The sequence below is a fragment of the Streptomyces asoensis genome, from assembly GCF_016860545.1.
Classification (GTDB): Bacteria; Actinomycetota; Actinomycetes; order Streptomycetales; family Streptomycetaceae; genus Streptomyces; species Streptomyces asoensis.
In genome coordinates, this window is the sequence record NZ_BNEB01000002.1 from 801805 (window position 1) to 857142 (window position 55338).

57 protein-coding genes and 2 pseudogenes (1 of these 59 only partly in view) are annotated in these 55338 nt (G+C 73.2%); 35 read left to right on the top strand and 24 right to left on the bottom strand.

Annotation, left to right across the window (positions count from 1 at the left end):
• Nucleotides 1-327, top strand: partial view of a class II glutamine amidotransferase gene (locus tag Saso_RS06710; RefSeq protein WP_189927360.1) — the 3' portion only. The gene continues 513 nt to the left of window position 1, outside the view; only the last 327 of its 840 coding nucleotides appear in the window; the start codon falls outside the window, past its left edge; its stop codon occupies nucleotides 325-327.
• Nucleotides 328-460: 133 nt separating this feature from the next.
• On the opposite strand, the gene Saso_RS06715 is transcribed toward Saso_RS06710, so the two are convergent.
• The gene (locus tag Saso_RS06715) at nucleotides 461-1264 is read right to left on the bottom strand and encodes an SDR family NAD(P)-dependent oxidoreductase (protein WP_189927361.1); all 804 of its coding nucleotides are present in this window, start codon (nucleotides 1262-1264) and stop codon (nucleotides 461-463) included.
• Nucleotides 1265-1384: 120 nt separating this feature from the next.
• Between Saso_RS06715 and Saso_RS06720 the strand changes: the two genes are divergently transcribed.
• Nucleotides 1385-2026: a PadR family transcriptional regulator gene (locus Saso_RS06720; protein WP_189927362.1), complete on the top strand. Its 642-nt coding sequence runs from the start codon at nucleotides 1385-1387 to the stop codon at nucleotides 2024-2026.
• A 111-nt stretch (nucleotides 2027-2137) separates the two neighbouring features.
• On the opposite strand, the gene Saso_RS06725 is transcribed toward Saso_RS06720, so the two are convergent.
• Nucleotides 2138-2566 (bottom strand): type II toxin-antitoxin system Rv0910 family toxin, encoded by a 429-nt coding sequence (locus Saso_RS06725; RefSeq protein WP_189927363.1) that lies wholly within the window; start codon nucleotides 2564-2566, stop codon nucleotides 2138-2140.
• A gap of 263 nt (nucleotides 2567-2829) precedes the next feature.
• Between Saso_RS06725 and Saso_RS06730 the strand changes: the two genes are divergently transcribed.
• Both Saso_RS06730 and Saso_RS06735 read left to right on the top strand, forming a co-directional pair.
• Nucleotides 2830-3393, top strand: coding sequence for a Clp protease N-terminal domain-containing protein (locus Saso_RS06730; RefSeq protein ID WP_189927364.1), 564 nt, complete (start codon nucleotides 2830-2832; stop codon nucleotides 3391-3393).
• Nucleotides 3394-3445: 52 nt separating this feature from the next.
• Entirely contained in the window at nucleotides 3446-4444 is a 999-nt protein-coding gene (locus tag Saso_RS06735; RefSeq protein WP_189927365.1) for an EamA family transporter, read from the top strand.
• A 66-nt stretch (nucleotides 4445-4510) separates the two neighbouring features.
• Here Saso_RS06735 and Saso_RS06740 read toward each other — a convergent pair whose 3' ends face one another.
• Together Saso_RS06740 and Saso_RS06745 are read right to left on the bottom strand one after the other, a co-directional pair.
• Nucleotides 4511-5182 (bottom strand): FMN-binding negative transcriptional regulator, encoded by a 672-nt coding sequence (locus tag Saso_RS06740; RefSeq protein WP_189927366.1) that lies wholly within the window; start codon nucleotides 5180-5182, stop codon nucleotides 4511-4513.
• Complete coding sequence (locus Saso_RS06745) at nucleotides 5182-5862, bottom strand: pyridoxamine 5'-phosphate oxidase family protein (protein WP_189927367.1); 681 nt, start codon at nucleotides 5860-5862, stop codon at nucleotides 5182-5184. The genes Saso_RS06740 and Saso_RS06745 overlap by 1 nt, the downstream gene beginning before the upstream one ends.
• Nucleotides 5863-5897: 35 nt before the next feature.
• Between Saso_RS06745 and Saso_RS06750 the strand changes: the two genes are divergently transcribed.
• On the top strand, nucleotides 5898-7229 hold the full coding sequence (locus tag Saso_RS06750) for an aminotransferase class I/II-fold pyridoxal phosphate-dependent enzyme (protein ID WP_189927368.1): 1332 nt from the start codon (nucleotides 5898-5900) through the stop codon (nucleotides 7227-7229).
• A gap of 593 nt (nucleotides 7230-7822) precedes the next feature.
• Here Saso_RS06750 and Saso_RS06755 read toward each other — a convergent pair.
• Nucleotides 7823-8764: a DMT family transporter gene (locus Saso_RS06755; RefSeq protein WP_189927369.1), complete on the bottom strand. Its 942-nt coding sequence runs from the start codon at nucleotides 8762-8764 to the stop codon at nucleotides 7823-7825.
• 74 nt (nucleotides 8765-8838) lie between these two features.
• On the opposite strand from Saso_RS06755, the gene Saso_RS06760 reads away from it, so the two are divergent.
• On the top strand, nucleotides 8839-9777 hold the full coding sequence (locus Saso_RS06760) for a LysR family transcriptional regulator (protein WP_189927370.1): 939 nt from the start codon (nucleotides 8839-8841) through the stop codon (nucleotides 9775-9777).
• 57 nt (nucleotides 9778-9834) lie between these two features.
• On the opposite strand, the gene Saso_RS06765 is transcribed toward Saso_RS06760, so the two are convergent.
• Nucleotides 9835-10302 carry a pyridoxamine 5'-phosphate oxidase family protein gene (locus tag Saso_RS06765; RefSeq protein ID WP_189927371.1) on the bottom strand — a complete coding sequence of 156 codons (468 nt, stop codon included), beginning with the start codon at nucleotides 10300-10302 and terminating at the stop codon, nucleotides 9835-9837.
• Nucleotides 10303-10434: 132 nt separating this feature from the next.
• On the opposite strand from Saso_RS06765, the gene Saso_RS06770 reads away from it, so the two are divergent.
• On the top strand, nucleotides 10435-11097 hold the full coding sequence (locus Saso_RS06770) for a cysteine hydrolase family protein (RefSeq protein WP_189927372.1): 663 nt from the start codon (nucleotides 10435-10437) through the stop codon (nucleotides 11095-11097).
• On the opposite strand, the gene Saso_RS06775 is transcribed toward Saso_RS06770, so the two are convergent.
• Nucleotides 11084-11578 carry a Rieske (2Fe-2S) protein gene (locus Saso_RS06775; RefSeq protein WP_189927373.1) on the bottom strand — a complete coding sequence of 165 codons (495 nt, stop codon included), beginning with the start codon at nucleotides 11576-11578 and terminating at the stop codon, nucleotides 11084-11086. The genes Saso_RS06770 and Saso_RS06775 overlap by 14 nt on opposite strands.
• A 192-nt stretch (nucleotides 11579-11770) precedes the next feature.
• On the opposite strand from Saso_RS06775, the gene Saso_RS06780 reads away from it, so the two are divergent.
• From Saso_RS06780 to Saso_RS06810, 7 genes are all read left to right on the top strand, one after another.
• Complete coding sequence (locus tag Saso_RS06780; RefSeq protein ID WP_189927374.1) at nucleotides 11771-12526, top strand: HipA family kinase; 756 nt, start codon at nucleotides 11771-11773, stop codon at nucleotides 12524-12526.
• Nucleotides 12523-12939: a DUF3037 domain-containing protein gene (locus Saso_RS06785; protein WP_189927375.1), complete on the top strand. Its 417-nt coding sequence runs from the start codon at nucleotides 12523-12525 to the stop codon at nucleotides 12937-12939. Before Saso_RS06780 ends, Saso_RS06785 begins: the two co-directional genes overlap by 4 nt.
• 134 nt (nucleotides 12940-13073) lie before the next feature.
• On the top strand, nucleotides 13074-13835 hold the full coding sequence (gene fabG, locus Saso_RS06790) for a 3-oxoacyl-ACP reductase FabG (protein ID WP_189927376.1): 762 nt from the start codon (nucleotides 13074-13076) through the stop codon (nucleotides 13833-13835).
• A 40-nt stretch (nucleotides 13836-13875) separates the two neighbouring features.
• Nucleotides 13876-14637, top strand: a complete 762-nt coding sequence (locus Saso_RS06795; RefSeq protein WP_189927377.1) for an SDR family oxidoreductase — start codon at nucleotides 13876-13878, stop codon at nucleotides 14635-14637.
• Between the two features lie 221 nt (nucleotides 14638-14858).
• Nucleotides 14859-16442, top strand: a complete 1584-nt coding sequence (locus tag Saso_RS06800) for an ABC transporter substrate-binding protein (protein ID WP_189927378.1) — start codon at nucleotides 14859-14861, stop codon at nucleotides 16440-16442.
• A 91-nt stretch (nucleotides 16443-16533) separates the two neighbouring features.
• Nucleotides 16534-17226, top strand: coding sequence for a uracil-DNA glycosylase (gene ung, locus Saso_RS06805; RefSeq protein WP_189927379.1), 693 nt, complete (start codon nucleotides 16534-16536; stop codon nucleotides 17224-17226).
• A gap of 121 nt (nucleotides 17227-17347) precedes the next feature.
• Complete coding sequence (locus tag Saso_RS06810) at nucleotides 17348-17866, top strand: hypothetical protein (RefSeq protein WP_189927380.1); 519 nt, start codon at nucleotides 17348-17350, stop codon at nucleotides 17864-17866.
• Between the two features lie 145 nt (nucleotides 17867-18011).
• Here Saso_RS06810 and Saso_RS06815 read toward each other — a convergent pair whose 3' ends face one another.
• Nucleotides 18012-18497 (bottom strand): hypothetical protein, encoded by a 486-nt coding sequence (locus Saso_RS06815; RefSeq protein ID WP_229901534.1) that lies wholly within the window; start codon nucleotides 18495-18497, stop codon nucleotides 18012-18014.
• Between the two features lie 288 nt (nucleotides 18498-18785).
• Here Saso_RS06815 and Saso_RS06820 point away from each other — a divergent pair, with 288 nt between their 5' ends.
• The gene (locus tag Saso_RS06820) at nucleotides 18786-19697 is read left to right on the top strand and encodes a Gfo/Idh/MocA family protein (RefSeq protein WP_189927381.1); all 912 of its coding nucleotides are present in this window, start codon (nucleotides 18786-18788) and stop codon (nucleotides 19695-19697) included.
• On the opposite strand, the gene lnt is transcribed toward Saso_RS06820, so the two are convergent.
• The gene (gene lnt, locus Saso_RS06825; RefSeq protein WP_189927382.1) at nucleotides 19615-21186 is read right to left on the bottom strand and encodes an apolipoprotein N-acyltransferase; all 1572 of its coding nucleotides are present in this window, start codon (nucleotides 21184-21186) and stop codon (nucleotides 19615-19617) included. The genes Saso_RS06820 and lnt overlap by 83 nt on opposite strands.
• 129 nt (nucleotides 21187-21315) lie before the next feature.
• Entirely contained in the window at nucleotides 21316-21783 is a 468-nt protein-coding gene (locus Saso_RS06830) for a nuclear transport factor 2 family protein (protein WP_189927383.1), read from the bottom strand.
• 133 nt (nucleotides 21784-21916) lie between these two features.
• On the opposite strand from Saso_RS06830, the gene Saso_RS06835 reads away from it, so the two are divergent.
• Both Saso_RS06835 and Saso_RS06840 read left to right on the top strand, forming a co-directional pair.
• Complete coding sequence (locus Saso_RS06835; RefSeq protein WP_189927384.1) at nucleotides 21917-22591, top strand: DUF4291 domain-containing protein; 675 nt, start codon at nucleotides 21917-21919, stop codon at nucleotides 22589-22591.
• 118 nt (nucleotides 22592-22709) lie between these two features.
• Nucleotides 22710-23450: a hypothetical protein gene (locus Saso_RS06840; RefSeq protein WP_189927385.1), complete on the top strand. Its 741-nt coding sequence runs from the start codon at nucleotides 22710-22712 to the stop codon at nucleotides 23448-23450.
• Between the two features lie 28 nt (nucleotides 23451-23478).
• Here the strand turns inward: Saso_RS06840 and Saso_RS06845 are convergent, their stop codons facing one another.
• Nucleotides 23479-23967 carry an NADPH-dependent F420 reductase gene (locus Saso_RS06845; protein WP_229901535.1) on the bottom strand — a complete coding sequence of 163 codons (489 nt, stop codon included), beginning with the start codon at nucleotides 23965-23967 and terminating at the stop codon, nucleotides 23479-23481.
• Between Saso_RS06845 and Saso_RS06850 the strand changes: the two genes are divergently transcribed.
• Complete coding sequence (locus tag Saso_RS06850) at nucleotides 23957-24409, top strand: winged helix-turn-helix transcriptional regulator (RefSeq protein WP_229901536.1); 453 nt, start codon at nucleotides 23957-23959, stop codon at nucleotides 24407-24409. The two genes, Saso_RS06845 and Saso_RS06850, sit on opposite strands and share 11 nt — an antisense overlap.
• Before the next feature lie 97 nt (nucleotides 24410-24506).
• Here the strand turns inward: Saso_RS06850 and Saso_RS06855 are convergent.
• The 5 genes and pseudogenes from Saso_RS06855 to Saso_RS06875 form a co-directional block, all read right to left on the bottom strand.
• A pseudogene (locus Saso_RS06855) lies at nucleotides 24507-26567 on the bottom strand (restriction endonuclease).
• 179 nt (nucleotides 26568-26746) lie between these two features.
• On the bottom strand, nucleotides 26747-27280 hold the full coding sequence (locus tag Saso_RS06860) for a GNAT family N-acetyltransferase (protein ID WP_189927388.1): 534 nt from the start codon (nucleotides 27278-27280) through the stop codon (nucleotides 26747-26749).
• Between the two features lie 196 nt (nucleotides 27281-27476).
• Nucleotides 27477-28451 (bottom strand): YhjD/YihY/BrkB family envelope integrity protein, encoded by a 975-nt coding sequence (locus Saso_RS06865; protein WP_229901537.1) that lies wholly within the window; start codon nucleotides 28449-28451, stop codon nucleotides 27477-27479.
• A gap of 122 nt (nucleotides 28452-28573) precedes the next feature.
• On the bottom strand, nucleotides 28574-28753 hold the full coding sequence (locus Saso_RS06870; protein WP_189927390.1) for a hypothetical protein: 180 nt from the start codon (nucleotides 28751-28753) through the stop codon (nucleotides 28574-28576).
• 159 nt (nucleotides 28754-28912) lie between these two features.
• On the bottom strand, nucleotides 28913-29788 hold the full coding sequence (locus Saso_RS06875; protein ID WP_189927391.1) for an undecaprenyl-diphosphate phosphatase: 876 nt from the start codon (nucleotides 29786-29788) through the stop codon (nucleotides 28913-28915).
• Nucleotides 29789-31395: 1607 nt separating this feature from the next.
• Here Saso_RS06875 and Saso_RS06880 point away from each other — a divergent pair.
• Genes Saso_RS06880 through Saso_RS06890 form a run of 3 tightly spaced genes read left to right on the top strand, consistent with a single transcriptional unit; the run spans nucleotide 31396 to nucleotide 34273 of the window.
• Nucleotides 31396-32637, top strand: coding sequence for a Gfo/Idh/MocA family protein (locus tag Saso_RS06880; RefSeq protein WP_229901538.1), 1242 nt, complete (start codon nucleotides 31396-31398; stop codon nucleotides 32635-32637).
• On the top strand, nucleotides 32634-33563 hold the full coding sequence (locus tag Saso_RS06885; RefSeq protein ID WP_189927392.1) for a DUF6807 domain-containing protein: 930 nt from the start codon (nucleotides 32634-32636) through the stop codon (nucleotides 33561-33563). The genes Saso_RS06880 and Saso_RS06885 overlap by 4 nt, the downstream gene beginning before the upstream one ends.
• Entirely contained in the window at nucleotides 33557-34273 is a 717-nt protein-coding gene (locus Saso_RS06890) for a cupin domain-containing protein (RefSeq protein ID WP_189927393.1), read from the top strand. The genes Saso_RS06885 and Saso_RS06890 overlap by 7 nt, the downstream gene beginning before the upstream one ends.
• Before the next feature lie 39 nt (nucleotides 34274-34312).
• Here the strand turns inward: Saso_RS06890 and Saso_RS06895 are convergent, their stop codons facing one another.
• Complete coding sequence (locus Saso_RS06895) at nucleotides 34313-34780, bottom strand: winged helix-turn-helix transcriptional regulator (RefSeq protein ID WP_189927394.1); 468 nt, start codon at nucleotides 34778-34780, stop codon at nucleotides 34313-34315.
• A gap of 135 nt (nucleotides 34781-34915) precedes the next feature.
• On the opposite strand from Saso_RS06895, the gene Saso_RS06900 reads away from it, so the two are divergent.
• Nucleotides 34916-36085, top strand: coding sequence for a thiolase family protein (locus Saso_RS06900; protein ID WP_189927395.1), 1170 nt, complete (start codon nucleotides 34916-34918; stop codon nucleotides 36083-36085).
• A 390-nt stretch (nucleotides 36086-36475) separates the two neighbouring features.
• Here Saso_RS06900 and Saso_RS06905 read toward each other — a convergent pair whose 3' ends face one another.
• Nucleotides 36476-37297 carry a TVP38/TMEM64 family protein gene (locus Saso_RS06905; RefSeq protein ID WP_189927396.1) on the bottom strand — a complete coding sequence of 274 codons (822 nt, stop codon included), beginning with the start codon at nucleotides 37295-37297 and terminating at the stop codon, nucleotides 36476-36478.
• A gap of 49 nt (nucleotides 37298-37346) precedes the next feature.
• Here Saso_RS06905 and Saso_RS06910 point away from each other — a divergent pair, with 49 nt between their 5' ends.
• The 6 genes from Saso_RS06910 to Saso_RS06935 all read left to right on the top strand — a co-directional run bounded on the left by Saso_RS06910 (nucleotide 37347) and on the right by Saso_RS06935 (nucleotide 42964).
• Nucleotides 37347-38105: a DNA alkylation repair protein gene (locus Saso_RS06910; protein WP_189927397.1), complete on the top strand. Its 759-nt coding sequence runs from the start codon at nucleotides 37347-37349 to the stop codon at nucleotides 38103-38105.
• Nucleotides 38106-38365: 260 nt separating this feature from the next.
• On the top strand, nucleotides 38366-39538 hold the full coding sequence (gene tuf, locus Saso_RS06915) for an elongation factor Tu (protein ID WP_189927398.1): 1173 nt from the start codon (nucleotides 38366-38368) through the stop codon (nucleotides 39536-39538).
• A 185-nt stretch (nucleotides 39539-39723) separates the two neighbouring features.
• The gene (locus tag Saso_RS06920; RefSeq protein WP_189927501.1) at nucleotides 39724-40515 is read left to right on the top strand and encodes a spermidine synthase; all 792 of its coding nucleotides are present in this window, start codon (nucleotides 39724-39726) and stop codon (nucleotides 40513-40515) included.
• A 139-nt stretch (nucleotides 40516-40654) separates the two neighbouring features.
• On the top strand, nucleotides 40655-40996 hold the full coding sequence (locus Saso_RS06925) for a PadR family transcriptional regulator (protein ID WP_189927399.1): 342 nt from the start codon (nucleotides 40655-40657) through the stop codon (nucleotides 40994-40996).
• On the top strand, nucleotides 40993-41949 hold the full coding sequence (locus Saso_RS06930; RefSeq protein ID WP_189927400.1) for a hypothetical protein: 957 nt from the start codon (nucleotides 40993-40995) through the stop codon (nucleotides 41947-41949). Before Saso_RS06925 ends, Saso_RS06930 begins: the two co-directional genes overlap by 4 nt.
• A gap of 94 nt (nucleotides 41950-42043) precedes the next feature.
• Nucleotides 42044-42964, top strand: coding sequence for a phosphatase PAP2 family protein (locus tag Saso_RS06935; protein WP_189927401.1), 921 nt, complete (start codon nucleotides 42044-42046; stop codon nucleotides 42962-42964).
• A gap of 146 nt (nucleotides 42965-43110) precedes the next feature.
• Here Saso_RS06935 and Saso_RS06940 read toward each other — a convergent pair whose 3' ends face one another.
• On the bottom strand, nucleotides 43111-44136 hold the full coding sequence (locus Saso_RS06940; RefSeq protein ID WP_189927402.1) for a hypothetical protein: 1026 nt from the start codon (nucleotides 44134-44136) through the stop codon (nucleotides 43111-43113).
• Nucleotides 44137-44348: 212 nt separating this feature from the next.
• On the opposite strand from Saso_RS06940, the gene Saso_RS06945 reads away from it, so the two are divergent.
• A complete protein-coding gene (locus Saso_RS06945; protein ID WP_189927502.1) occupies nucleotides 44349-44786 on the top strand; it encodes a DUF4442 domain-containing protein in 438 nt (145 codons plus the stop codon).
• Between the two features lie 299 nt (nucleotides 44787-45085).
• Here Saso_RS06945 and galU read toward each other — a convergent pair whose 3' ends face one another.
• On the bottom strand, nucleotides 45086-46027 hold the full coding sequence (galU, locus tag Saso_RS06950; protein ID WP_189927403.1) for a UTP--glucose-1-phosphate uridylyltransferase GalU: 942 nt from the start codon (nucleotides 46025-46027) through the stop codon (nucleotides 45086-45088).
• Nucleotides 46028-46433: 406 nt separating this feature from the next.
• Here galU and Saso_RS06955 point away from each other — a divergent pair, with 406 nt between their 5' ends.
• Together Saso_RS06955 and Saso_RS06960 are read left to right on the top strand one after the other, a co-directional pair.
• Entirely contained in the window at nucleotides 46434-48368 is a 1935-nt protein-coding gene (locus Saso_RS06955) for an RICIN domain-containing protein (protein WP_189927404.1), read from the top strand.
• A 220-nt stretch (nucleotides 48369-48588) separates the two neighbouring features.
• Nucleotides 48589-49239 (top strand): DedA family protein, encoded by a 651-nt coding sequence (locus Saso_RS06960; protein WP_189927405.1) that lies wholly within the window; start codon nucleotides 48589-48591, stop codon nucleotides 49237-49239.
• A gap of 391 nt (nucleotides 49240-49630) precedes the next feature.
• Here Saso_RS06960 and Saso_RS06965 read toward each other — a convergent pair whose 3' ends face one another.
• Entirely contained in the window at nucleotides 49631-50158 is a 528-nt protein-coding gene (locus tag Saso_RS06965) for a gamma carbonic anhydrase family protein (protein ID WP_189927406.1), read from the bottom strand.
• Between the two features lie 109 nt (nucleotides 50159-50267).
• Here Saso_RS06965 and Saso_RS06970 point away from each other — a divergent pair, with 109 nt between their 5' ends.
• On the top strand, nucleotides 50268-51026 hold the full coding sequence (locus tag Saso_RS06970) for an acyltransferase (RefSeq protein WP_189927407.1): 759 nt from the start codon (nucleotides 50268-50270) through the stop codon (nucleotides 51024-51026).
• A gap of 84 nt (nucleotides 51027-51110) precedes the next feature.
• Here the strand turns inward: Saso_RS06970 and Saso_RS06975 are convergent, their stop codons facing one another.
• Complete coding sequence (locus Saso_RS06975; RefSeq protein WP_189927408.1) at nucleotides 51111-51968, bottom strand: EamA family transporter; 858 nt, start codon at nucleotides 51966-51968, stop codon at nucleotides 51111-51113.
• Between the two features lie 185 nt (nucleotides 51969-52153).
• Between Saso_RS06975 and Saso_RS06980 the strand changes: the two genes are divergently transcribed.
• Both Saso_RS06980 and Saso_RS06985 read left to right on the top strand, forming a co-directional pair.
• Nucleotides 52154-52729 carry an XRE family transcriptional regulator gene (locus Saso_RS06980; protein ID WP_189927409.1) on the top strand — a complete coding sequence of 192 codons (576 nt, stop codon included), beginning with the start codon at nucleotides 52154-52156 and terminating at the stop codon, nucleotides 52727-52729.
• A gap of 51 nt (nucleotides 52730-52780) precedes the next feature.
• Nucleotides 52781-53335 (top strand): annotated as a pseudogene (locus Saso_RS06985) (YbaK/EbsC family protein); the annotation flags it as partial.
• 17 nt (nucleotides 53336-53352) lie between these two features.
• On the opposite strand, the gene Saso_RS06990 reads toward Saso_RS06985, so the two are convergent.
• Entirely contained in the window at nucleotides 53353-54465 is a 1113-nt protein-coding gene (locus tag Saso_RS06990; RefSeq protein WP_189927410.1) for a cation diffusion facilitator family transporter, read from the bottom strand.
• A 61-nt stretch (nucleotides 54466-54526) separates the two neighbouring features.
• On the opposite strand from Saso_RS06990, the gene Saso_RS06995 reads away from it, so the two are divergent.
• Nucleotides 54527-54886: an ArsR/SmtB family transcription factor gene (locus Saso_RS06995; protein ID WP_189927411.1), complete on the top strand. Its 360-nt coding sequence runs from the start codon at nucleotides 54527-54529 to the stop codon at nucleotides 54884-54886.
• A gap of 18 nt (nucleotides 54887-54904) precedes the next feature.
• Here Saso_RS06995 and Saso_RS07000 read toward each other — a convergent pair whose 3' ends face one another.
• Complete coding sequence (locus Saso_RS07000; RefSeq protein ID WP_189927412.1) at nucleotides 54905-55312, bottom strand: CoA-binding protein; 408 nt, start codon at nucleotides 55310-55312, stop codon at nucleotides 54905-54907.
• Nucleotides 55313-55338: the final 26 nt, after the last annotated feature.

Here is a 55338-nt window from a genome sequence, read left to right on the forward strand (position 1 = left end):
CTGGTCGAGCGGACCGGCCGCGCCCACGGAGTGGAGTTCCCGGTCCAGATGACGGTGGCCGTGACCGACGGAGCACGGCTGTGGGCCTTCCGCTACTCCAGTGAGGGAGCCTCACGCTCGCTGTTCTACAGCACCCGTGTGGACACCCTCCGGGCGCTCCACCCCGACATGGGGTTCCTGCGCGGGGTCTCCGACGAGACCCGGCTCATCGTCTCCGAGCCCCTGGGCGATCTGCCCGGCGCCTGGAACGAGGTCCCCGAGAGCACCTACGGCGTGGTCCAGCCGGACGGGGACGAGATGGTGCCCTTCGTTCCGCAGGCGGCCTAGCACCGGAGCCCCGGCGGGACGGTGCGGGCCGGACTCACCCGCTCGGGTGGGTCCGGCCCGCCGCCTGTGCGGTACGCGGCCCGGCCGCCGACTGTGCGGGAGCCGGCCCGGGCAGCACCCTGCCGGGCCCGGCTCAGTGGACGGAGAAGCCGCCGTCGACGAAGAGGGACTGCCCGGTGACGTAACCGGAGGAGCGGCCGGCCAGGAACACGGCGGCGCCGGCGAAGTCCTCGGCGAGGCCGTTGCGCCCGACCATCGTGCGTGCGGCCAGGGCCGCCACCCGCTCAGGGTCGGACTGCAAGCGCATGTTGAGCGGCGTCAGCACGAAGCCGGGCACCAGCGTGTTGCAGGTGACGCCGTGCGGCGACCAGGCCTCGGCCTGGGAGCGGGCCAGCGACTCCAGCGCCCCCTTGGAGACGCCGTACGCGCCGCTCTGGACGAACGCCCGGTGGGCCTGCTGGGAGCTGATGTGGATGATGCGTCCGAAGCCCCGCTCGGCCATGCCGGGCCCGAACCGCAGGCCCAGCAGGTAGGGCGCCTCTAGGTTCACCGCCATCGTGGCGTCCCAGACCTCCTCGCCCAGCTCGCCCATAGGCGGGCGCAGATTGATCCCGGCGCTGTTGACGAGGATGTCCGGCTCGCCGAAGACCCGGGCCGCCTGCTCGGCCGCGGCCCGCACCCCCTCGCGGGTGCCGAGGTCGGCGCTGACCCAGGCCGCCCGGCAGCCGTCCGCCGTGAGTTCGTCGACGGCGGCGGCCAGCTCGGCCTCCTTGCGCGCCACGATCACCACGCTCGCGCCCGCCCGCGCCAGGGCTCCGGCGATGGCCCGGCCGATGCCGGAACTGCCGCCGGTCACCAGGGCGACCCGGCCGTCCAGCGAGAAGAGTCCGGAGAGGTACGAGGCCGAAGTGCCGTGCGCGGGGCTGCTCGATGTCATGTCCGCACCCTAGAGGGCGCCCGCCGTCCCCACGGGCTCGGACCCTTGCCAAGCGAACAGTCCCGATATATCGTTGACGCATCGCGACAGATCAACGATGGAATGAAGGAGTGGTTGGCGATGCGTACCCACGGATTTGAGCGTGGACATGGTCAGGACGGCCCCCGGCGCGGCCGCGGTGGCTTCGACGGGCGACGGGCGGCTTTCGGGCCCTTCGGTCCGGGTGGCCCCGGTGGCCCGGGCTTCGGCCCCGGCGGCCCCGGCTTCGGCCCGGGTTTCGGGGGCCCCTGGGGTGGACGAGGGCGTGGCGGGCCCAGGGGGAGGGCGCGGCGCGGTGACGTACGGGCATCGATCCTGGCCCTGCTCAAGGACCGGCCGATGCACGGCTACGAGATGATCCAGGAGATCGCCGAGCGCAGCGGCGGGGCGTGGAAGCCCAGCCCCGGCTCGGTGTACCCCACCCTCCAGCTGCTGGAGGACGAGGGCCTGATCAGCAGCGCGAGCGAAGGCGGCAAGAAGCTGTTCTCGCTCACCGACGAAGGCCGCACGGCTGCCGGGGACGGCCCGGAGGCCCCCTGGGAGGAGGCCTCGCGCGGGGTCGACTGGGAGGCCCTCGGTGAGATCCGCCAGGCCGGCTTCGGCCTGATGGAGGCCTTCGGCCAGGTGTGGAAGACCGGCAGCAAGGAGCAGCGCGAGAAGGCCCTCACGGTCATCAACGAGGCCCGCAAGAAGCTGTACCTGATCCTCGCCGACGAGGACTGACCTGTCGGCACGCCGAAAGGCGAACAGGGGCGCCCCGCGGAATCGTCCGCGGGGCGCTTGCCTGTGGGGGCCGGCCGGGGCCGGCCGAGGGGCGGGCGGTGAGCGGAAGGGTCAGGCGACCAGAGCGCCCAGCTTGCGCAGCGACTCGTTGAGCGCGGCCGTGCCCGAGTCCTTGAGGCGGCCCGCCATGAGGGACACCGCCGCGCCCGTGAACTCGCCGTCGATCCGCACGGTGGTGGCGTCCCCGTCGGGTGTCAGGGTGTAGCGGGTCGCCACGGACACCGCCATCGGGCCCTTCCCGCGGATCGCGAGCAGCCGGGCGGGCTCGAGTTCGCTCACGGTCCACTCGACCTCGGCCGGGAAGCCCATGAGCTTCATGTTCTCCTGGAAGGTCGCCCCCACCTCCAGGGTCTCCGGGCCGCCCTTGGGGAAGTTGGTGTGGGTCGCGTTCCACTCCCCGTACGTCGGCCAGTCGGTGAGCTGGGCCCACACCTTCTCGGCCGGTGCCTCGATGCGTGCCTGCGCGCTGACTTCGGCCATGCGACCACCTCTTCGTGTCCGGCAACTCGGGTTGCGGTGTCGCGGAACGTAGCTCCAGGACCTCCAACATTCAATACTGACGAACCGTCAGGAATTGTGGAGGGCGAAGGCCCGGGCAAGGCGGCGCGCGGCGCGCGCGTGGAACGGCCTGATCTCATCCGTAGGGAGGAGATTCCGGCGGCCCCGGTCCGCTCAGCGTGGGACGCCAAGATGCTCCCCTCCGGCGATGACGGCACCCGGCCGGAACTGATGGGGTGGGGGCCGTGCAACCCCGTACTTCCCGGCTGCCGCTCCAGAACCCGGTGGCGCACGGCACGGACGACGACCCCAGGCTCGCCGCGGAGCTCTCGGCGGCGCTCGCCGCCGCACGCCGACGGGCGGTCCGGGACGGGGACCGGCAGATCGACACCGCCCATCTGCTGCACTCGCTCCTGGAACAGGACCCGCAGGTCCGGACCGTCCTCGGCGGCGGACCCCAGCTCGCGCGGCTGCTCGGCTACCTCGTCCAGCGCAGCATCGGCTACGGCCTGCGCTGGCAGAGCGGTGTCGAGCATGCCGGGGACGCCGGATCCCTGCTGCCCGTCGGCCTGGTCGGTGCGGTCGGCGACGGACTCTCGCCGCTGGCCGCCGAGGCGCTGGAGCACGCGTGCGTGCGGGCCGAACGGCGCGGTGCGCGGACGGCCGGCGGCGTCGACCTGCTCGCGGCGATCGTCGCGGAGCCGGGGGCCAGGGCCGTCGAGGTGCTGGACCACGCGGCCGTCGACATCCCGGAGCTGCGTGCCCGGATTGATGACGGCACCGAGGGGGCCTCGGCGTTCACCGGTTGAGACAGGTGTCAACGGGGGTGACGCTCATGTCATCGCCTGTCATCATGTCCGGGTGCGTACGTATGCGAGCAGCAAGGGCAGCCGCGGCAAGGGCCTCGGGCTCGGCCTGGCGGTCGGGTCGGCCATCGCCTTCGGCGGGTCCGGGGTCGCCGCGAAGCCGTTGATCGAGGCGGGTCTCGACCCGCTCCACGTGGTGTGGCTGAGGGTGACCGGGGCGGCTCTGGTGATGCTGCCGCTCGCCTGGCGCCACCGTGCGCTGCTGCGCAGCCGGCCCGCGCTGCTCGCCGGGTTCGGTCTGCTCGGCGTGGCCGGGGTGCAGGCGTTCTACTTCGCGGCGATCTCCCGTATCCCGGTGGGCGTCGCGCTTCTCGTGGAGTACCTCGCGCCCGCGCTGGTGCTCGGCTGGGTGCGGTTCGTGCAGCGCCGGCCGGTCACCCGTGCCGCCGCCGTCGGCGTCGTCCTTGCCGTGGGCGGTCTGGCCTGCGTCGTCGAGGTCTGGGCGGGACTGAGCTTCGACGCCGTCGGGCTGCTGCTCGCCCTCGCGGCCGCCTGCTGCCAGGTCGGCTACTTCGTCCTGTCCGACCAGGGCAGCGACTCCGGGGACGAGGCCCCCGACCCGCTCGGTGTGATCGCCTACGGACTGCTGCTGGGCGCGGTCGTCCTGACCGCCGTCTCCCGCCCGTGGGGCATGGACTGGTCCGTGCTCGCGCACACCGCGGGCATGAACGGCACCGAGGTGCCCGCCTGGCTGCTGCTCGCGTGGATCGTGCTGCTCGCGACGGTGGTCGCCTACGTCACCGGGGTGGTCTCCGTGCGTCGGCTGTCGCCGCAGGTGGCGGGTGTGGTGGCCTGTCTGGAGGCGGTCATCGCGACAGTCCTTGCGTGGGTGCTGCTCGGCGAGCACCTCTCCGCGCCGCAGATCGTCGGCGGGGCGGTCGTGCTCCTGGGCGCGTTCATCGCGCAGTCGTCCGCGCCGGCGAAGAACTCGTCCGGGCCCATCGCCGGCGGCAGCCCCGAAAGGCAGCTGTCGGCCCGCGGAACGGCCACCTAGGACCGCTCCGGGACCGCCGCCGTCGGCAGGCCGGCCACCTGGCGTCCGCGCGGCCGGGCCGGGCCGTCAGGTCCGCGCGGGCGGGGAGGGCCGGTGGCCGGGGGCGTCGTGCCCGCGGCGGCGGGACAGGTGTGCGTGAGCCGCCGCGTCCCGTGGGCCGCCCCGGGCGGCCAGTCCGGCGGCGATACGGTCCTGGGTCTCGTCCGGCCGGTGGGCCGCGTACTTGAACTTCGCGCGGACGCCGGTCACCTCGAGCCGGATGCCCCGGATGCCGGAGAGCAGCCGCCCGTAGGGCGCCTCGCCGACCGTCGGCCGGGCCGAGCCGCCTTCCGGCTGGAAGTGGCCCAGCTGGCGTGCGAGCAGGTCGGCCTTGGCGGCCGCGTCGTCCACGACGTGCGCCGTGCAGCGGAGCTGGACGGCCGCGTAGAAGCTCGTCGGGGTGCCGTGCTCGGGCGGCGCGCCCGGCGGGGACTGCCACGGGCCGGGGACGAACACGTAGTCGTCGACGACGCTCAGCACCACGGTCGGGTCGGCCTCCAGGGCCGTCCACAGGGGGTTCGGGCGGGCCAGGTGGGTGACGGCGTCACCGGCGGCCGGGTCGTAGGCGAAGTGCAGGGGCTGGACGAACGGCGGCTCGCCCGCCGGACCGTTGACCGCGAGCTGCCCGAAGTCGTGGGCGGCCAGCCAGTCCTGCCACTCGGCGTCGTCGTGGGGCGCGTCCCAGGGGTGGACGAGCATCACGGCACCGCGAGGTAGTCGGGGAGCGCGGTGCCGGGGGCGAGGAACTCGTCCGGGAGGGGCGCGTCGTAGCCCTTGCGCAGCGGGACCACTCCGGCCCAGTGGGGGAGGGCCAGGTCCTCGGGCTCCTCGTTCACCCCGCCGGTACGGGTCTTGGCCGACACCTCGTTCAGGTCGAGGCGGATCACCGCCGTCGCCGCCAGTTCCTTCTTGTTCGCGGGGCGCGAGTCGGCGGCACGACCCGGTACGACATGGTCGACGAGGGCGTCGAGCGCGGCGAGCTTCTCCTGCGGGTCCGTCACGTCGTACGCCGTGCCGTGGACCACGACCGAGCGGTAGTTGATCGAGTGGTGGAAGGCCGAGCGGGCCAGCACCAGACCGTCGACGTGCGTCACCGTCAGGCACACCGGCAGTCCCGGGTCCGCCTGCCCCGTCATGCGCAGCGGACGCGAACCCGTGGAACCGTGCACGTAGAGCGTCTCGCCGACCCTGCCGTACAGCGTCGGCAGCACGACCGGCGCCCCGTCGCGGACGAAGCCGAGGTGGCAGACGTAGCCCTCGTCGAGTATCGCGTGCACCAGCTCCTTGTCGTACGACGCCTTCTGCGCGGACCGGGTCGGGATCGTGCGGTCGGTCGGGGTGTAGGCGGCGGCCCGTGTCGTCTGCGGGGTCCCCTGCATGGCGCTCTCCATTGCACTAGTGCATAATATGCTTTGTGCTAGGAGAATATCGGATCGAAGGCCGGCGTGCAGCCGACATTTCCGCGAGCATCGAGGCGGCGGTGGGTGCGGGGCACCTGGAGCCGGGCCGACTGCTGCCGCCGATGCGGGAGTTGGCGACGGAGCTCGGGGTGAACCCGAACACCGTCGCGGCCGCGTACCGGATCCTGCGGGAGCGCGGGGTGATCGAGACCGACGGCCGGCGGGGCAGCCGGGTGCGTCCGAAGCCCGCCACGACCGGACGCGAGTTCCTGCGGGTCGAGGTGCCGCAGGGCGTACGGGACGCTGCCGCGGGCAACCCGGACACGGCGCTGCTCCCACCGCTGGCGCCGGCGTTCGCGTGGGCCGTCGCGCAGGGCGACCGGGAGCCGGTCCTGTACGGGCACGCGCCCGTGGAGCCCGAGCTGGCGCGCGCGGCCAGGGCCGAGCTGGACGCGGACGGCGTGCCGGGCGGTCCCGTGGCCGTCGCCTCCGGCTCGCTGGACGCGATCGAACGCGTCCTCGCCGCGCATGTGAGACCCGGTGACACCGTGGCCGTCGAGGACCCCGGCTGGGGCTCCCTGCTGGACCTCGTCCCGGCGCTCGGGCTGCGTACGGCGGCGGTCGGCGTCGACGACGACGGCCCGCTGCCCGAGCAGGTGCGACGTGCCCTGGAGGCCGGGGCCCGGGCCCTGATCGTCACCGACCGGGCGCAGAACCCGACCGGTGCGGCGGTGAGCGCCGCACGCGCGCGTGCGCTGCGGGACGTCCTGCGGGAGTACCCCTCGACCCTGCTCGTGGAGGACGACCACGGTCACGGGATCGTCGATCTCCCGCTGCACCCCCTCGCGGGCGTCACCCGGCACTGGGCGTTCGTGCGCTCGGTGGCCAAGGCGTACGGGCCCGACCTGCGTTTCGCGGTCCTCGCCGGGGACGACGTCACGCTCGACCGGGTGCGCGGGCGGCAGCGGCTCGGCCCCGGCTGGGTCAGCCGGATCACCCAGCGGGCGGTGGTGCGCCTGTGGGCCGACGGCGTGGTGGACGCCGCGGAGGTGGCCGGTGCCTACGGGCGCAGGCGTGACGCCCTGATCGCCGCGCTTGCCGCGCGCGGGGTCGAGGCGCACGGGCGCAGCGGGATGAACGTATGGATCCCGGTGACCGACGAGACGGGGGCGGTGGCCCGGCTGCTCCAGGCGGGCTGGGCGGTCGCACCCGGGGCCCGCTTCCGCATCGAGGCGCCCCCCGGCATCCGGATCACCGTCTCCGCACTCGACCCCCAGGAGATCGGCGACCTGGCGGACACCGTCGCGTCCGCGATCCGCGTGGGAGACGTACGCGGCTACGTCTGACGGGGCCCGGCCCCCGGGGCGGCCGTTCCGGAGTCCGCGACCCGGTTCCGTCGGCGGTGGCCGTGCGGCCCACGAGCGTGCCCGGTGAGCGGCGTCGCAGCCCGGCCGGCTCTTGCCCGGCGGCCGGAACCAGGCCGCCGGGCTCCCACGTGACGGGCCGGCCGCCCGGCCGCCCGGCTGCCGGAGTGCCGGGCAGGCTCCCGCACCCGGGACGCCGACCGCCCGGGCTTCACGCCTGGGGGCGGCAGTCTCGGCGGGTCGGCCATCCCCCGCGGCCATCCCCCGCGGGGGATGGCCGACCGCCTGCCGGTGCGAAGGGTCGCCTCCCGCCCACCCGACCCCGTCCGCCGCGCGCGACGGCGACGGCCGCACGCGCGATGCGGCCCCCGCGCACGCGAGACCCGGTGGACAGCGGCCCCGGCGGGCCGCCTCGGGCCTGGGCAGCCGTCCGCCGTGTCGACCGCCGCCCCTCGCGATCGCGCCCGCCCGCAAGCGAGCCCGGCGTCGTCGGGGGGGCGGGGATCGGAATGGGCCCAGGGATCCGCACGGCGTCGACGGGCCGTATCGCACCGGCCCGTGCACGCCACTCGGCCTCAGGACTTGGCGCGGGCCTGGGTCAGCGCGGCTCCCGCGAGGACGATGGCCGCGCCCACCGGTGTCGACCAGCTCAGGGGCTCGCCCAGGATCGCTACGCCCGCCGCCGTCGCGATGACCGGGATGAAGTACGTGACCATCTGTGCCGTCGTCGGGCCGACCTCGGCGACCAGGCCGTACTGGATCAGCAGGGCGAGACCCGTGCCGAGAGCGCCCAGAGCGGCGGTGGCGAGCAGCGGCACGACGGGGAAGTGGCTCGGGAACGAGGTGAACGCGGGCGTGACGACCGCCAGTTGCAGGGTGGCCAGCAGAAGCTGCGCGCCCGTCATGGACAGCGCCGACGAACCCGTGCGCGCCAGGGTGCGGCGCAGGTAGATCCAGCCGACCGGGTAGCTGAGCGAGGCCAGCAGGGCCAGGGTGGTGCCCCGGGCGTCCAGGCCGTGGAAGCCCTGCCAGGCGCCCAGGACCGTCAGCACGCCCAGGAAGCCGAGGCCCAGGCCCGCGACGCGCAGCCGGGTCGGGCGGTCCTCGGAGAGCGCCACCACGGACAGGGCCATGCCCCACAGCGGCGAGGTCGCGTTGCAGATGCCCGCCAGGGTGGAGGGGATGGTCAGCTCGGCGTAGGCGAACAGGGAGAAGGGCAGCGCGTTGAGCAGGAACGCGGCGACCGTCAGGTGCGCCCATGTACGTGCCCCGCGCGGCAGCCGCTCGCGCTTCACCGCCATCGCGGCCAGCAGCATCGCCGTCCCGAAGGCCAGCCGGCCCAGCGTCACCTGGAGCGGCGCGTAGCCCCCGGTGCCGACCTTGATGAGCAGGAAGCTGAAGCCCCAGATCAGCGACAGCGCACCGAAGCGCAGCCGCCAGTCGAGGGCGCGGCGGGGGCGGACGGGAGTGGCGGGAGCTTGCGGCGAGGTCCGGGCGGGGGCGCTGACAGCAGTCATGAGCGCAACGATGCTGGACGCCGACCCCTTACACAATCGAGAATTTTCGCGCGATACCTCGTAGCATCGCTTACATGTTGAATCTGGAGCGCCTGCGCACCCTGGACGCCCTGGCCCGGCACGGCTCGGTCAGCGGCGCCGCCCTGGGTCTGCACATCACCACCTCGGCCGTCTCGCAGCAGATGGCCAAACTGGAGCGCGAGGTCGGGCAGCAACTCCTCGCCAAGCACGGCCGCGGCGTCCGGCTCACGGACGCGGGGCGGCTGCTGGCCGACCACGCGTCCCGGATCCTGTCGCAGGTCGAGCTCGCCCGGTCCGACCTGGAGGCGCAGCGCGGGCAGGTGGTGGGGGAGCTCCGGCTCTCCGCGTTCCCGACGGCGGCCCGCGGGCTCTTCCCCGTCGCGCTCGCCGAACTGCGCAAGGCGCACCCGGGACTGCGGCTGCGCACGTGCGAGCTGGAACCGGAGCGGGGCATCGCGGGCGTGGTGCGCGGCGACCTCGACCTGGCCGTCGTCCTGGACTGGTACAACAAGCCGATGCCGGTGCCGGACGGTCTCGTCAAGGCGCCCATCCTGGACGATCCGGCCGATGTCGCGATGCCCTCCGGGCACCCCCTGGCCGACCGTGACGAGGTGGACCTGGGCGAGTTCGCCGAGGACGAGTGGATCACCTGGGGCGAGGGCGAGTTCTGTCACGAGTGGCTGATGTTCACCCTGCGCTCACGGGGCGTCGAGCCCATCGTGGGACACCGGGCGGCCGAGACGCACACCCAACTCGGGCTGGTGGCCGCCGGACTGGGCGTGTGCATCGCGCCGCTGCTCGGCCGTCACCCGGTGCCGGAGGGCGTCGTCACGGTTCCCCTGCGGCAGCGGGTGCGCCGGCACGTCTACGTGGTCTGGCGCGCGGACGCCGACCGCCGCCCGTCGATCCGGGCGGCGGTGGAGGCGCTGGAGGCGGCGGGCACGTCGGTGGGTGCGGCGGCAGGAACGTCCGCAGGCCCGGCGGCGGGCTGAAGGCGCCGCGGGCCCCGGGGGCGCCGGGCGGCGGGGGAGCCCCGTACCAGCCCGCTTCTATGCGCCGCCCAGCTTGCGGAAGTCCCAGGACACGATCTTCTGCGGGGTCAGCCGCACCCACGCGTGCCGGCCGTCGTGCGGCATGGCGTCGAGACCGAAGTTCTTGCGGGCGAACAGTGTCTCCACGGCGTCGAGTTCGGCGCACAGTTCACCGGTGCGCGGGCTCTCGCCCACGAACTCCACGACGCCGGACAGCTCGACGCCCCGCAGCGCGTCGTACTCCTCGCCCGTGTCGATCACGATCGCGACCCGCGGATCACGATTCAGGTCCGCCCACCGCTTGCTGCGCACCACGGAGTACAGCCACAACGAGGTGCCGTCCCAGAGGAACCACAACGCGCTGACGTGGGGTGCGCCGTCGGTGGACACGGTCGCGACCCGGCAGGTGCGCTGGAGGCTGAGGAACGCGTCCAGTTCACCCGGCGACATCATGATCTTCCGGCCCCGGCGCTGAGTGACGGTCATCCGGCCCCCTCATTCTTTTCTTCCGTGTACGTGCCGCTCACCTGAAACTCCGTCAGGGAAGCATGGGACTTCTTCCTTCTGCGCGCAATGGCGGCTACCGTCGCGCGCTCCACACCGACGCCAGGGGGAGTCATGCCGTCGTACGAACAGCTCAGTGCCCTCCTCGACCCCGGGAGCACCGTACTGATCACGGTGGAGTGCCAGCAGGGCGTCGTCGGCCCCGGTGCCGCGCTGCCCGAACTGGCGCGCGAGGCACGGGACTCCGGAGCCCTCGCCAACGTCGCCCGGCTGGTGTCGGCGGCCCACGCGAGCGAGGTCCAAGTGCTGCACGCGGTGGCCGAGCGACGCCCCGACGGACGCGGCGCCAACCGCAACGCCCGGCTGTTCCGCGCCGCCGAACGGCTCCCCGTCCAGCAGCTCCCCGGCACCGCCGCGACGCAGATCGCACCCCCGGTCGAGGTCGCCGAACGGGACCTGGTGGTACGGCGGCTGCACGGACTCTCCCCCGTCCAGGGCACCGAGGTCGACGCCCTGCTGCGCAACCTGGGCTGCCGCACGCTGGTCGTGACCGGGGTCTCGGCCAACGTGGCGGTCCCCAACACCGTCTTCGACGCGGTCAACCGGGGCTACACCGTCGTCGTGCCGTCGGACGCCATCGCGGGGGTGCCTGCCGACTACACCCCGGCGATGGTCCGCCACACCCTCGCGTTGGTCGCCACGGTCGCGACCACGGACGAGGTGCTGGCCTGTCTGCGGGGAACCGACCGCCCGACGCCGGCGGTCAGGCCAGCGTGATCGAGTCCCCGCTGACCTTGATCGCCACCTCGGGCAGCGACTTCTGGGCGGGACCGCTCTTCACGCTGCCGTCGGTGATCGAGAAGTTGCTGTTGTGACAGGGGCAGTTGATCACCCCGTCGGCGATGCTCTTCACCGCGCAGCCCTGGTGGGTGCAGACGGCCGAGAACGCCTTGTACGTCCCCGCCGTGGGCTGGGTGACGACCACCTTCTCGGACTCGAAGACCTTGCCGCCGCCCTCGGGGATGTCGGCCGTCTTGGTGAGCGCGGCGCCGGCCGCGGCGTTGTCCCCGCCGCCGGTGCTCGCGGCGCCCGTGGAACCGGTGGAACCCGACGTGCCGGCCGCGTCGGACGAACTCGACGCGTCGTCGTCGGAGCCACCGCAGGCGGTCAGCGCGACGGAGAGCCCCGCTGCTCCGGCGGCTGCCACGACGGCGCGGCGGGCGGGCCCCGAAGCGGACTTGATCGATGCGCTGGTCATGCTGGAGGTTCCTTCCAGGGGGGGAAGCGTGGATCTGCCGAGAGGTACGGGGCGCGGGCGCCGCTCGTTCAGTGCCCGCGCCAAGTCCGGACAGTGTCGAGATCTTGACCGGTTCGAGATGAGTGCGGCGTAAGCCGGAGCTGTCCATCAGCTGTCGGCCGTGCATCGCTCCAGGCCCAGTAGCCTGGGGCGATGCTCAAGGAAGTCACCGCGACCCGCTTCGTCACCCCCCTGCGCGAGGGCGGTTCCCTGCCGGGACTCGTCGAGGCCGACGACCTCGGTCTGTACGTCATGAAGTTCACCGGCGCGGGCCAGGGCCGCAAGACGCTCGTCGCGGAGGTCGTCTGCGGCGAACTGGCCCGCGCGCTCGGCCTGCGGGTGCCCCGCCTGGTGACCGTGGGGCTCGACATCGGGCTGGGACTCGGTGAACCGGACCAGCAGGTACAGGAGTTGCTGAAGTCCAGCGCCGGCACCAACCTCGGCATGGACTTCCTCTCGGGCGCCCTCGGCTTCGACCCGCTCGCCTTCCCGGTGAGTCCCGAGGAGGCGGGCCGGATCGTCTGGTTCGACGCGCTGGTGAACAACGTCGACCGGTCCTGGCGCAACCCCAACCTGCTGGTCCACCGCGGCGACCTGTGGCTCATCGACCACGGCGCCACCATGATCTGGCAGCACAACTGGCCCACCGCCGAGACCTCCGCGGCCCGCCCCTACGACGCCGGCGACCACGCCCTCGCCCCGTTCGCCCCGGACGTGGCGGCCGCCGCCGCGGAACTGGCACCGCTGGTCACCGCCGATCTCCTCGCGGAGGTCACCGCGCGGATCCCCGGCGTCTGGCTGGCGGACGAGCCGGGCTTCGCCGACCCGGACGCGCTCCGGCGCGCCTACGCGGCACCGCTGCTCGCCCGTGCCGCCGTCATCCACGACCGCATCGAGGGAATCAAGTGAACGAGCGCCACATCATCAGGCCCGGCCAGGGCGGCGACCGGGACGTCTTCGAGTACGCCCTGCTGCGGGTCGTGCCGCGCGTCGAGCGCGGCGAGTGCATCAACGCGGGCGTGCTGGTCTACTGCCGCGGCCAGGACTACGTGGGCGCCCGCACCCATCTCGACGAGGCCCGACTGCTGGCGCTCGACCCGCACGCGGACGTGGCCGGGGTGCGGGCCGCCCTGCGGGCGGTCGAGGGCGTGTGCGCGGGAGGCTCCTCGGCAGGCCAGGCCGCCCGTGACGACGCCGGACGCCGTTTCCGCTGGCTGATCGCGCCGCGCTCGACGATCGTCCGGCCGGGCCCGGTGCACACGGGGCTCACCACCGATCCCGCCGCCGAGACGGAGCGGTTGCTGGAACTGCTGGTGAGGTAATGGATCACACCCGCGCCGTGTGGCGTTGACACCGGGTGCCAGGGCTTCTAGCGTCACGTCTGTCGAAGGTACTAAGCGGTCGCTCACCACTCGGGCGCATCCGGACTTTTCTTCAAGGGCGAGGAGAAACAGCAATGTCCACCACTGAGCAGCGGGTCGCCGTGGTCACGGGCGCGGCGCGTGGCATCGGCGCCGCCACCGCCGTACGGCTGGCCGCGGAGGGCCGCGCGGTCGCCGTCGTCGACCTCGACGAGGCCGCCTGCAAGGACACCGTCGAGAAGATCACCGCGGCGGGCGGCAAGGCCGTCGCCGTCGGCGCCGACGTCTCCGACGAAGCCCAGGTCGAGGCGGCCGTCGCCCGCATCGCGCAGGAGCTCGGCGCGCCGACGATCCTGGTCAACAACGCGGGCGTGCTCCGCGACAACCTGCTCTTCAAGATGACGGCGTCCGACTGGGACACGGTCCTCAACGTGCACCTGCGCGGCTCGTTCCTGATGACCAAGGCCGTCCAGAAGCACATGGTCGACGCCGGCTTCGGCCGTGTCGTCAACCTGTCCTCCTCCTCGGCGCTCGGCAACCGCGGCCAGGCCAACTACTCCGCGGCCAAGGCCGGTCTCCAGGGCTTCACCAAGACCCTCGCCATCGAGCTCGGCAAGTTCGGCATCACCGCCAACGCCGTCGCCCCCGGCTTCATCGCCACCGACATGACCGCCGCGACCGCCGCCCGGGTAGGCATGGGCTTCGAGGAGTTCAAGGCGGCCGCCGCCACCCAGATCCCCGTCGCGCGCGTCGGCGAGCCCGACGACATCGCCAACGCGATCGCCTTCTTCACGAACGAGGCCGCCGGCTTCGTCTCAGGCCAGGTGCTGTACGTGGCCGGCGGACCGCTCGACTAACGGCCACCAGGGAGCACTAGGAAGCACTGGGGATCACGACATGACTGAACTGCCCGCACTCTCCGGCAAGGCCGCCCTCGTCACGGGCGCCAGCCGCGGCATCGGCTACGGCGTCGCGGAGGCCCTCGTCGCCCGCGGCGACCGGGTCTGCATCACCGGCCGCAACGAGGACGCCCTCAAGGAGGCCGTCGACCGGCTCGGCGCCGACCGCGTCATCGGCGTCGCCGGCAAGGCGCACGACCTCGAACACCAGGCCGCCGCCGTCGAGCGCACCATGGAGGCCTTCGGCCGCCTCGACTTCCTGGTCAACAACGCCGGTACGAACCCCGTGTTCGGGCCGATCGCCGACCTCGACCTGGACGTGGCCCGCAAGGTCTTCGAGACCAACGTGGTCTCGGCGCTCGGCTTCGCTCAGCGCACCTGGCACGCCTGGCAGAAGGAGAACGGCGGCGCGATCGTCAACATCGCCTCCGTCGCGGGCCTCTCGGCCTCGCCCTTCATCGGCGCCTACGGCATCAGCAAGGCCGCGATGATCAACCTCACCCAGCAGCTCGCCCACGAGTACGCGCCGCGGGTGCGGGTCAACGCGATCGCCCCGGCCGTGGTGAAGACGAAGTTCGCCCAGGCCCTGTACGAGGGTCGCGAGGACGAGGCGGCCGCCGCCTACCCGCTCGCCCGGCTCGGCGTCCCGTCCGACATCGGCGGCACCGCCGCCTTCCTGACCTCGCAGCAGTCGGACTGGATCACCGGTCAGACCCTGGTCGTCGACGGCGGCATCTTCCTCAACGCCGGCGTGGGCTGATCCCGGCACGGGCCGCTCTCACCGTGGCCTGAATTCGCCCTCGACAGGGGGGCCGTTTCGACAGAAGCGGCCCCCCTGTCGACGTCCGGGAGTCACTCGCTGCGATGACAACGTCGTCACTCCGGAAGTGATCAAGAACCGTGCGAGGGCGCGGGTTCACGGGCCCCAGGGCTGCGGTATGGTCTGCCAACCCTTGGCATGGCAGATCGAGGAGCGTGCGCGTGTTCAACCGGAACCGATCCTTGCAGCAGATGGCGGCGATCGTGTCCATATCCCTGGTGGCCGGATGCAGCCTCCTGGGAGAGGAGAGCTCCGACGACGCCGGACCGATCGTCGTGGGCACGACCAGTGCGCCCAGCACGCTCGATCCCGCCGCCGCCTGGGACGGCTCCTGGGAGCTGTTCCGCAACATCTACCAGACGTTGCTGAGCTACCCCAACGGAGCGACGAGCCCCCAGCCGGACGCCGCGAAGTCCTGCACCTTCACGGACGCCACGAGCCGCACCTACAAGTGCGAGCTGCGCGAGGGACTCAAGTTCTCCAACGGCGACCCGCTGGACGCGAAGGCCGTGAAGTACTCGATCGACCGGATCCGGACGATCAACGCGGCCACCGGACCCAACGGCCTCCTGGGCAGCCTGGACAGCGTCGAGACGAAGGGCGCCGCCGAGGTCCTCTTCCGCCTCAAGGAGGCCGACGCGACCTTCCCGTTCGTGCTGGCCACGCCCGGCATGTCCATCGTCGACCCCGACGACTACCCGGCGAAGGGCCTGCGCAAGGAGGACGGCATCGTCGGCTCCGGACCGTACCGCCTCCAGTCGTACGACGAGGGCAAGCAGTCCGTCCTCGTCCGCAACGACAACTACAAGGGCCTCGCCGAGCGCAAGAACGACGCGGTGACCATCCGCTACTTCCAGGACTCCGGCGAGATGGTCAAGGCCCTGCGCGGCCACGACATCGACATCACCTACCAGGGCCTCGCCGCCGACGACATCGTCGCCCTGGACACCAAGAGCGCCGCCAACGAGGGCCTCCAGCTCATCGAGGGCGCCGGCAGCAACATCAACTACCTGGTGTTCAACCCCAAGGACCCGTGGTCCGACAAGCTCGCCGTGCGCAGGGCCGTCGCCCAGGTCGTGGACCGGGCCGCGATCGCCCACGAGGTCTACAAGGACACCGTCGAGCCGCTGTACTCCATGGTCCCCTCCGGCCTCACCGGACACACGACCAGCTACTTCGACTCGTTCGGCGAGCCCAGCAAGGCCAAGGCGCGCGAGATCCTGACCAAGGCCGGCATCACCGAGACCGTCCCGCTCACCCTCTGGTACACGACCGACCGCTACGGCTCCGACACCGCGCTCGAGTTCAAGGAGATCAAGCGCCAGCTCGACGCCTCCGGCCTGTTCTCGGTCACCCTCAAGAGCCGCCCCTGGAACACCTACGTGGTCGGCTACCAGAAGGGCGAGTACCCGGTGTTCGGACGCGGCTGGGCCCCCGACTTCCCCGACCCGGACAACTTCGTCGCGCCCTTCGTCGGCGACCAGAACGCGCTCGGCACGCCCTACCCGGCGAAGGAGATCACCCAGGTCCTGCTGCCCCGCTCCCGTCAGGAGAGCGACCGCGCCAGGGTGGTGCAGGACTTCGAGGACGCCCAGCAGGTCCTCGTCGAGGACGCCCGGCTGCTGCCGCTGTGGCAGGGCAAGCAGTACCTCGCCTCGTCCGAGGACGTCTCCGGCGGAGAGCGGTCCCTGGACCCGTCGACGATCATGATGATGTGGGAGCTCAGCCGCAAGACCAGCTGGTGACCTGCGCCCGACCGGTCCCCGCGACCGGTTGTCAGTGGTCGCCTGTAGGTTCTGTGCTCTGCAAGTGACCGCACGACACAAGGACGTTGACGTGACCGACATCGCCATGCTGCCCGAGTCCTGGCGCGGGGTTCTGGGCGACGAACTCCAGCAGCCCTACTTCAAGGAGCTGACGGAGTTCGTCGAGGGGGAGCGCGCGGCGGGTCCCGTCTATCCCCCGCGCGAGGAGGTCTTCGCCGCGCTCGACGCCACGCCGTACGAGCGGGTGAAGGTCCTCGTCCTCGGCCAGGACCCGTACCACGGCGAGGGCCAGGGGCACGGCCTGTGCTTCTCGGTGCGCCCGGGCGTGAAGATCCCGCCGTCCCTGCGCAACATCTACAAGGAGATGCACGCCGAGCTGGGCACGCCGATCCCCGACAACGGCTACCTGATGCCGTGGGCACGCCAGGGCGTCCTGCTGCTCAACGCGGTCCTCACCGTCCGCTCCGGCGAGGCGAACTCGCACAAGGGCAAGGGCTGGGAGAAGTTCACGGACGCGGTCATCCGCGCCGTGGCCGACCGGCCCGACCCGGCCGTCTTCGTCCTGTGGGGCAACTACGCGCAGAAGAAGCTGCCCCTCATCGACGAGACCCGGCACATCGTGGTCAAGGGCGCCCACCCCTCGCCCCTGTCGGCGAAGAAGTTCTTCGGCTCGCGCCCGTTCACCCAGATCGACGCGGCGGTCGCCCAGCAGGGCCACGAGCCGATCGACTGGACCGTCCCGAACCTCGCCGACCAGGCCTGACCCGCCCCGCACGCCGGTCCTGCCGCCGGGCCGGTTCCACCGCGGACCGGCACGGTGCCGCCTGACCGCGATCGCGGACACCTGCGGCTAGCGTCGTCGCAACGACGCAAGGAGGCCGAGGGTGGCGGAGCGACAGGGGCAGACGGTGCCGGACGCCCTGCTGACGCGGATCGGGCAGGTCGTGATGCTCCACCACGGAGGAGACCGCGAGGAGGCCCGGCGCAGGCTCCTCGCCCTGTGGACGGAGATCGGCGAGGACGGCGCACCGCTGCACCGCTGCACCCTCGCGCACTACCTGGCCGACACCCACGACGACCCCTCGGACGAGCTGGCCTGGGACCTGCGGGCCCTGTCGGCGGCGCAGGAGCACGCCGGCTCGGTCGAGGTGCGGGCCCTGTACCCCTCGCTGCATCTCAACCTGGCCGCGGACTACCTCAAGCTCGGCCGCGCCGAGGCCGCCCGCAGCCATGTGCGCAGGGCACGCACGGCCGCCGTGGCGCTGCGCGACGACAGCTACGGGGACGGCGTCCGCGCGGCCATCAGCAGGATGGAGCTGCGCCTCGGCGAGGGCCGCGGCGAGTCCGGTGACGCGGGCCGGGGCGGGCGCGAGGGACACGGGGAGTGGGACCGGGAGTGGTGAGACCGGCGCGGCGCACCGCCGGCACGCAAGCCACCGGAGGAACCGGCAGCACGGAAGGGACCGAAGGCACGGAGGGCGCCAAGGCGCCGGCCCGTGGTCCCCGGCGCCTCCCGGGTCTCTCGCCGCCCACTCTCACGGCCCTCTCTCACCGCCCGTAGACCTGCCCGCAGGCCACCGCCTCCGGACTGTCGCTGCGCCAGCCGCCGTACCGCCGGCCGAGCCCGCACACATCGGTGTTGCGCCGGACCTCCTCCTCCACGTCGGGGATCCGCACCCGCGGCTGCCCGTGCCGCCGGCCGCGCTCCGGACCGGTGGCGGGCCGGTGCCGCGGGCGGGTCCACGGCGCGGGCGGCCGCTGCGCGCCGCCGCCGGCCCCCGTGACCGGCGCGGACCGCCGCGGTGCCGGTGCGGCCGGTCCGGGCTCGCGGGGCGGCCCGACCCTCTCCAGTGCCTCACGGGCCGGCGCCTGCACGACCTGCACCTCGGTCCTCCCCTCCGGCCGCGGCACGGACGGCTCGGACGGTGTCACGGCCGGTCCGGGGGCGGCCGGATGATGAAGGGTCATGCAGCCCGTGAGGGCCGAGACGGCCACGGTGACCAGGAGCGCTGCGGTAGTCGTCGTTCGATGCACGCGCGCCACTCTGGCGGTTCCGTCCGCCCGGGCGACACCGCAGGGACGCAGGTTGCCCCGCACGGGTGATCCCGTACCCCTTACGAGTGAAGAAGGCGGTCCTGTGTTGACGTCGGTCGCCGGTGGCGCCGCCGGCACGCCCCCGGACCGCGTCGGCACGTCCTTTCCCCGCCACCGGCGGGCCGCCGTCCCGGGAACGGCCCGTATGCTGCCGTACAGAGCAGACCGGACGGGTCGCGCGGGCGTGCGGACAGGACGGTCAGGGCGACAGGCAGTGAGGGAGCACGCGTGAAGGTCGGCTGCATCGGACTCGGCGACATCGCGCAGAAGGCGTACCTGCCGGTGCTCGGCTCACTGCCCGGCATCGAGCTCCACCTCCAGACCCGCACACCGGCCACCCTGGACCGGGTCGCCGACACCCTCCGCCTGCCCCGCGCACAGCGCCACCTCGACCTGGACGCCCTCCTCGCCACCGGGCTCGACGCGGCCTTCGTGCACGCGCCCACGGCGGTCCACCCCGACATCGTCGCCCGGCTGCTCCGGGCCGGCGTACCGACCTACGTGGACAAGCCGCTCGCCTACGAGCTCGCCGACTCCGAGCGGCTCGTCACGCTCGCCGAGGAAAGCGGGGTGTCCCTCGCCGTGGGCTTCAACCGGCGCTTCGCCCCCGGCTACGCGCAGTGCGCCGACCATCCCCGCGAGCTCGTCCTCATGCAGAAGAACCGGGTGGGACTGCCCGAGGAACCGCGCGCCATGATCCTCGACGACTTCATCCACGTCGTCGACACCCTGCGCTTCCTGGTCCCCGGCCCGGTCGACGACGTCACCGTGCGGGCCCGCGTCGAGGACGGACTGCTGCACCACGTCGTCCTCCAGCTCGCCGGACAGGGCTTCACCGCCCTCGGGGTGATGAACCGCCTCAGCGGATCCAACGAGGAGATCCTCGAGGTGTCCGGCCAGGACTCCAAGCGCCAGGTCGTCAATCTCTCCGAGGTGATCGACCACAAGGGCCAGCCGAGCGTGCGGCGCCGCGGCGACTGGGTGCCGGTGGCCCGCCAGCGCGGCATCGAACAGGCCGTCCTCGCCTTCCTGGACGCCGTACGCGCCGGCAAGGTGCTCAGCGCCCGGGACGCGCTGGCGACTCATGAACTGTGCGAGCGGGTGGTACGAGCGGTGCGGGAGCTGTCCGCCGCAGCCTGACCGCCCGCGCCCCCTCGGTGAGGCCGAGCGCCATTAGCACCAGCAGCGCCAGATGGACCGGCCAGTCGCCGTACCGGACGTAGGGCGTCACACCGTCGGCGAGCGGCACGCTGAACACGGCCGCCGTGCTCGCGTCCGTCCCCAGCCAGGAGCCCACCCGCCGGCCGCTCGGGTCGTACACGGCCGAGACACCGGTCAGCGTCGAGTGCACGAACGACCGCCCGGTCTCAGCGGCGCGCAGCGCGCCCAGCGAGGCGTGCTGCGCCGGCGCCCAGCTCTGCTGGAAGGAGGAGGTCGAGGACTGCGCGACCACCACGTCCGCGCCGTCCTCGGCGAGATGCCGGCTCATGTCGGGGAACGCCGTCTCGAAGCACACCATCGGCCCGATGCGCAGCCCGGCCCCCGCGTCCATCACGACCTGCCCCGTGCCGCGCCGCCGGTCCTCCCCGGCCGCCTTGCCGACCGAGGTGGCCCAGCCCAGCAGCGAGCGGGCCGGTATGTACTCGCCGAACGGCACGAGCCGCATCTTGTCGTACCGGTCGCCGGTGGGACCGCCCGCTCCGACGAGGATCGAGCTCTTGTAGATCCCCGGCCGGTCGGAGCGCCGCGCGTCGACGTTCACGAGGATGTCGGCGCCGGTCGACCGCGCCAGCGCCGCGATGCGCCGGGCCAGGTCGGGCCGGTCGGCGAGGTCGTAGCCGACACTGCTCTCGCCCCACACGATCAGGTCCACGTCCTGCCCGACCAGGCGCCGGGTCAGCTGCTCCTCGCGGTCGAAGCGCCGGTCGGGCCCGTCGATCACGCCCGCCTGCACGACGGCGATCCGGGTCTGCCCCTCGGTCTCGGGCCGCGGCGACCACACCCAGGCGGCCGAGGCGGTCGCGGCGGTGGCGACGAGACCGGCCATGGCGGGCCCCCGGGAGGCGGGGACGCAGACCAGGACCGCGGCCGACACGTTGACCGCCACCACCAGGAAGCTCAGCAGCCACACCCCGCCGACGGAGGCGAGCCGCAGCGCGGGCTCCACCTGCCACTGACTGGCGCCCAGCATGCCCCAGGGCCCACCGAGCCCCTGCCAGGACCGGACGAGCTCGATCGCCAGCCAGGCCGAGGGCAGCACCAGCAGCGCGGCCCACACCCGCCCGCGCCCCGGAACGGCCCCCTCGGCCAGGAACCGGCGCACCAGCCACGCCCACGGCGCCCACAGGGCGCCCAGCAACGCGGCTATGACCAAGGTGAACACGTTCAGGCTCGGCAGCAGCCAGTGGTGCATGGCCAGCATGAAACCGAATCCGCCGGCCCATCCGTCGTACGCGGCCCGTCCGGCCGTGGGTGCGGAGCGGGCCAGCAGGATCCACGGGACGAGCGCGAAGTAGGCCCACCACCACAGCGCCGGGGCGGGGAACGCGAGCACGGGCAGCGCGCCGGCGAGGGCCGCGACGGCCGTACGCCGCCAGGGGGAGGTGAGCCAGTCTCCGAACGTCTTCATACGGCACCTCCTTACCCGCGATGGGTGCCTTCAGTGTGCGCGCACCGGACGATCTCCGACAGAGCACGATCCGGCCCGCCCGGCGCTACCGGGACACCCCGCCCGCCGCGCGCGCGGGACCCCGTCCGTTCAGCCGGGCAGCCGCCGCCACTTCTCCCGGACCACCACCTCGCGCACCCGCCATCCCTCCGGCGTGCGCAGCAGCGCGAAGCCGTACCGGCCGCCGCAGACGAAGTCCGGCGCACCGGCCGCCGCGTCCTGCGCACCCTCGGCCAGCCGCATCGGATTGACGTAGTCGGCCTGGACCCGGGCCGTGTCGCCCGTGTCGTGCTCCAGGACGCCGAAGCTCACCCGCCGGTTGACGATGAGGTGCTGCCGCATCGCGAACAGCCGCATGGTCTCCGCGAGCCACGAGGCGACGTCCCCGGCCGCCCCCTCGATACCGCCGGCCGACCGGTAGTCCGCCCGCCCGTCCGGCGTGAACAGCCGCCGGTACGCCGTCCAGTCACCGTCGTCGACCGCCACCGCGTAGTCGGTGACCAGCCCGTCCACGGCCAGCCGGTCCATCACGGCTGCGAGCTCCACACGCTGCGTCATGGCCCGAGTGTTGGGCACACGGGCCGCACAGCCAAGATGCGTGCGCTCATCGATCCGGCGTCTACGGTCCGGGACGCGCCCGCCCGCACAAATTCGGTGGCCGCGCGGCCACCCGGACGGCCAGGCTGCTCCCGTGAACGACCCGAACACGACGACGAGCCCGAACGACACGAGGAACCCGCAGGCGCCCAGCACCCCGCCACCCGTCCCCGACGAGCAGGAACCCAGGTTCCGCGTCCGGGCCGCCCACACCGGCTCCACGATCACCGTCTACCAGGCGTACCGCCCGAAGATCGGCAACCCGGCAGCCCGCAACGGCCGCTTCCCTCCGTCCTGGAGCCGGGAACGCATGACATGGATCAAGCCCAGTTTCCTGTGGATGATGTACCGCTGCGGGTGGGGCACGAAGGAGGGGCAGGAGACCGTTCTTGCCGTGGAGATCGGCCGGGAGGGCTTCGAGTGGGCGCTGCGGCACGCCTGTCTGTCGCACTTCGTACCCGAGCTGCACACCGACCGCGACGAGTGGAAACGCCAGTTGAGGCGGGCTCCGGCGCGGGTGCAGTGGGATCCGGAGCGCGATCTGCGGTTGCAGCCCCTGCCGTACCGGTCGTTGCAGCTGGGACTCGCGGGTGAGGCGACCGTGCGGTACGCGGACGAGTGGATCGTCGGCATCGAGGATGTGACACCCCTGGCACGAGAGATCCACGCCCACGTACAGGCCGGCGAACTGGACCGAGCCGCCGCGCTGTTGCCCCGGGAGCGACCGTATCCGCTGGCGGAGGACGTGCTGACGCACCTGCGGCGGTAGGTGGTTCGCCTTGTGTTCAGGGCACCGTCCGCGGGGCCGGCCCTCCGCACGGACGGGTCGTTCGGCGGCGTCGAGTGCGGGGCGACGGCCTTCGCTGCGGGCTGCGTACTGTGGCCGCGTGCCCTTCTTCGCCTTCCACGACACCGAACGCTTTCACGGCGAGCCGGAACCCGGCCCCGGGGTGCGGGTGTCCTTCATGCCCGACGAACCGGCCGCTGCCCGTGAGCGCGGTACGCGTACCGGACGACCGTCCGACCTGCCCCCGGTCGGTAACGAGGGTCTGATGGTGAACGAGATCGCCACGGACGTCCCCCGGTGGCCGTCCAGCCTGTGGCGCGTGGCCGATCTCGAACCGATGCGGCCGATACCGGCCCACCGGTGGATCCGGTGCCGCGCCTTCACCGTCACCGAGCAGGTCCCCGCCTGGCTGGTCGCCGGACCGCACGGCGAGGCCGTGGAACAGGTGATCACCCTGACCCGCGCACTGACCGGCGCCCAGGCCGAAGCCCTCGCCGCGCTGCCGGACGAAGGCGAGGACCCCCTGAAACGAACCCTGTGGGCCCGCTGGTCGCGGAGGCACCACAGCGGCTCCCCGGTCGGATGCGCCCTCACGACCCTCCACCGGGTCGTCGCGGAGGCCGCCCGCCAGGTGGGCCCGCACCTGTTCGGTCCGGACGAGGACGACGGGGTCGAGGTGCTCGAGGATCCCGCCTGGCTGAGTGCCTTCGGCGCGGCGTACGCGGCCGCACTGGCGCTCGGCGCCCCCGACCTGCTCGCGTCCGAGGAGAACGCGGTGCTCGCCCGCCGCTGGACCACCGTGTTCGGCACACCCGACGTGCCCGGACAGCAGCCCGCGTGAAGTCCACGACGCGCTCCGCCGGAGTGCGTTACGTGCGTGAGCCGCCGTCGCCGTCGGCCGAAGGCACGTGGGGGATCGCCGAGGTGGGGTCGAAGCCCGCGAAAGCCAGGCCGATGACGAAGCCCGCCACCTCCTCCGGTTGGCGGACGCGGTCCAGTCCTCCCAGGGTCGCCGGAATGCCGCCGACATCACGGACCAGTTCGCCCACGACGTCCAGCGCCGCCGGGTCGTCGCCGCACATCGCCACGGTCACGGCGGGGCGGCCGTCCTGCGACGGGGCCGTCCACCGCGCGGCGGGGAAGAGATGGAACGCCTTCACCACCCTTGCCCCTGGGGCGAGTTCGGCGATCCGCCCCGCCATGGACTCCCCGTTCCCGGTGAGCAGGGTGCCGACACCGTGGGTCACGGCGTTCGTGGGATCGATCAACGGCGTCCCGTCGAGCACGCCGTCCGCCGCGCCCACCGATCCCAGGACGTCCTCGACGCCGTCCGCCGATCGCCACGTCGTGCCCGGCACGCGCCAAGCCCTCGCCCAGGCCCTCCGCGAGTGTCCCCGTTCCCAGGACTTCGTCGCCGACTGCCGTCTGCGCGCGGCCACCGGCCTCTTCGCGCACACCTGGGATCCCGTCGTGCTGGCGGCCCTCCGCGAGGGCCCGCGCCGGCGCCGTGAGCTGCGCACCGCTATCGGCGGCATCAGCGACAAGGTCCTCACCGAGGCCCTGCGCCGGCTGCTCGCGTCCGGACTGCTCGAACGCCGTGCGCACCCCGAGGTCCCGCCTCGTGTCGAGTACGCCCTGACCGGCCTCGGACGGAGCCTGGTCGAGGGCCCGATGGCGGTGCTCGGCCGGTGGGCGGTCGAGCACGGCGACGAGCTCCTCGAAGCCCAGGAGCGGGCCCAGAAGCGAGCCCACGAGCGGGAGCAGGAGAGAGCCCGCGAGCGAGATCAGGGGCGGCAGTAGGGGCGGGCCGGGAAGGCGCGGTGAGCACTCCACGGCGGCCTTCTCGGAGACGCGACGAGCCGCCCCCCGGCTCGGGAGGGGCGCGACACCGTCTGGGCTATTCCACCTCTATGCCGAAGTCGCGGACGAGTTCCTCCAGGCCGCCCGGGTAGCCCTTGCCGCCCAGGACGAAGTCCCAGTCGCCGTTCGCCCTGCGGCGGAACGAGCCGAGCACCAGGGCGGTCTCGTGCGGTCGGCCGTCCGAGACCTCCAGCCGGCCCAGTTCGGCGAGTCCCGGGTCGAGCAGGCGGATGGAGGCGTCCGTGAAGCCGGAGAGGTCGGCGTGCGGTTCGACGTCCGGGTCGACGGCCGCGACGAGGACGAACCGGTCGGCCTCGGCGGGCAGCGCGTCGAAGGACACGCAGATCGCCGCCTTGTCGGGAGCGGTGGCCGGCAGGGCACGCACCGCCCCGTCGGGTGTCCCGGGGTTGTTGAAGAAGACGAAGTGGTCGTCGCTGAGGACACGGCTGCCCCGGCAGACGAGGGCGCAGACGTCCAGGGCGACGCCGCCGGTCCACGACATGCCCAGGACGTTGTAGTCGTCCGGCAGCCGGGTGTCCGGCGGCGAGGACGTCCGCTGCGCCGGGACCTGCCGGCCGTTCCCGCCCAGCCGCCCGCGCAGCCCGTGGCGGTGGAGCAGGTCGACGAGCTCGGTGCCCGGCACGAGTTCCAGCGGCTTGCCGTTGGCGAAGGTGTGGGAGCCCGGTCCGAACCCCGACGTCGTCACGAGGACGCCCTTGTTGGCTCCGGTGTCCTGCACGGTGCCGTACAGATCGCGCACGGCCGTGGGAGGCACCGTGTTGCGGTAGCGCTTCACCTGCACGACGATCTTGCCGCCCCGGATCGGCGCCGGATCCAGTGCGTCGACGTCCACGCCGCCGTCGTTGGAACGCTGGGTGGTGACGGCCTGCATGCCCATGGCGCGGAAGAGATCGGCCACCAGGTTCTCGAAGGCGATCGGGTCCATGGCGAACAGGTCCGGGTCCTCGTCGTCGCCGTGTGCGACGACCCGGTTGCCGACCTCCTGCGGGCGCCTGCCCGGCCGTACCGGGGTCAGCTGGTCGGGGCGGGCCGAGAGCTGTCCGCGCAGCGCGTCGGCCAGGCAGCTCACCGCGTCCACCTGCGCCAGGTGCAGCTCGGCGAAGGCGGAGCGCGAGGCCATGACGGTCGCGAGGAAGATGTGGCCCGGCCGGCCCGTCGTGGGGTCGTGCCCGTCGACGAACCCGTTCAGCGCCACGGACTCCAGCGCGCCCAGCTCGTCGGCGGCGAACAGTTCGTGCAGGACGAGCAGTACGCACTGCGCGAGCACCTCCCGGTACAGGGCGCGGCGCTGGCCCACCGGGCGGGGAGTCTCCTTGTCCTGGTCGGCCGTGGTCAGATAGCGGACGGCCTTGATCTCCGGCACGACGGCGCAGGCGGGCAGTTCCCAGTCGAGCACCAACTGCCCCGCCGCCGGGTCGTAGGCCGCCGTCACCTGGCGCGGGAAGTCCTGCGGCCATGCCGTCGAGGCGTACAGGGCGGCGGAGAAGTACTCGACGACGGAGTCGGGGTCCCGCCGCCGCACACCGTCGGTCGTGGCGACGACGCCGGCGTTGTGCTGCCGCACCTCGGCCAGCTGGGCGTCGGCCCACTGCTGGTACTCCCGCTGTTAGGCGGCGAGTTGCTGCTGCCGTCCGGCCTCGGCGGCCTGGGCCGCCTGCCAGTCCCGTTCGAAGCGCGCACGCGCCTCGGCCTGCGCCTGGGTGCGGCGGCTCGCCGTCCAGCCGCTCTGTGCCTGGTACTGGTTCTGGTCCGGCATGGGCACGGGCTGCGCCAGCGGACCCGGAGCGAAGGGCTGCACCTGCTCGGGCCGTACCAGTGAGGCGGCCCGGAAGGCGGGAGCCCGGCAGCCCGAGGCCAGCAGACCCTGCAACGCGGCGACCTGCGCGTCCAGTTCCTCGGTGCGCCGCAGGGCTTCCGCCTGCCGGTACTCCCGGTGGCTCTGGACGGCCCGCCGCTGGTAGGCCCGGGCCTGCTGTTCCTGCTGTCTCCTCCGTCTGGCCTCGGCGTCCTGCTGGCGCTGCTGCTGCCGTTGCATCTCGGCCCAGACCCCGACGAATCCGGTGGAACGACGACTCATGTGCTGCATGCCCTCCCCAGGACGCCGGCAGCCGAAGAACACCTTGGTTGTCCCCGCAACCAGGTGTGACGGGACGACTCTATCCAGCGATCGCCGTCCCGCACATCCACCCGGCAAGGGCAGTCGCCGGAAGCATCCACGCAGGTCAAGTGACCGATGGGTAACTCCGGTGGGCGGTGTCAGCCGACGAACTCCGTGAGGTCGATGGCGTGCACGCGCAGCGGAAAGCCGTACTCCGGGTGCGTGGTCTCGCGCTCCGGGGTCATGCCGAGCTTGCGGCTGACGTTCTCCGAGGCGTCGTCCTGCGGCCGGACGATGCTGATCACCCGCTCGATGCCGCGGTCCTGGAGCGCGAACTCCAGTGTCGCGTGCGCGGCTTCGGAGGCGTACCCCTGGCCCCAGAACTGCGTTCCCAGCCGCCAGGCGATCGCCACCGACGGCATCACCTCGGGGAGGAACTCAGGCATCGTCAGGCCCGTGAAGCCGGCCAGTTCGCCCGAGGCCAGCAGCTCGACGGCGAAGAGGCCGAAGCCCTCCTCGTCCCACTCCTCCTCCCACCGCTCGACGGCCTCCGCGGTCTCCTCCAGGTCGAGGACCGAACCGTCGCCGACCCAGTGCATGACCCGCGGGTCCGCGTTGATGTCGGCCAGCGGCACGAGGTCGTCGTCGTGCCAGCGGCGGAGGAGGAGACGGGGGGTACGGATCTCGGTCATGGTGCTCATCCTGCCTGCGGCGGGACCCTCACGGGTAATCGGCCGCCGGCGTCGGCCGCCGGCCGCCGGCTTCCGGGTTCAGGCCCCAGGCCCCCGGCCTCCGGTCTCCGGGTTCCGTCTCGGCATCCCGGACTCCTGGCTCCCGGGCCCGGCTCCCCGCTCCCGGGCCCGGCTCCCGCTCCCGGACGAGGTTCCCTCAGCTGTCGGTGCCCGTACCCGTGCCCGTGCCGGGGTCCTTGGGCGGGCGGCGGGAGATCTGTTCGCGTGCCGTGTGCCAGCGTGACCTGGTCTGCTCCATCACGCTGTCCCACTGCCGGCGGACCTCGTGGTCGGACGGGCGGTGGCCCTGGCGGATCCTGGTGAGCTCGTCCCGTACCTCGCGCCCCAGCGCCGACGAGCCGACCATGACCAGCATGGCGGCGAAGAGCGCGGAGATCATCGCGAAGACGGCGCCGACCACTCCGTACCGCGTGGCGTAGGAATTGAACAGCCGCGGCAGGTAGACGGCCGCGCCCACCGCGTAGACGACCGACAGGACGGCGGCGGTGATGCCGAAGGGCAGGAGGTCGGACCAGGCGACCCGCTTCGCCGACAGCACCCGGCCGCTCCACACCAGGAACGCGGCGGTCACCGGCACCTCGCACACCTTGGCGACCAGCCCCAGCTCGCCCCCGTCGAGGAACGCGGTGAGCGCGGCGGTGCACAGGGCGTAGCCGGTGAGGCCGAGGATCCACATCAGGCCGTTGCGCGTATTGCGCACACTCAGCGGGGCCAGTTCCCAGGTCTGCTCGATGAGCCGCTGCGCGGCCCGGGCGAAACTGAGCACCGAGATCATCAGGAACACGGCCCCGAAGACGCCCACGCTCGCGCCGGTGCCCTCGGTGGGGGAGAACAGGGAGCCGACCGCCGTCGCGCCGGCGCCGGTGAGGTGGTACCGGTCGATGATCCGGTCGGCGACGTCGTAGTCCACGAAACTGCCGGAGACGACGCCGATGAGGACGGACAGGGGGACCAGCGCCGTCAATGCGCTGGAGGCCAGCGCCATCGATCGGTCGAACCCCACGATCTTCTGGAACCGGTTGACGACGCGCAGCGCGAAGGCGGGACGCAGCCAGAACGTCAGCGTTCTGACGAGGCGCTCACGATTGATCGACGCCGTCCTGTCCTCCACGAAGATCGTGACCGATGGGGCGACGCGAGCGTAACGGGACGGCCGCGAGCCGCGTCGGTACGACACGGGAGGGGGTGGGCGGGGCGGCCCGCCGGTACGCCGACCGGCCGAAAGGCGCGGCCTCAGGCCGCGGTGACGACCTCGCCGCGGATCGCGCGCGCCCACTCCACGACCAGCAGCTCGTACTCCGCCCGCTCCTGAGCGGAGAGCGAACCGCCCGCGCGCAGCCAAAGGGCCCGGATCCGCTCGTTTAACTCGGCAGCGGACCGCACGGAACCAGAGAGCTCAGGGTTGGGGGACATGAGCCAAGCGTAGGCGCAAGCTCTGACACTGCGCCACCGGACGGCTACGCGTGCGGATATGGGGTTGGTCACGGTTGATCGATCAACTGCGCTTTCCCCGTGGGGCGTTCGCCGGGCGTGGGTCGGTCCATTGCCGGGGGCCCGGCGGGGGAGCGGCCGTCAGCCCGCCGACTCCGCCGCGTGCGGGCTCAGGGAGCCGGTCGCCACCAGGGCGATGATCACGATGCCGAGCATGACCCGGTAGTAGACGAACGGCATGAAGGACTTGGTGCTGATGAACTTCATGAACCACGCGATGACCGCGTATCCCGAGGCGAAGGCGATCACGGTCGCGAACATCGTCGGCCCCCACGCCACGTGGCCGCCCTCCACCGCGTCCTTCAACTCGAAGACACCGGAGGCCAGTACGGCCGGGATCGCGAGCAGGAAGGAGTAACGGGCCGCGGCCTCCCGCTTGTAGCCCATGAACAGGCCGCCGCTGATGGTGGCGCCGGAGCGCGAGACGCCGGGGATGAGCGCGCAGGCCTGGCACAGGCCGAAGATCAGGCCGTCCTTGACGCCCAGGTTCTCCAGGGTCTTGCGCTGCTTCGGCGCGCGGTGCTTGCCGCCCGACTCGTCACGGGCCGCCAGCCGGTCGGCGATGCCGATCACGATGCCGACGACGACGAGCATCGTGGCCGTCACCCGAAGGTCGCGGAAAGGGCCCTCGATCTGGTTTTTGAGCGTCACGCCCAGCAGGCCGATCGGGATCGATCCGACGATCACCAGCCAGCCCATCTGGGCGTCGTGGTCCTTGCGCAGCGTCTTGTCGAACAGCGACCGGCTCCACGCCGAGATGATCCGCCCGATGTCCTTGCGGAAGTAGATCAGCACCGCTGCCTCCGTGCCGATCTGGGTGATCGCGGTGAAGGCGGCGCCGGGGTCCTTCCAGCCGGAGAACGCGGCGGTCAGTCGCAGATGCGCGCTGGAGGAGACGGGGAGGAACTCGGTCAGCCCCTGGACGAGTCCGAGGATGAGGGATTCAAACCAAGACATGAGGTTACGGAGTCCAAGTGCCGATCGGAAAGGGGCGACGGCGACGGCAGGCCCGTCGCGCGCGGTGATCCGGTGATCAAGTGTGTTCCGGGGGAAGCGTAGCGGGCCCGGGTGACAGCCCCGCCACAGGGGCTTCGCAGCCGCCCCTCGGCCCTCCCTGCCGACGCCCCCGCAGCCGAGGTCCTCGATGCCGAGGGCCCCGTCGCAGCCTCTGCCGACGTCGTCGATGCCGGCGTTGCCGACGCAGCCCCCGCCGGCGCTGCCCCCGCCGGCGCTGCCCCCGCCGGCGCTGCCGACGCCGGCGTTGCCGACGCCGGGGATGCCGCCGCCAAGGCCGATGTCCCCGACGCCGAAGACCTCACGCCGAGGTCCCGCCGTCCCCGCGCCCGGGCCCGGGGGGCGTCCACGGTGCCGCCGGCCCCGAGGCGGGTCAGCGTGCTGCGCCGCCGAGACGGTGTGGGCACGAGGCCCGCCCGCACGTGCCGAGCGCCGTGCGGTCCTGCCCGCCCGCACGTGCCGGGTGCTGCGGGGTCGTCCTGCCTGGCTGTGCACGCAGTGCACTGTGGGTTCCCCCACTGGCTGTGCAGCACGTGCGTGGTGGGGTCCGCCTCCAGCGGTGCGCGCCGGGCGCCGTGTGGTCCGGCCTGACTGTCCGCGCCAGGTGCTGTGAGGTCTCGCCCGGCGTTACTTGCCGGGTACTCAGGGTTCCGTCCCCAGCGGTACGACACGAGCGTGGCGGATTCCGCCCCTAGCGGTGCGCGCCGGGCGCCGTGTGGTCCGGCCTGACTGTCCGCGCCGAACGCTGTGCGGTCCCGCCTGGCTGTGCCGCGCAGGGCACTGTGGGTTCCGCCTCCAGCGGTGCGCGCCGAGCGTGATGGCGTCCCCCCCCCGGCTGTACGTCGAGGACGTGGCTGGGGCCGCCCTTGGCGGTACGTGCCGGGCATCGTGGGGATCCGCTCGCAGCCGTGCACACTGCTGCGGGGCCCTGCTGTGCACGGCAGCCCGAGGTTGCCCCGCCCTGCGCCGCGCCGCCAGGTTGCCCCGCGTACGTCGGCCCGCGAGGGTGCCCCGTCGTGCGTTGCGCTGCGGGGGTGACCCCTTGCTCGCCGCGCTGCGAGGTTTCTCCCGTCGTGCGCCGCGCCGCCAGGCTGCCCCGCAGGGCGTCGCGCGGCCGGGTCGCCCCGTCGCTTGCCGCGCTACGAGGTTGCCCCGTCGTGCGCCTCTCTTGCGGGGCGCACCCCGTACAGGCCGCGTGCGCCCCCTCCACCCGCGCCGGGCCGCGGGCGCTCCCGCAGCCCGAGAGCCGCGCGGGGTGCCCCTGAAGCGGGAGCGCCGCGCGGGGCGCCCGGCGCGGACCCGCGCAGCGTGCCGTGCCGCGTGCGGTGGGCGGGGGCGCTCGCCGTGGCCGCCGGGTGATCCGCCGCGTCCGCGGTGCGTGCGTCCGCCGTGGACGCGGAGGTGTTCCCATGGTTGACCGGCCGCCCGGCCGCCGCATACTTTGCTGCTGATGGGAAAGCGCTTGCTGCCTGTGCGGGCTGCATGCTTCCCCTCGGTTGCTGGCCCGCCCGGTCGTTCGGCCGTACGTCGGAGGAGTGCTGATCACGCCCATGCCCCCATCCACTCCGCCGCCCGGCGCGCTCGACGGCCGCCGTATCCGGGCCGCCATCGTCGGCCTCGGCGCCATCGGGCGAGGCTCCCATCTGACGGCCCTGCGGCAGCTCACCGCCGAGGGCGAGACCGAGGTCGTGGCGGCCGTTGACATCGATGCCACCGCCGTGGAGGCCTTCTGCGCGGAGAGCGGGGTTCCGCACGGGTACACCGATCTGGAGCGCATGCTCGCGGAGCAGCGTCCCGACCTGGTGACCATCTGCACGCCGCCGACCCTGCACCGTGAGCAGAGCGTGACCGCGCTCCGGGCCGGCGCCTGGGTGTGGTGCGAGAAGCCGCCGATGCCGACCCTCGCCGACTACGACGCCGTCGAGGCGGAGGAGGGCGAGGCGGCCGGACCGTACGCCTCGATCGTCTTCCAGCACCGTTTCGGCTCCGGGACGCGGCACGTGAGGGCACTGCTCGCCGGGCAGGCCCTCGGGCGGCCGCTGGTCGCGCACTGCCAGACCACCTGGTACCGCGACATCGCCTACTACGCGGTGCCCTGGCGCGGTCGCTGGGAGACCGAGGGCGGCGGTCCGGCGATGGGGCACGGCATCCACCAGATGGACCTGCTGCTCGATCTGCTCGGCCCGTGGAGCGAGGTGCGCGCGATGGCCGGGCGGCTCGTGCACGACGTCGAGACCGAGGACGTGTCCACGGCCCTGGTCCGCTTCGAGAGCGGGGCGATGGCGACGGTCGTCAACAGCGTCCTGAGCCCCGACGAGGTCAGCCGCATCCGGATCGACTGCGAGCGCGCCACCGTCGAGCTCACCCACCTCTACGGCCACGCCAACGCCGACTGGCGGATCACCCCGGCCCCGGATGTGCCGGACGACACCGTGGCGGCCTGGCGGGACTTCGGGGCGGACGTCCCGAGTTCCCACCTGGCGCAGCTGCGGGAACTGGTCGCGAGCATGCGCGCCGGGCAGCGGCCGCGCAGCAGCGGCGCGGACGGGCGCACGAGCCTGGAGCTGATCGCCGCCCTGTACAAGTCGGCGTTCACCGACGCGACGGTACGGCGGGGCGAGATCGGACCCGGGGACCCGTACTACACGGCCATGCACGGGGGCGCCGCCGGCTGGGCCCCGGCCGCCACCGCCTCGGACACGGTCGCGGACACCTCCACGGGTGCGGGCACGGGCACCGCCACGGGCGTGGTCCCCGGCGCGGGCGCGACCGAGGCGGGGGTACCCGCGTGAGCGGCGACCTGCGCATCGTCCACGCGCAGGGCGACCGGGTCACGGTGACCGACCCGGGCACCGGTGTCGAACTGCTCGCCTACGTCTACCGGCCGGAGGCCGCCTGGGAGGCCCCGAGGCCGTACATCCACCCGCTTCGGACCCTCGCCGGCGACGTCGTCACGGACTACCGGCCCAACGACCACCGCTGGCACAAGGGGCTGTCGCTGACCTCCTCGCACCTCTCCGGCGCGAACCTGTGGGGCGGCAACTCGTACGTGCACGGCGAGGGGTATCTCGAACTCCCCGAGCGGGTGGGCTCGATGGCGCACGCCGGCTTCGACGAGCTCTCGGCCGAGGGTGGCCGGGTCGTCATCGCCGAGCGGCTGACCTGGCATCCGCACAGCGGTGAGCTGTGGGCGGAGGAGGCCCGCCGGATCGAGGTGCACGACGTGGACCCGGACTCGGGTTCCTGGGCGCTGACCTGGTCGAGCGCCGTCACCAACCGCCGTGACGATCCCCTGCGGTTCGGCAGTCCGACCACCGCCGGGCGCGAACTGGCCGGATACACCGGGCTGTTCTGGCGGGGCCCGCGCGCCTTCCGGGACGGCCGCATCATCGGCCCGCAGGGCGAGGGGCCCGGGCTGATGGCCTCGCAGAGCCCCTGGCTCGCCCTCTCCGGCGAGCACGACGGCACCGACGGTCACGCCACCGTCGTCTTCGCGCACGCCCCCGAGAACGACCACCGCGGCGCCCGCGGGACGCACCCCGCCCACTGGTTCGTCCGCAACGAGCCCTTCGCGGGCATCGCCCCGTCCTGGGCGTTCTTCGACGAGCTGGAGCTCGCCCCCGGCGACACCCTCGACCGCCGCTACCGTGTCGTGGTGGCCGACGGGGCCTGGGAGCGGGAGGAGATCGCCGGGTACCTGGAGGCGCACCCTTGGTGAGCGGCTTCGGGGGGCTGCCCGGCGGCGTCGCCGTCTCGCGGCTGCGGGTGTACGACTGGCCGGGCGCCGACGGCCTGCGCGGCGGAACTCCCCATCTGCATCTGACGTGTTCGGAGGGGTACGTCGTCACGGGCGGGCGCGGCGCGGTGCAGACCCTGACCTCGGCCGGCTACCAGGTCGCCCCGCTCGGACCCGGTACGGTCGCCTGGTTCACGCCGGGCACCGTCCACCGGCTGGTCAACGACGACGACCTGCGCATCACCGTCCTGATGCAGAACAGCGGTCTGCCGGAGGCCGGTGACGCGGTCCTCACCCTGCCGCCGGAGTACCTCACCGACTCCGCGACGTACGCGGCCGCCACCGTGATCCCGGCCGGCGCTCCGCGGGAGGAACAGGCCCGCTTCGTCCGTGCCCGGCGGGACCTCGCGCTGGAGGGCTACCGGGCGCTGCGCGAGGCATCGGACGGCCCGGCGGCCCTGGCCGCCTTCCACCGGGCCGCCGCCGCGCTGGTGGAGCCCCGGCTCGCCGAGTGGCGCGAGCGCTGGCTCGGGGGCGCCCTGGCGGCGGCGCGGGCCACGGGGGAGCAGCTCGGCCGGCTCTCGGCCGGCGACGCGTCCCATCTCGCCGAGGCCGCCGTACGCGCCGAGGAACCGGCTGCGCGGGAGAAGTTCGGGATGTGCGGATGGCTGGACACCTACGCGGTGCAGTGACCTCCGTGTTCCGTGACCGGGTGGGGCCCGCGCCGAGGCTCAGGCCGCCGAAGGGCCCGTGACCGTCCATCCCGGGGCCTGCGGGTGGGGGACCAGGTCCTCGTGGCGCACCTCGTGGCCGCAGGCCGAGCAGTTCACCACCGGGACGAGGGTCTGGCCGCAGTTGTGCTCGAGCACCATGGGGCGGTCCTCCTTGTTGAGGTGGCGGTCGCCCCACGCCATCAGCGTCATCAGGACCGGCTCCAGTTCGAGCCCCGCCGGTGTGGGCCGGTACTCGAACCGCTGCGGGCGCTCGCTGTAGGCCCGCTTGGCCAGGATCCCGGCGTCGACCAGCCGGCGCAGCCGGGTGGCCAGGATGTCGCGTGGGGCGCCGATGTTGCGCACCAGCTGGTCGAAGCGGCCGTTCCCCAGGCAGACCTCCCGAAGGACGAGCAGCGAGTACTTCTCTCCCACCAGGGCGAGCGCGTCGGCGATCGAGCAGGGGCGCGGGTTCTTGGAGGCGGCCATGACGACGAGTCTAGGGGAGGGTTGGAAAACCGAACCCACAGGGTTGGATTTCCCAACTTGCAAGACTAGGGTGAGTCCAGATTTCCTACTCACCGGTAATCCCCGCTGCTCGTGCTCGTCATGGAGGCCCCGCACATGCGTGACGCAGTCATCGTCGAAGCCGTACGCACCCCGATCGGCAAGGGCAAGCCGAACGGCGCCCTCGCCCACGTCCACCCCGTCGAACTCCTCGCCCACACCCTGCGCACCCTCGTCGACCGCTCGGGCGTCGACCCCGCGCTGATCGACGACGTCATCGGGGGCACCGTCGACCAGGTCGGCGAGCAGGCCATGAACACCACCCGCTACGCGCTGCTCTCGGCAGGGTTCCCGGAGACGGTCCCCGCGACCACGGTCGACCGGCAGTGCGGCTCCTCCCAGCAGGCCGTGCACTTCGCGGCGCAGGGCGTCATCTCCGGCGCGTACGACCTCGTCGTCGCGTGCGGGGTCGAGTCGATGAGCCGGGTGCCGATGTGGTCCAACGTGCCCGAGGGCAAGGACCCCTTCGGCCCCGGAGTCGCCGCGCGCTACCCGGAGGGGCTCGTCCCGCAGGGCATCAGCTCCGAACTCATCGCCGCCAAGTGGTCGATCACGCGGGAGCAGATGGACGCCTACGCCGTCTCCTCGCACCACAAGGCCGCGGCGGCGTGGGAACGCGGGCTCTTCGACGCCGAGGTCGCGCCGCTGGACGGCGTCTCGCGCGACGAGTGCGTACGGCCCGGGAGCACCCCGGAGATCCTCGCCGGCCTGCGGTCCGCCTACTACGACCCGGCCTTCGCCGAGCGCTTCCCGCAGATCGAGTGGAACGTCACCGCGGGCAACGCGAGCCCCGTGAACGACGGCGCGTCGGCCGTGCTGATCACCTCGGGCGAGACCGCCGACCGGCTCGGGCTGCGCCCGCTCGCCCGGCTGCACAGCTTCGCCGTCACCGGCTCGGACCCGCTGCTCATGCTGACCGGCGTGATCCCGGCTACCGAGAAGGTGCTGCGCCGGGCGGGACTGCGGCTCGACGACATCGACCTCTTCGAGGTCAACGAGGCGTTCTCCAGCGTCGTCCTCGCCTGGCGGCAGGAGACCGGCGCCGACCTGGCCAAGGTCAACGTGCACGGCGGCGCCATCGCGCTCGGCCACCCGCTCGGCGCGAGCGGTACCCGGCTGACCACGACGCTCGTCCACGCCATGCGGGAACGCGGCGCCCGCTACGCCTTGCAGACGATGTGCGAGGCGGGCGGACTGGCCAACGCGATGGTCCTGGAATCCGTATGACGGCCCCACCGACCCGGGCCGCCCGCCGACGGGCCCGCGGGGGCCTGTGACGGTCCCGTGCGGGACGGCCTCGCGGGGCGGAGAGGTCGTAGGCGGCGTGGCCCCGTGACGGCGTGGTCGTGGGACGGGCCCAACCGCCGAAAGGCCGTCACGCGCCGAGGCCGTGAGCGGCGGGCTCGCGGGACGGCGAGGCCGCGTGCCGGTCCCGCAGGCGGTGGCCGCCGGAACCGTCGGGACGGCGGACCGTGGGACGGCCCGGCTGTGGGGCGGTCCCGTGGATGAGGGGCGTCGGTCGGTGGAGTCATGTGGGCGGCGGACCCCCGGACGGCGGGGCCGCAGGCCCGGGGGCGTCGTGCGGGGGCGTGAGCCTGGATCTGCGGTCGCTCGGGGTTACGGGCGGCGCAGGTGGTGGCGTTTGCGCCAGGCCACCGCCGCGCCGATCAGCGCCGGCAGCATGATGCAGGCCATCGCGATCAGGAAGGCCGGCGAGGTGGGGGAGGAGGCGCGGGCGCCCGCGACGACGTACGCGGCGGTGTTCGGGACGGACCCCACGGCCGTCGCGACCAGGAAGGACGGCCAGCCCATGCGGGAGACGGCGGCGCAGTAGTTCGCCGCCCAGAACGGTATCCCCGGGAAGAGCCGCGCCGCCAGCATCGAGCGCATGCCGTGCCGGCTGAGCTGGCCGTCCGCCGCCTTCAGCAGCCGCCCGCGCAGCAGGGGGCGCAGCGCGTCCTGACCGAGCAACCGCCCCAGTCCGAAGCTGATCCCGGCCCCGAGCACGGTGCCCGCGAGGGCCGCCGCTATGCCCCACTGCGAGCCGAACAACGCCCCCGCGGCCAGGTTCAGCAGCGGCCGCGGCACGAACGCCACGGTGCACAGGCCGTACGCCACCGCGAAGACCGCGGCCGCCGAGACGCCGCCCAACTCCGGTGGCCAGCCGTCCGCGAGGAGCTTCTGCGGCTCGAAGAGCAGCACGCTCGACGCGGCCGCCGCCAGCAGCACGACCAGCAGCGCGAAACGCGACCAGGGCGACAGGAGCACTCTCGTGCAGCGCGCGGCGAGCCCGGTGGGTCCGGCGGCCGACGCCGTGACGGACGCGATGACGGGAACGGTGTGGGGCACGGGAGCCGGCGCGGGGACGACGAGCTCCATGGCGGTGGCCCGGGGAGAGGCCGTGGCGGTGCCCCCAGAGCGGGTGGTGGCATCGAGCATCCCGCGACACTAACCGACGCATGTGTGTGATCGCCGTATGGTTCGTCTCATGACCGTCACAGGTGCGGAGCCGGACGGCGCGCCGGACAGCGTTCTCGCCGATCTCGTGCTGGAGCGGCTGACGACCGCGTACGGCGGCGCGGCCGATCCCGGCCGGGCGGCGGCCATGCGGGCCTACATGAAGGACGTGGCCCCCTTCCTCGGCCTGCCCACCCCCGCCCGCCGGGCCCTGTCCCGCACCGTCCTGGCGGGCACCGCCCGTCCCGAGGAGCGCGACTGCACGGCGGTCGCGCTGCGCTGCTGGGCCCTCCCGCAGCGCGAGTACCACTACTTCGCCGTCGACTACCTGCGCCGGTACGCCCCTCGACTGTCGTCGGCGTTCCTGCCGGTGGCACGGCGGCTCGTGACCACGATCTCCTGGTGGGACACGGTCGATCCGCTGGCCGCGCACGTGGTCGGCGCCCTCGTCGCCGCGGACCCCGGTCTCGGCGCCGAGATGGACGCGTGGATCGCCGACGAGGACCTGTGGGTCGTCCGCACCGCGCTGCTCCACCAGCTGCCGCGCAAGGAGCGCACCGACGCCGGCCGTCTCTTCCGGTACTGCCTGCGGCAGTCGGGGCACCGGGACTTCTTCGTCCGCAAGGCCATCGGCTGGGCCCTGCGGGAGTACGCCAAGACCGACCCGGCGGCCGTCCTGGCCTTCGTCACCCGTGAACGCGACCGCTTCGCCCCGCTGACGGTGCGTGAGGCGCTCAAGAACGTCGGCGATCCGGCCGCCCGGCCGTCCGGGAGCGCCACGGCCGGGTGAGGCCGCCGTCCGGGTCCGGCGAAAACCATTCGACGCCGAACGACCCGTCGGCGATGATCGTGACCATGTTCCGGTACGCCTTCCTCCTCACCGCATCCGCCGTCGCGGATACGCCGAAGGCTGCCGTCCCGCTCCTCGTGGCCGCTGTCGACGGCGCCCGAAGCTGACCCTCTCCGGATCGTCCGGCGGACCCCGCAGGGGGAGGGTCGGCCAGGTTCCCGGGGTCCCCGCTTCCTACGGACACGCTTCGAGGTACAGCCATGCCCAAGACCGCTTACGTGCGGACCAAACCACACCTCAACATCGGCACCATGGGGCACGTGGACCACGGCAAGACCACCCTGACCGCCGCCATCACCAAGGTCCTCGCCGCCCGCGGCAGCGGCACGTTCGTGCCGTTCGACCGCATCGACCGGGCCCCGGAGGAGGCCGCGCGCGGCATCACCATCAACATCGCCCACGTCGAGTACGAGACCGACACCCGGCACTACGCGCACGTCGACATGCCGGGGCACGCCGACTACGTCAAGAACATGGTCACCGGCGCCGCGCAGCTCGACGGGGCGATCCTCGTCGTCTCCGCGCTCGACGGGATCATGCCGCAGACCGCCGAACACGTCCTGCTGGCCCGGCAGGTGGGTGTCGACCACATCGTGGTCGCCCTCAACAAGGCCGACGCCGTGGACGACGCCGAGCTCCTCGACCTGGTCGAGCTGGAGGTCCGCGACCTGCTCACCGAGCACGGCTACGGCGGTGACTCCACGCCCGTCGTCAGGGTGTCGGGCGTCGGGGCCCTGGCCGGCGACCCGCGCTGGACGGCGTCCGTCGACGCGCTGCTCGACGCGGTGGACACCTATGTGCCCATGCCCGAGCGGTACGTGGACGCGCCGTTCCTGCTGTCCGTGGAGAACGTGCTGACCATCACCGGCCGCGGGACGGTCGTGACCGGTGCCGTGGAACGCGGCAGGCTCCGCCTGGGGGACCGGGTGCAGGTGCTCGGCGCGGACGTCGAGACCGTCGTGACCGGCGTCGAGACCTTCGGCAAGCCGATGGAGGAGGCGCAGGCCGGGGACAACGTGGCGCTGCTGCTGCGCGGAGTGCCCCGCGACGCCGTCCGGCGCGGACACGTCGTCGTGGCGCCGGGCAGCGTGGTGCCCCGGCGGCGGTTCACGGCGCGGCTCCATGTCCTGTCCGGCCGGGAGGGCGGGCGTACGACGCCCCTGACGACCGGCTACCGGCCGCAGTTCCACATCCGTACGGCGGACGTCGTCGGGGACGTTGACCTGGGAGGGGCGGCGGTCGCCCGGCCCGGCGACACGGTCGACGTGACCGTCGAACTGGGCCGTGAGATCCCGCTCGAGCCCGGCCTCGGCTTCGCCGTCCGCGAGGGCGGACGGACCGTGGGCGCGGGCACGGTGACCGCCGTGCTGTGAGACCGGGCCGACCCGGCCGGCGCCCGCCGTGAAGAGCGGCGGGCGCCGGCCGAAGCGTCCGCGGCAGCGTCCGCGAGGGCCTCCGGGGCGTGCGCGGGCGGGTGCAAGGGCGCGGGCACAATGGGGTGGTGAACGACGAGTCCCTGCCCGTCTCCCGCGCCGTCGACCACGGCACCGCCAAGCTGATGCCCGACGTCGACCGGGAGCGGGCCTGGCTGCTGACCGTCGACGGGGCGCCCCAGTCGTACGTCGACCTGGACGAACCCACGCACCTGGAGTTCGAGTACGCACGGCGCCTCGGGCACGTCCTGGACGTCCTGGCCGAGCCGGAGCGGCCGCTGGACGTCGTGCACCTGGGCGGTGGCGCGCTCACCCTGCCCCGGTACCTCGCCGCGACCCGGCCGGGTTCCCGGCAGGACGTCGTCGAGTTCGACCGCGCTCTGCTGGAACTGGTCGCCGAACACCTGCCGGTCCCGGCCGGCGCGGGCGTCACGGCACACGCCGCGGACGCCCGGGCCTGGCTGGAAGCGGCCCCGGACGACTCGGCCGACGCGCTCGTCGCCGACGTCTTCGGTGGCTCCCGCGTCCCCGCCCAGCTGACGTCCGTGGCCTACGCCCGGGAAGCCGGACGGGTCCTGCGCGCCGACGGCGTCTATCTGGCCAACCTCGCCGACGCGGCGCCCTTCGGTTTCCTGCGGTCCCAACTCGCCAACTTCGCCGAGGTGTTCGAGGAGCTGCTGCTCATCGCCGAGCCCGCGGTCCTGCGCGGCCGACGGTTCGGCAACGCGGTGCTCGTCGCCGCGCACCGCCCGCTCGACGTGAGCGCCCTGGCCCGCCGCACCGCCTCCGACGCCTTCCCGGCGCGGGTGGAACACGGCCCCGCGCTGCACCGCTTCACCGGCGACGCACGGCCGGTACGGGACGAGGACGCCGTACCGTCCCCCGAACCGCCCGAGGGCGCGTTCGGCATCGGCTGAGCGGCCGGGCCGCGGCGACGCGGTGAGCGGCCGGCACGTGCGCGCAGCCGGCACCGGACCGCGCTCGGCCCGGACCAGGTTGCTGTGAGCATCCGCCCAGTCGGCAGATATATTTCGTAGCTCGATATATGCTCGACACATGACCAGACAGAATCCGCCCCTGACGGAACCGCAGTACTTCATCCTTGCTGCGCTCATGGACGGTCCGTTGCACGGTTACGGCATCATCAAGGCTGCCGAGCAGGCCACCGACGGGCGGCTCCGGATCGCCGTCGGCACGCTCTACGGGGCGCTGGAGCGGATGGAGCGGGCCGGGCTGGTGGCCGCCGGCCATGAGGAGATCGTGGACGGGCGGGCGCGGCGCTACTACCGGCTCACCGAGGACGGCACCGAGGTGCTCGGCCGGGAGGCGCTGCGGATGCAGCAGGCGGCGGCCGTCGTCATCGGACGCTCGCGGGACGCCGGAGCGGCCCCGGCATGAATCGTCTGCTGCTTGCGGTCTATCCCGAGCCCACCCGTTCCCGGCAGGGAGAGGAGGTGCTGGCCTGCCTGTCCGAGGCGTATCCCGGCCGCTCCTGGCCCCCGCCGCGGGAAGTCGCCGCCCTGGTGCGCGCCGGGGTGCAGGCCCGCGCCCGGGCCGTCGTCGACGACACGGCCCGGCCGTGGTGGCTGGACGGCATCCATCTGGCCGCCCTGGCCCTCGCCGCGCTGGCGCTGGTCCCGTACTTGCAGGATGTGTGGCACTGGGCACTGCACATCGACCCCGGACAGCACGCCATCGCCTTCCGCTTCTCCGGCTGGTACCCGTGGGCCGAAGGACCCACGCGCATACGGCTGCTGCCCTACGGGCTGCTCCCGCTGGGCTGCCTGATCGCTCTGCTGCGCGGCAGGGCGTGGATCGCGCTGCCGGCCGCAGCGGCCATGATCTGGGCCGGCGCCACGACCCACGGCCGCACCCTCTTCGGCGACGAGGGCAAGGCGGGCTTGAGCTACTACGGGTTGGGCACCCCGATAACCGCCCGTGACCTGGCGCTCTCGGGGACACTGTGCGCCGCCTGCGCCGTGCTGGCGCTCTGCCGACCCGGCCGTCTGCGACGCCGCTCGTACCGTTGGCTGGCCCCCGTCGTGCTCGCCATGTTCGTGGCCGGGGGCCTGCACATCATCTCCGTCAGTCCGACTTTCCAGCGCGGCTTGTTCGTCCTCGAGGTCGCCGCGCTGCTGGGCGCGTGGGCGGCGACGGCCGCCACCGGCGACCACCGGTGGCTGATCCCCGTCGCGGCGGTCGCGATCGTCCGCACGCAGGCGATCGTCGTCCAGCCGGACGCGTTCATGCAGTCCTTTCCGGACCTGGTCGTCCTCATCCTGCTGATCGCACCCCTCCCCGCCCTGGCGATCACCGCCCAGCGCCGACAGGGGCAGGCACTCGCCGAATAGGAGCGGACCCCCGGTGGGCCGGCCGAGCCCGGCGGCCCACGTCGTGCCGCAGGACGTGCGTGACCGAACTCCCCCCAACGGAAGAAACAGAGCGATGACTCAGCACGATTCTCCGTCCCTGCCCGCGCACCGTCCGGGGGCCTCGAGGCAGGCCCCCGAATCCCCCGACGACTCCGGGCCGTCGCGTACGACACGGTCGTGGGTGCCGGCTTTGCAGTACACCCTGGGGTTCCTGACGGTCTACCTGCTCGCCATCTGCACCCCGTGGGGGCAACGAGCTGAGAACGCCCTGTTCGGTCTCGGTGAACAGGGCGGCGAAGAAGCATGGTTCTACCCCCTGTCAGGATCGGCCTACGGCTCGACGCCCCTGCCGCCGCTGGAATTGAGTGCCAAGCCGACCCTGATGGTGGGCCTGGTCGTCATCGTCGTCCTCACCCTGGTGCGGCGGTGCTGGTGGCCGGGGTGCGCGGCACTCGGGGTCGTCATTCTCACGACCGGAGGCAAGGAGGTGCTCAAATCGATCCTGCCCCGCCCCGATCTGGTGGGCGCGCCCGAGAATCTCCTTGATCAGGGGTTCCCCAGCGGCCACACGGCCATCCCCGCCGCGCTGACCCTCGCCGCCGTCCTCGTGGTTTCCCCCCGCGTCCGCCCCTACGTCGCCACGGCCGGGGTGCTGTGGCTCGCCTGCATCGCCGCCTACAGCGCGACCAACGGCGGCCACCGGCCCAGTGAAGTACTGGGGGCGACACTGCTGGCCTGTGCCTTTCACGGCCTTGCGACCTGGCTGCTGCCGCCGTCCGCCGCACCGGGCGCCACGCGAAGCCCCAGGGCGCTGCCCGCCATCACCCTGACGCTGGCATTGGCCATCGCCCTCGTTGCCGGCGCACGGAGCGACACCCTCACAAGGTCACTGGTCTCCGCGGCGACGGGCTTCATATGTGCGGCCCTGGTCTGGTACGCCGCGATCGTGCGGCCCGCACGCGCCGCACGCCGCACACGCCCCGCGCTGGGCTGACCACCCGGCCGGCTCCGGGCGGCAACCGGACGGCCAGAGTGATCACGTGGCTGAACGAGTGCAGGTCCGGGAGAGGTGATCCCGCCATGCCGACGACCGGCGCCCACGCGCCGTCGTCGACAGGGCGAACGTCGCCTGATGCGGCACTAGTTCTGGGTCGGCGTCCCGTGCAGCCGTACGGTGCTGAGGATCTGCATGATCGTCGCCTTCGGCAGCTCGTCCTTCACGCCCTTGGCCCCGTACAGGTTCCACGACACGTAGTCCCCGTTGGAGTTCTTGAAGCCGAACGTGATCGCCTTGCCGTCGCTGTCGCACTTGCCCTTCTGGGGCGTGTTCGTCGACTGGGCCCAGGCGTAACTGCCCTTGACGCCCGAGGCGGTGGTGAAGGCGGTCGCCTTCTTCTCGAAGGTCAGACTCTTCTTGTCCGGCTCCGTGTAACCGCCGAAGACCCACCACGCGGGCGTGTTGATGGCGATCTCGTCGGTGCTCTTCGCGCCCTCGGCGCCCTTGCTGCCCACGACGGCCAGCGCGGTGTCCTCGGTCTTGCCGTCCTTGTCGGAGTCCGTGGAGCACCACTTCGACTTGAGCTCGGCCGTACCGCCCTGGAGGATCCGGTCGTAGCCGTCGGACTTCGACTTGTCCTCCCACTCGAAGCCCTGGCTGAGGGTCGGCGACTGCACCTCCCAGTCGGCCGGCACGTCGAAGGCGATGCCCCACTTGGGGTTCACCACGACCTTCCAGCCGGCGACGGTCGGCTTCTCCGTCTCGTTGCTGCGCGGGTTGTCGTCCGTGCCGGAGGACTCGGAGGCCGAGGCGGACGCGGAGACCGACGGGCTCGCACTGCCCTTGCTCACGTCGGCCGGGTCGTCGTCGTTCCCGCCCAGCACCAGGAATCCGGTGACTCCGGCGGCCACGACGACGGCCGAGGCCGCGATGATCGCGACGAGCTTCGTCCGGTTGCCGCCGCCCGTGCCGCCCCCGCCCGGCGGCGGCGTGGGCGCTCCCGCGGGCGACGGGGCGCCCCACTGCGGTTGCTGCCCATAGGGGTTGGGCTGCTGCTGGTAGCCGGGTTGCTGATACGGGTTCGGCTGCTGGTATCCCGGCTGCTGGTACGGATTGTTCTGCGCCTGCGGGTTCTGCTCTCCCCCGGGCGGCTGCTGTCCTGGCCACATGGCCAGAAACACTAGTGCCGTCCCGGACACGATTCGGTCACCGCCCCTTGTCAGGGACGTACCGAAACCGGTCCCAGGCGGTCGGAACCCGCGAACAGTGCCCCGGATCTTCCGGATTGCGGGCATCCGGTACCCGCGTGCGGCGATCGTCACACCGGTCTGGCCAGCCGAAGCTACTCGCAGGTAACCTCGGGGGCATGAGCGCAGACCAGATGTCCATCGGCGAGATGCTCGCCGCCACGGTTCCCATGGCGCGGACCCTGCACCTCGAGTTCCTCGAGGCCGGTCCGGAGAAGGCCGTGGTCGCCCTGCCCGACCAGGGCGAGTTCCACAACCACGTGGGCGGCCCGCACGCCGGGGCGATGTTCACGCTCGGTGAGTCCGCCAGCGGCGCGATCGTCCTGGCCGCGTTCGGCGACCAGCTCTCCCGCGCCGTGCCGCTCGCCGTCGGCGCCGAGATCGCCTACCGCAAGCTGGCCATGGGCACGGTCACCGCGACCGCCACCCTCGGGCGCCCGGCCGCCGAGGTGGTCGCGGAACTCGACGCGGGGGAGCGGCCCGAGTTCCCGGTCGCGATCGAGATCCGCCGTGCCGACGGGGCCGTGACCGGCGAGATGACGGTGGTCTGGACCCTGCGTCCCAACAGCTGAACGCCAGACGCCGGGCACGGCCCTGCGGCGACTGCTTCCGCCGGGCGCACGGCGGCACCGGACCGGTGCCGCCCCGTCCCGCGTCACCCCTGACGGGCCCGCCCGCCGCGCTTCCGTCCCTGTCGCGCGGACCCCGTGGCGGCCGTCGGTCCTCTGCTTCTCGGCCGACCCCGCTTCCCGCCCGGCGTGCCCGCCCGCCGATGCTGCACCGTCGGTGCCGCCCGTCGAGGCGCTCGGCATGCCAGGGCGGTCGGTCGCCGAACCAGGCGGGTGGGCCGCGGGCCGTGGGTCGCGGGCGGTCAGGCCGCCAGTCGGTCCTGGCGTGCCGGTGCGGCGCCGTCCGGCAGGGCGGCCACGAACTCCTTCAGCCAGGCCGTGAACCCGGGGCCCAGGTCCGGCCGGTCGCAGGCCAGGCGGACGACCGTGCGCAGGTAGTCCGCCTTGTCGCCGGTGTCGTAGCGGCGGCCGGAGAAGACGACGCCGTGCACGGTGCCGTCCGCCGCGAGTTCCTGGAGGGCGTCGGTGAGCTGTATCTCGCCGCCGCGCCCGGGAGCGGTGCGCTCCAGGACGCCGAAGACGGCCGGGTCCAGGACGTAGCGGCCGATGACCGCGTACCGGCTGGGCGCCTCCTCGCGCGCGGGCTTCTCCACCAGGCCGGTGACCCGTACGACCCCGTCCTCGCCGGACGGTTCCACGGCCGCGCAGCCGTAGAGGTGCACCTGTTCCGGCGGGACCTCCATCAGGGCGACCACGCTGCCGGCGTACCGGTCGCGGACCTCGAGCATCCTGCTGAGGAGGGTCTCCCGGGGGTCGATCAGGTCGTCTCCGAGCAGGACGGCGAACGGCTGGTCGCCGACGTGGTTGCGGGCGCACAGCACCGCGTGACCGAGGCCCAGCGGGTCCCCCTGGCGGATGTGGTGGATGTCGGCGAGCCGGGCCGGGTCGCGCACCGCGTCCAGCCGGACGGTGTCTCCCTTGGCGGCGAGCGCCTGCTCCAGCTCGAAGGCGTGGTCGAAGTGGTCCTCGATGGCGCGCTTGTGCCGGCCCGTGACCATCAGCACGTCGTCGAGGCCGGCGGCGGCCGCCTCCTCGACGACGTACTGGATGGCCGGCTTGTCGACCACCGGCAGCATCTCCTTCGGTGTCGCCTTGGTGGCGGGCAGGAACCGGGTGCCGAGACCTGCTGCCGGGACGACCGCTTTGCGGACGCTGCGTGGGGAGGTGGAGTGGGGGGCGCTCATGCGGATCAGGGTGTCCCACGGGGATGGGAGTACGCCGGGAGTCACCTCTGAGCTTGCTGTGGGCGTTCCCCGCGGCCGGGAGACCGGCGCCGGAGCGGGCAGGAGCCGGAGAGCGCGTATCCCATCGGGCTTTGCCCGCGCGCGAGTTGGGACGGGAAGTCACGGGGATTTTCGAATGCGGGTGCGGATACCGCCGGTAACTTATCTGAAATTACCGCACTTTGAACTTGGGTCACTCGAACTCCTTGTTTCCTGTGAGGCGCGTGTGCGAAGGTGAGCCTCCCCTTACGGACGGGCCGGTTCCGGCCAACGTGCCTGGTCGGACCAAAGGTACGCACCAATCCGGCACCGCTTTCCGACACCGTGGTTTTCCGTGCCGCTCGCTGGCTTGGAAGGAAATGGTTCCGTGCAATCCCCCAACCCCCCACGACCGCCCTACCCGCCCCGCCCCGGCTGGATCCCCGGCGCGTCCGATCCCCGGCTCGCCGCCCTTCTGGCCGCCCGGCCCGTCGACGCCGACGCGCGGACCGGCGCGGTGGCGCTGCTGTTCGCCCGCCACTGGCGGGCGGCCCTCGATTACGCGACCGTCTGCCTGGCCGGTGGTGAGGACACCGCGCGGCTCGTGGCCGCGGCGGCGTTCCACGACGTGCTCGGCCGGCTCGAGGACGGCCGCACCCGTGGCGCCCTGCGTCCCCAACTCCTCGTCGCCGTACGCGAGACGGTCCGGGATTGGGCCGGCGCCGACACGGTGGCGGACGTTCTGCCGGAGCTGCGGAAAACCGTCGGCGGCCGCGGACTGCGCGCCGCGCGGCCGGTGACCGCCGAAAGGCGGCAACTCGCCGAACGTTCTTTCCAGTTGCTCCCGGCCGCCTCCCAATGCCTGCTGTGGCATACCGAGGTGGAAGCGGACCCCCTTTCCGTACCGGCCGGTCTGTCGGGCGTGGACATCCTCACCGCGAAGGCCGCCGTGGAACAGGCGCGGGAGCAATTCCGGGCGGGCTGTGTCCGCGCCCACCGGGAACTCGCGCCGACGAGCGAATGCCGCTTCTACAACCGTCTCCTGGACATTCCCCTGCGCCGCGGCGGGACCCTGCTGCCGGACGTGCGGCAGCACCTCGCGCACTGCCGTTTCTGCCGGCACGCCGCCGAACAGCTCAGCCATTTCGACGACGGGCTGGACGTGCTGCTCGCCGAGACCGTCCTGGGCTGGGGTGCCCGCCGCTATCTCGACTCGCGCCCCGGACGCGCGGCCGCCTCCTCCGTCGCGGCGCCGGTCCGGCCCGCCGGACAACGGCCGCCCGCCGCGACCGGTCGGCACCGCACGACCTCGGCGGGACTGCTCGACCTGCCGGGACGGCGGCCCAAGGCGGTGCTGGTGGGCGTGGGGCTGACCTCCCTCGCGCTGCTCGCGACCGTCTTCGTGGCCAAGGGCTGGTCCGATGACAACGGTGTCCCCGCGTCCGGGGCCACCTGGGGCGCGCCCGCCGGCGGCAGCGGCGCCTCGGTCACCGGCACGCGCAAGCGGCCCGGGGGTCCCGGCGAGCCGCCTCCCTCCGGGGCGCCGACGACCGCCCCCGCGTCCCGGTCCGCCCAGGTCGCCCACGGCGCGCTGCGCGGCCCCGGCACGGACCTCTGCCTCGACACCGCGGGCGGCCGGACCCGCGCCGGTGCGGCGATCGTCGTCTCGCGGTGCGCCGGGACCGCGTCCCAGCAGTGGTCGTACGAGGGCGACGGACTGCTGCGCAGCGCCGCCGATCCGGCGCTCTGTCTGGCCGCCGACCCCGGGCGCCGGACGACCGTCCTGGGCGGCTGTCTGGTGCACGCCGGTGAGACCTTCTTCGACCTCACCGTCCGCGGGGAGTTCCTGCTGCGGCGTGACGAGGGGCTCGCCGTCGCCCGCGCGGCCGCCGGGCCCGGGGCGGCCGTCGTCGTCGTCCGCCGGGACGGGGGCGGCGGACAGCGGTGGGTGTTCGAGGCGCCCGCCCCGGGTCAGGGAGCGCCCGGGCCGGGCGGGGCGGCGCCGCCGCTCGCTCCGGACCCGTCCGGGTCCCCGCAGGCCGGGGAGGCCCCGGCGCCCGGCGACGACCGGGATCCCGCCCCGGACACCGCCCCCGCCCGGACGGCTCCGGCCTCGCCGGAGTCCGGGACCGGGACCGGGAACGGGTTCGCCCAGGTCCGGTGCTGCGGCACGGCACCCGCCCCGGCCGCCCCGGCGGACCCGGTCACCACGGTCGTCGGCGCGCTTCCGGTGCCCGGCGCGGTGCCCGAAGTGGTGACGGACGCGGTGCCCGACGTGCTGGGCAGCACCCTGGCGGACGTCACCGGTTCCCTCGGCCACTAGGCCGGTAAGGGGTCGGGAGCAGACGGAGGGGCCGCCCGGGGGGACGGCCCCTCTTCCCGTCCGTCCGCGGCCCCTCGGCGGGGGCCACCGGCACGCGGTTCCGCCCCCGCGCCTTGATGGCCGGGAGCGGCCCGGGGGCCCGGGGCCGGTCCCCGCCGAACCGGTAGGCTTCCCGAGGAACGCAAGGCTGCCCAGGGACGTCAAACGGGAGGAACCCGCGGTGCACGTGCAGGAATGGCTCGACACGGTGCCCGCGGCCGCCGTCTACGCCGTGGTCGGCCTGGTCATCGGACTCGAGAGCCTCGGCATCCCGCTGCCGGGCGAGATCGTCCTGGTCTCGGCCGCGCTGCTCTCCTCCCAGCACGGCGGGATCAACCCCGTCGTCCTCGGCGCGTGCGCCACCGCGGGCGCCGTGATCGGTGACTCCATCGGCTACGCCATCGGCCGCAAGGGCGGACGCCCGCTGCTCGCCTGGCTCGGCGCCAAGTTCCCCCGGCACTTCAGCGAGGGGCATGTCGCCACCGCCGAGCGGTCCTTCGAGAAGTGGGGCATGTGGGCCGTCTTCTTCGGCCGCTTCGTCGCTCTGCTGCGCATCTTCGCCGGCCCGCTCGCGGGCGTGCTCCACATGCCGTACTGGAAGTTCCTCGTCGCCAACGTCCTCGGCGGCATCGCCTGGGCGGGCGGCACGACGGCGGTCATCTACTACGTGGGCGTCGTCGCGGAGTCCTGGCTGAAGAGGTTCTCGTACCTGGGCCTGGTGCTGGCGGTGCTGATCGGCCTCACGTCGATGCTGATCATCAAGCGCAAGGCGAAGAAGATGCAGGCCGCTCCGCGGGAGACCGAACCGGAGACCGTACCCGTCACCGACTAGCCGCCCAAGCGTCCCTCGCGCCCCGGGCGTCCCTCGCGTCCCGGGCCGACCCCGCGGTCCGATCCGGCCCTACGCCCCGGGCCGGGTTGCAGGGCCGCGGCCCGTCGGGGCGGTCCAGGCCGCGGTGGGCAGCGCCGCGCCAGGGCGTCGGCTCGCCCGCGACCACCGGCGCGAAGCGCCGCGTTCGCGGGGGAGGAGTCCCTGCCATGGGGTGAATGGGCAGCCTCCGCCCATCGGGTCGCGCCCGGAAGAGCCGTCCCCGTGCGTCGGGTCGCCCACGCACACAGGCGTGGAGCGCCGCAGCCGCCGGGCAGCGCAGACCAGGTCGTGCGGACGGGGCGTTCGGGGGGCGGGACCCCGCGTGTCCGGGGGCGGGGCCTGCCCAGGGGGCCTACTCGTGGAGTTCGGCGTGGGCCTTGGCGAGGTCCGCGTACAGCGTGCCGTTGAGCGTCACGCCCTGGCGCTCCTCCTCGCTCAGCTCCCGCTTGACCTTGGCCGGCACCCCCGCCACCAGCGAACCCGGCGGGACCTGCATCCCCTGGGGCACCAGCGCCTGCGCCGCGACCAGGGAACCGGCCCCGATCACCGCCCCGTTGAGCACGGTCGCCCCCATCCCGATGAGGCAGTCGTCCCCGACCGTCGCCCCGTGCACCACGGCGTTGTGACCGACGGACACCCGCTCACCGATCGTCACGGGGAACCCCGGGTCGGCGTGCAGCGTCACGTTGTCCTGGATGTTGGCGCTCGCCCGGACGGTGATCCGCTCCACGTCGCCCCGCACGACCGCCCCGTACCAGACGCTCGCGCCCGCCTCCAGCGTGACGTCCCCGATGACCGAGGCCGTCGGCGCCACGAACGCCTCCGCGTCGACGTCCGGTTCCCTGCCGCCGATGCCCACGATCAGCGCCTTGTGCGTCATCACCGTCTCCTCGTGTCGGTCGTATGCCCGCACCGTACGCCACCCGGTGGGGCGAAGATCACAGGGCCGAGGGCCCTCGCCCGCACCCCGCGCTGAGTACGGTGAGCGGGTGCCGAAGCCCTGGAACACGTTCTCGTCATGGCGGCGCCGAGTGGCGCAGCGGGCCGTCCACGCGGGCTGGGCCTGGGTGCAGCGCACGGGTTCCGTGACCGCCGAGCGCCCCGCGCGCTTCCGCTTCGGTTCGATCGGCAACGGCACCCGTCTCGCCTTCCCGCTCGGCACGGTCTTCGGCGAGCCCTGGATCCACCTCGGCGAGCACTGCATCGTGGGGGAGCAGGTCACGCTCACCGCCGGTCTCATGCCCGACCTGGACCTCGGGCCCGACCCGATCCTGCGGCTCGGCGACGGTGTGGTGCTCGGCCGGGGCAGCCATGTCATCGCCGACACGACGGTCACCATCGGCAGCGACTGCTACTTCGGCCCGTACGTGTACGTCACGTCCACGAACCACTCCTACGACGATCCGCACCAGCCCATCGGCAAGCAGTGGCCCCGCATGGAACCCGTGGAGATCGGTTCGGGGTGCTGGATCGGCACGGGGGCCGTGATCCTGCCGGGCGCGCGGATCGGGCGGAACGTCGTCGTGGCGGCCGGTGCCGTGGTGCGCGGCACGGTTCCCGACCACGCCGTCGTCGCGGGGGCGCCGGCCAAGGTGGTACGGCGGTGGACCCCCGCCGAGGGCTGGCAGCCGCCGCTGCGCACCCCGGCGCCGGTGCCGATCCCGGACGGGGTCACCTCCGACCAGTTGGTGGCGCTGTCGGGACTGGACGAGGAGACGGCGGCCGCGCTGGCCCGGCTGGAGCCCTGAGGCTCCTCGGGCCCCTCGTGCCGGCGGACCGGCGCGGGTCGGAGGGACGGGGGTCGGACGGACGTGGGCCGGACCGGTGCCGGGTCAGCCCGCCGCCAGCAGCAGGGTGCCCAGCAGAGCCAGTCCCGCGCCCGCCGCCTGGAGCCCGCGCAGCCGTTCGCGCAGGAAGCCGCGCGCTGCGAGCGCGGTCACCACGGGGTAGAGGGAGGCGAGTACGGCGGCCACCACGACGGGGCCGTGCTGGGCCGCGACGGCGTAGGTGCCGTTCGCGGCGACGTCGGCCAGACCGACGAACCCGTACGCGGGCAGCGAGGTCCACGGCAGGCCGCCGCCGGGGAGGGCGGGCGTCCCGCGCCGGACGGCGCACCACAGCGCCGTGCCGCCCGCGGCCACGTTGGTCACCCGCTGCACGAACAGGGCGAGGAACAGACCCGTGACGGTGGTGGAGGCCTCGGTGATCAGTACGAACACCGTGCCGAAGCCGAGCGCCGCGACCAGTGTGAGCAGCAGGGCCTGCCGCTGCACCGGAGCGCTGCGCAGCTGCGGGCCGCCGGCCAGGACGACCCCGGCGACCGCGACCGCTGTCCCCGCGACCTGGACGAGCCCCGGCCGTTCGCCCAGGAACAGCCCGACGGAGACCGGTACGGCCACGCTCAGGGTGGCCAGCGGGGAGACGACCCCCATGGGTCCGAGCGCCAGCGCCTTGTAGAAGGAGAGCAGGGCCACCGGGCCCACCAGTCCGGCCGCGACGGCGAACCAGAGGCGGGGACCGGCCTCGCTCCAGCCGCCGGTGGCGACCACGACCGCCCCGAGGACGACCGCCGCGATCGACTGCGAGACCACGACGACGGTGAGCGCCGGCGCCCGCCGGGAGAGCAGCCCGCCGCCGAAGTCGGCCAGGCCCCACAGCAGGCTGGTGGCCAGGGCGAAGAGTGCTGTCACGAGGTCCTCGCAGTACAGTTCGGTGCACGATCGGGTGCATCACACGGTAGTTCAGGATAGTGGACCCTGTCATCCATAATAGTGGACTCCGGAGTCGCCGGGACCCCCGGAAACCCACCGGCGACGGAGGGGCCCGGGTGAGGCCCGGACGGCTCGGGACCGAACTGGACGGAATTGGACGGAACGTGTCGGACCTCGACCTGCTGACCCAGTCCTTGGCGCGCAACGTCAAGCGCTGGCGCACCGAGCGCGGCTTCACCCTCGACGCGCTCGCGGCCCGCGCCGGTGTCAGCCGCGGCATGCTGATCCAGATCGAGCAGGCCCGCACCAACCCCAGCCTCGGCACGGTCGTCAAGATCGGCGACGCGCTCGGGATCAGCATCACCACCCTGCTCGACTACGAACAGGGCCCCAAGGTGCGGATCGTCCCGGCCGACCAGGCGGTACGCCTGTGGCACACCGACGCGGGCAGCTACAGCCGGCTGCTGGCGGGCACGGAGGCGCCGGGGCCGCTGGAGATGTGGGACTGGCGGCTGATGCCCGGCGAGAGCAGCGGCTCGGACCCGCACCCGCTCGGCACGGTCGAGATCGCCCACGTCACCGCCGGTGAACTGACCCTCACCGTGGACGGCACCGACCACCGGGTCCCGGCCGGGGCGAGCGTCACCTTCGAGGCCAACGCCCCGCACTCGTACGGCAACCGGGGTGACGTCCCGATGGAGATGGTCCTGACCGTCTCGGTGCCGCCGCCCGCGCAGTGAGGGGCCGGGACCGCCCGTCGGTGGTGCGGAACCGGCTGTTGGCGTGCGGCCATGCGCGCACCCCTCGGTGACTTCGGCACCGCCGCTCCCGCCACCGACCGCCTCGACGTGCTGACCGGCCCGGTCGCCGACGCCCTGCGGCACTGGAGCGGCAGCGTGCCCGCCGAGCGGATCGTCCACGTCGACACCGAACCCGAGGGGGCCGACACGGCCGTCTTCGTGGAGCACTACGGCCGCGAGCTGCGGGAGAGGTCGGCCGACTGCGTGGTCGTCGCGGGCGAGCGGGGCGGTGTGACGACCCTCGCGGCGTGCGTCGTGCTGTCCACGACCCGCGTCGACGTCAATGGGGTGGTCCGCCGTCGACTCGACGCCCGCAAGGCCTCGTTCGCCGCGATGGACACGGCGGTGGGGGAGACCGGCATGGAGTACGGCGGCATCACGCCGATCGGGCTGCCCGCCGGGTGGCCGGTGCTGGTGGACCACGCCGTCGTCGACCTGCCGTACGTACTGGTGGGCAGCGGGCGCCGACGCGGAAAGCCCCTCGTGCCCGGCGAGGCCCTCGCCGAACTTCCCGGCGCGGTCACCCTCCCGGGCCTCGGCATCGCCCGACCCCGGGTCTCCCGTCAGGTCGTCGTGTGGTGGGCGAGGGTCAGGTGGGGGTCGTCCTCGCCGGGTGCCGGGGCCGGATCGGCGTGTACCAGCGCGGCCGTCAGGCGCGGTACGGCGTGCAGCAGGGCGTGTTCGGCCGCGACGGCGATCCCGTGGGCCTGCCGGACCGTCGCCTCGCCGTCCACGACGAGCGCCACCTCGGCGCGCAGCCGGTGTCCGATCCAGCGCAGCCGCAACTCGCCGATCCCGCGCACCCCTTCGACCTCCCGCAGCGCCCGCTCGGCCCGGTCCACCAGGGCAGGGTCGACGGCGTCCATGACCCGCCGGAAGACCTCCCGTGCGGCGTCCCGCAGCACGAGCGCGATCGCGGCCGTGATCGCCAGCCCGACGACCGGGTCGGCCAGTTGCCAGCCCAGGGCGGAGCCGCCCGCCCCCAGCAGGACGGCCAGCGAGGTGAACCCGTCCGTGCGGGCGTGCAGTCCGTCCGCGACCAGCGCGGCGGAGCCGATCGAACGGCCGACCCTCATGCGGTAGCGGGCGACCCACTCGTTGCCCGCGAAGCCGGCCAGCGCGGCCACGGCGACCGCGCCTACCTGTTCGACGGGACGCGGGTCGAGCAGCCGCTCGATCGCCGTCCACCCCGCGAAGACCGCCGACGCGGCGATCGTCAGCACGATCGCGATGCCCGCCAGGTCCTCCGCCCGCCCGTAGCCGTAGGTGAAGCGGCGGGTTGCCGCCCGCCGGCCCAGCACGAAGGCGATGCCCAGCGGGACGGCCGTGAGCGCGTCCGCCGCGTTGTGGACGGTGTCGCCGAGCAGGGCCACCGACCCCGACAGTGCGACCACGACCGCTTGGGCCACGGCCGTCACCGCCAGCACCGCCAGAGAGACCCACAGCGCGCGCATGCCACGGGCCGAGGACTCCAGGGCCGGGTCCAGCTTGTCGGCGGTCTCGTGCGAGTGCGGGGTGAGGAGGTGGGCGACGCGGCGGCGCAGCCCCGGCGCGGAGGGCGAGGAGTGGTGGTGCGGGTGCTCGTGAGCGTGGTCGTGGACGGGCTCATGGGCGTGCTCGTGATGGTGCCCCCGGTCGTGCCGGTGCCCGTGCTCGTGGTCGTGCCGCTCGCTCACGTCGGTCCCTTCCGGTGCGCCGAGGTGGACGGGTGTCCGCCCATCCCGTCATTATGTGCGTATGAGCGCACGCATGCACCTGTCATCTGCACATCATGCGCACCCGCGCACCCCCGGCGAGGAGCAGTTCGCCCTCGCCGCCGAGCTCCTCGCGCTGCTCGGCGACCGCACCCGGCTCACCCTGCTGCACGCCCTGACCACGGGCGAGGCCGACGTCACGACGCTGACGGACGTCTGCGGAGCCGCCCGGCCCGCGGTGAGCCAGCATCTGGCGCGGCTGCGGCTGGCCGGGCTCGTGAGCACCCGCAAGGAGGGCCGCAGGGTGATCTACGCGCTCTCCGACGGCCATCTGCGCCGCCTGGTGGACGAGGCGCTGAGCGTGGCGGACCACCGGCTGGGGGACGAACCCCTGCACGACTGACCCGGGGCTGCCGGGGTGTCAGCCCAGGCGGGGGATCTCGATGGCGGGGCAGCGGTCCATGACCATCTCCAGTCCGGCGGCCCGGGTGCGCTCGTAGGCCGCCTCGTCGACGACGTCCAGCTGGAACCACACCGCCTTCGCGCCCTTGGCGACCGCCTCGTCGGCCACGGCGCCCGCGAGTTCGCTGTTGACGAAGACGTCGACGACGTCCACCTCGAAGGGGATGTCCGCGAGGGAGGCGTATCCCCGCTCGCCGTGCACCGTCTCCGCCTTCGGGTGGACGGGGACGACCCGCTTGCCGAACCGCCGGAGCACCTCCGCGACTCCGTAGGCCGCGCGTGCGCGGTTGGTCGACAGGCCCACCACGGCCCAGGTGCCGCCGAGTCCGGTGAGGATCTTCCGGATCGCTGCCTCGTCGCCGTACACCGGCGGCCTCCTCGGGGTCGGAAAGG

Coding starts and splice junctions, on each gene's coding strand:
- Saso_RS06945 (WP_189927502.1), top strand. CDS start 44,349: ATGTCCATCGGCGAGATGCTCGCCGCCACGGTTCCCATGGCGCGGACC.
- Saso_RS06870 (WP_189927390.1), bottom strand. CDS start 28,753: ATGTCCCCCAACCCTGAGCTCTCTGGTTCCGTGCGGTCCGCTGCCGAG.
- Saso_RS06725 (WP_189927363.1), bottom strand. CDS start 2,566: ATGGCCGAAGTCAGCGCGCAGGCACGCATCGAGGCACCGGCCGAGAAG.
- Saso_RS06995 (WP_189927411.1), top strand. CDS start 54,527: ATGAGCGCACGCATGCACCTGTCATCTGCACATCATGCGCACCCGCGC.
- lnt (WP_189927382.1), bottom strand. CDS start 21,186: ATGAAGACGTTCGGAGACTGGCTCACCTCCCCCTGGCGGCGTACGGCC.
- Saso_RS06930 (WP_189927400.1), top strand. CDS start 40,993: ATGAATCGTCTGCTGCTTGCGGTCTATCCCGAGCCCACCCGTTCCCGG.
- Saso_RS06875 (WP_189927391.1), bottom strand. CDS start 29,788: ATGTCTTGGTTTGAATCCCTCATCCTCGGACTCGTCCAGGGGCTGACC.
- Saso_RS06770 (WP_189927372.1), top strand. CDS start 10,435: ATGCCGTCGTACGAACAGCTCAGTGCCCTCCTCGACCCCGGGAGCACC.
- Saso_RS06740 (WP_189927366.1), bottom strand. CDS start 5,182: ATGCTCGTCCACCCCTGGGACGCGCCCCACGACGACGCCGAGTGGCAG.
- Saso_RS06935 (WP_189927401.1), top strand. CDS start 42,044: ATGACTCAGCACGATTCTCCGTCCCTGCCCGCGCACCGTCCGGGGGCC.
- Saso_RS06795 (WP_189927377.1), top strand. CDS start 13,876: ATGACTGAACTGCCCGCACTCTCCGGCAAGGCCGCCCTCGTCACGGGC.
- Saso_RS06755 (WP_189927369.1), bottom strand. CDS start 8,764: ATGACTGCTGTCAGCGCCCCCGCCCGGACCTCGCCGCAAGCTCCCGCC.
- Saso_RS06760 (WP_189927370.1), top strand. CDS start 8,839: ATGTTGAATCTGGAGCGCCTGCGCACCCTGGACGCCCTGGCCCGGCAC.
- Saso_RS06860 (WP_189927388.1), bottom strand. CDS start 27,280: ATGACCGAGATCCGTACCCCCCGTCTCCTCCTCCGCCGCTGGCACGAC.
- Saso_RS06940 (WP_189927402.1), bottom strand. CDS start 44,136: ATGTGGCCAGGACAGCAGCCGCCCGGGGGAGAGCAGAACCCGCAGGCG.
- fabG (WP_189927376.1), top strand. CDS start 13,074: ATGTCCACCACTGAGCAGCGGGTCGCCGTGGTCACGGGCGCGGCGCGT.
- Saso_RS06775 (WP_189927373.1), bottom strand. CDS start 11,578: ATGACCAGCGCATCGATCAAGTCCGCTTCGGGGCCCGCCCGCCGCGCC.
- Saso_RS06965 (WP_189927406.1), bottom strand. CDS start 50,158: ATGACGCACAAGGCGCTGATCGTGGGCATCGGCGGCAGGGAACCGGAC.
- Saso_RS06925 (WP_189927399.1), top strand. CDS start 40,655: ATGACCAGACAGAATCCGCCCCTGACGGAACCGCAGTACTTCATCCTT.
- Saso_RS06765 (WP_189927371.1), bottom strand. CDS start 10,302: ATGACCGTCACTCAGCGCCGGGGCCGGAAGATCATGATGTCGCCGGGT.
- Saso_RS06720 (WP_189927362.1), top strand. CDS start 1,385: ATGCGTACCCACGGATTTGAGCGTGGACATGGTCAGGACGGCCCCCGG.
- Saso_RS06905 (WP_189927396.1), bottom strand. CDS start 37,297: ATGCTCGATGCCACCACCCGCTCTGGGGGCACCGCCACGGCCTCTCCC.
- Saso_RS06745 (WP_189927367.1), bottom strand. CDS start 5,862: ATGCAGGGGACCCCGCAGACGACACGGGCCGCCGCCTACACCCCGACC.
- Saso_RS06910 (WP_189927397.1), top strand. CDS start 37,347: ATGACCGTCACAGGTGCGGAGCCGGACGGCGCGCCGGACAGCGTTCTC.
- galU (WP_189927403.1), bottom strand. CDS start 46,027: ATGAGCGCCCCCCACTCCACCTCCCCACGCAGCGTCCGCAAAGCGGTC.
- tuf (WP_189927398.1), top strand. CDS start 38,366: ATGCCCAAGACCGCTTACGTGCGGACCAAACCACACCTCAACATCGGC.
- Saso_RS06715 (WP_189927361.1), bottom strand. CDS start 1,264: ATGACATCGAGCAGCCCCGCGCACGGCACTTCGGCCTCGTACCTCTCC.
- Saso_RS06830 (WP_189927383.1), bottom strand. CDS start 21,783: ATGACGCAGCGTGTGGAGCTCGCAGCCGTGATGGACCGGCTGGCCGTG.
- Saso_RS06895 (WP_189927394.1), bottom strand. CDS start 34,780: ATGGCCGCCTCCAAGAACCCGCGCCCCTGCTCGATCGCCGACGCGCTC.
- Saso_RS06920 (WP_189927501.1), top strand. CDS start 39,724: ATGCCCGACGTCGACCGGGAGCGGGCCTGGCTGCTGACCGTCGACGGG.
- Saso_RS06900 (WP_189927395.1), top strand. CDS start 34,916: ATGCGTGACGCAGTCATCGTCGAAGCCGTACGCACCCCGATCGGCAAG.
- Saso_RS06880 (WP_229901538.1), top strand. CDS start 31,396: ATGCCCCCATCCACTCCGCCGCCCGGCGCGCTCGACGGCCGCCGTATC.
- Saso_RS06780 (WP_189927374.1), top strand. CDS start 11,771: ATGCTCAAGGAAGTCACCGCGACCCGCTTCGTCACCCCCCTGCGCGAG.